Below are 47,231 nucleotides of genomic sequence, written 5' to 3'. Positions count from 1 at the left end.
CTGGGGCGATCGCGCCGCGATTACCCCATGTTTTGCGACAACGACATGCATGAAACAATGATCTAAAGCCTGTCGCGTGAATCTCTTTTCACGCGACAAGTTTTGAGGGAAAGGTACCATGGCATTCGATATCGACGGCATGAACTGGTTTAATCCGCCCGCCAAAGCAGAGATGCGTGACGGCAACCTGCATGTTGTAACAGGCGAACGGACAGACTTTTGGCAGGGCACCTACTACGGTTTCCACCGTGACAACGGCCATTTCCTTCACAGGACGCGAAGGGGCGATTTTACCGCCGAAGTGACCTTCGTCGGATATTATGAGGAACTTTACGATCAGGCCGGCCTGATGGTCCGCGCCGATGCCACGCATTGGATGAAGTGCGGTATCGAATATACCGACGGTGCCAAGCATTTCAGCGTAGTGGTGACCAACGGCAATTCCGACTGGAGCGCCTTTCGCCTCGATCATGATTTCGATCGAATCTCAGTGCGGGTTACGCGCAATGGCGATGCATTGTTCATCCAGTACCGGACCGACAGGATGGCGGAATGGCGAATGGCCCGCCTCGCCTACTTCGATCCGGCCTTTGAAGAAGTCCTCGTCGGCCCCGCCTTCTGTTCGCCACAGCGGCAAGGTTTCGAAGCGGAATTTCTTGAGTTCAGCTTAGCGGATCCCGTTTCACGGGAAATCCACTAGAGACGACGCCAGAAGCTTGAGCGGTTCTGGAATTCCATCAAAAGCTGAAGCACTCTAAAGCATCTTCTTGCCATTGGGCACGGGCCGATCGACAGCGGCGAGCACGATGGCGCCGGTTTCATCCTCAAAGCCCAGCGTCAACACTTCCGAGCGCATCGGGCCGATCTGTCTTGGTGGGAAATTCACGACGCCGAGCACCTGTCGCCCGACCAGTTCCTCCGGCTTATAGTGCACGGTGATCTGTGCCGAGGACCTCTTGATGCCGATGTCAGGCCCGAAGTCGATCAGCAGCTTGATCGCCGGCTTGCGCGCCTCCGGAAAAGGTTGCGCTTCGATGATCGTGCCGACGCGAATGTCGACGCGCTCAAAATCGGCATAGGTAATCTGTTCTGGCATGTGCGATCCTTGATCAGCCGGCAAGTTCTTCAGCTCGCTTGCGGGCTGCAGCGATCGCTTTGTCAAAAAGCGGCTGCATTCCCTTTTCCGCCATGAGGACGGAAAGTGCGGCGGCCGTCGTTCCGCCAGGAGACGTCACATTCTGACGCAGGCGCGAAGCATCATCGGGGGACTGGTGCAGGAGTTCACCAGCCCCCGCGACGGTTTCCCGCGCAAGCCGCATGGCGAGGTCCGCCGGCAGGCCGAGCTTGCGGCCCGCCTCCGCCATGCACTCGACGAGATAGAAAACATAGGCCGGGCCGCTGCCTGAAAGTGCCGTCACCGCATCGATATCGGCTTCAGCATCCACCCATTCGACCGGCCCGGACACCCTCAAAAGAGCGGAGACCTTCTCCCGCTGATCCGAGCTCACCCGTGAATTGGCGAAAGCACCGGTGATACCACGCCCGACCATGGCCGGCGTATTCGGCATGGCACGCACCATGGCCGCTTGACCAAGATGCTCTTCAAGGAAGGAAAGCGTCTTACCGGCAGCAATCGATACCACCACGGTCTGCGGCCCGATTGCGCTTTTAAGATCGGGCAGAACGGCGCCCATCACCTGCGGCTTGACGGCCAGGAACAGCACGCTTGCGACGAGATCCGCCGGAACGGCGGTGACATGCGTGGCGCCGGCATCCGCGATCAGAGACTGCATGGCAGGCGACGGAGCTGGATCGGCAACAATGACGGACGAAGCAGGAACGCCGCTCCTCAGCCAACCGGCCAGCATGGCGCCGCCCATATTTCCCGCGCCGACGAGAACGATGAGTCCGCCGGCCGAAGATGCCTCCGCTATCATCTCAAGCTTCACCGACTGTTTCGAACAGAACGGCCTCCATCGCGCGGTTGGCGTCCATTCCGGACCAAACTACGAACTGGAAGGCCTGATAATAAGCTTCGCAGCTATCGAGCGCGTTGGAAAGCAGCATTTCGACCTGACGGCCGGTTGGCTCCGCACCGCCGGACAGCAGCAGCGACTGACGGAAGATGATGACATCCTCCTGGCGCCAGAGATCGAAGTGCCCCATGAGCACCTGACTGTTGACACAGGACAGAAGCCGGATGACTTCGTTGACCCGCGTATCGGGAACCTTGATGTCGAAGGCGCAACCGATATGCAGCGCCTCGAATTCCTCCATCCAGGAAAAGGAGACATGGTAATCCGTCCAGCGGCCCTCGACCGTCATCGCGATTTCATCTTCGCCGGAACGCTCGAACGACCAGTCATTATGGGCCGCAACGAATTCGATCGTATCGACCGGGTTCGACTGACGTTCAATTTCCATTTCCATAAGGCTCATGCAGCACCTTCTCGACCGGAATGAATGCGATCACTTCGTGCGAACACAAGAGACACACACGCAACTACCGGAACCACCCTCGGATGATCGTTGAACGGCTGCCAGACTAACGCAGTCACCCTGCCCGGAGCTTACCATGTCCGCTTCGAATCATCATGTAAAATCAGTGTATAATGCCCTAAGCGACCTGCCATCCCCTTGGGCTCAAATTCACTTGGCGATGCTGTGGAAACGGCTTCTAATTTAGATCCAGAAGGATGCTATAAACGACTCTGACGACTAGCTTTTTTGGCAGTGTCCACAAGTGGAAAACACCGCCGAATTTTTTCTCGCAAAACGTGACATGCCAAATTTTTGGCATGTCACGTTGAAATTCTCGCAAAATTACTTGCCTTCTGCGGCAAGTTTAGCCTCAAGGGCATCGATTCGAGCGCGCAGCGCCTCGTTCTCGTCGCGTGCTTTGATCGCCATTTCGCGCACGGCCTCGAATTCCTCTCGCTTGACCACGTCCATGCTATTCAACCAGCGCTCGGCCTGGGCGTTGAATGCGGTTTCGATCTCGCGGCGTACGCCCTGTGCAGCACCTGCCGCATCGGTCATAAGCTTCGCGAATTCATCCATGATACGGTTCGGTCCAGTCGCCATGATAGTCTTGCTCCTTTGCGGTCGCTGTCCTGCCACAACAGCGCTTTAGGACATGAGGTAGGGTTTCGCCAACATCGATGCAAGCGATTCGCACGTTGCCGGCCTTGCACGATTTACACTTCGCGAATAATCGACTTGACCGCTTGAGATCGCAACGCCATCTTTCGCGCACATCAATGGATGGAACAACTTGCAGACAGCAGCCACCCTTCTCGCCATTCTTCCTTTTCCGGAAATCGACCCGGTCGCGCTCGCCATTGGGCCTGTTAAAATCCATTGGTACGGGCTGGCCTACGTGGCGGGCATTCTTCTCGGCTGGTATTACGCCCGTCGCCTGGCCGACAATGCCGCATTATGGCCGGGAAACATGTCGCCGCTGACGAAAACCCATCTCGATGATTTCATCATCTGGGTAGCGCTGGGCATCGTGCTCGGCGGACGTATAGGCTATATCCTTTTCTATGACCTCGCGGCTGTCGTCGCAGATCCGCTGCGTGCCTTCCAGATATGGCGGGGCGGCATGTCCTTTCACGGCGGCCTGATCGGCACGACGATAGCGATGATCCTTTTTGCACGTCGCAATGCCATACCGATCTGGAGCCTGTTCGATATCGTTGCCGCGGTCGTTCCGATCGGGCTTTTCTGCGGCCGGATCGCCAATTTCATCAATGGGGAGTTGTGGGGCCGAATCAGCGACGTGCCCTGGGCGATGGTCTTTTGCAACCGGTATATTATCGCGGCCAATCAGGGCATATGTCCCGCCGGTGATTTCACCCGCCATCCGAGCCAGCTATACGAGGCAGGCACGGAAGGCATCATTCTTTTCCTTGTGCTTCGCCTGCTCACGCATCGTATGCAGGCGCTGAAGACGCCCGGCTTCGTTTGCGGCGCTTTCGTTTGCGGCTATGCGCTGTCTCGTATTTTCGTCGAATTCTTCCGTGAGCCTGATGCGCAGATCGGCTATCTCGCCGGCAACTGGTTGACCATGGGCATGGTCCTCTCCTCACCCATGGTCCTGCTCGGCATATGGGCCATGGTCCGCGCCCGCCGCGCGGGCGAAGCCGCCAGCGAACAGCTCTGAATCGCGCGGGAGAGCATTCGAATGAGCACTGCCCTGGGGGAAAAGATCAAGGCGATTATACAGGCGAACGGTCCGATCAGCGTGACCGATTATTTCTCGCTCTGCCTCGCCGATCCTGAACATGGCTACTACAGAACGCGTGAACCTTTCGGCCGCTCTGGCGATTTCGTCACAGCGCCAGAGGTTAGCCAGCTTTTCGGTGAAATGATCGGCGTGTTCCTGGTGCATGCATGGCAGCGTCACGGCGCACCCGCTGACGTCCGGCTCGTAGAGATCGGTCCCGGCCGCGGCACCATGATGGCCGATATGCTCCGGGTCATCGAGCGTCTTGCACCCTCGCTCTACGACGCGCTGAGTGTCCATATGGTCGAAACCAGCGAGCGCCTGCAGGATATCCAGAGCACGACGCTGGCGGACCGCATGGACAAGCTTTCATGGCACACGGACTTCGATGAGATTCCCGCGGGCTTCACGCTTCTTGCCGCCAACGAGCTTTTCGACGCGATTCCCATAAGGCAATTCGTCAAGACCGCGACCGGCTTTCGCGAGCGCATGGTGGGGCTCGATGCCGACGATGAATTGACCTTCGCAGCCGGCGTTGCGACCATAGACCCCACCCTCCTGCCCGCTTCGGCCAGAAATGTCCCTCCCGGCAGCATTTTCGAATTCGCTCCTGCGCGCGAAGCGGTAATGAGCACCATTTGTAACCGGCTTGTCGTCCACGGCGGTTCTGCGGTCATCATTGACTACGGTCATATGGCGACAGCACTGGGCGATACGCTACAGGCTGTGCGCATGCACGAATTCGATCCGCCGCTCGCGCATCCGGGTGAAGCCGATCTGACGAGCCACGTCGATTTCCAGCATCTGGCGGAAACCGCCCTGGCCTGCGGCGTTCATCTGAACGGCTGCGCCCATCAGGGCGATTTCCTCTTGGGACTGGGTCTTCGGGAGCGGTCTGCGGCTCTTGGCCGCGACAAGGATCTTTCGCTGCAGCAGAGCATTCAGCTTGCTGCGGATCGACTTGCCGGTGCCGGCGAAGGAAAGATGGGCGAGCTCTTCAAGGTTCTGGCCGTGTCGCACCCGGCCATCGACCTCATGCCTTTCCGTCCGGTGGATTGACAGAGAGCGCGCGCCCGAGCAAACATCGGACGCCAACAGAATGCTTCGCTGGAGTGCCGGCGAGCGGAAGACCAGAATCTCCATGGAAAGCGCCGGACGACATAAATGAAGGACGAAGCACGGCCGACTCCGATCGAAAGCGCGCTGTTGAAAGCCGCCGCAACGACCGGCATCCGTCACGGCTATTTTACGCGTGCAGGCGGCGTTTCAGAAGGACTGTACCGCGGCTTGAATGTCGGGCTGGGTTCGAACGACGACCGTGACAAAGTCATCGAAAACAGGACGCGCGTCGCGCGCTGGTTCGGCCTGCCGCTTGAAAGACTTGCGACCGTCCATCAGGTTCACTCTCCCCATGTCGTAACCATAGGCCCGGACTATGACGGCTCAAGACCGGAGGCGGATGCCATTGTCACCGCGACTTCGGGAATCGCGATCGGCGTTCTCTCGGCGGACTGCGGTCCCATCCTTTTCGCCGATCCGGAAAACCGAGTGGTCGGTGCAGCTCATGCCGGCTGGAAAGGTACGCTGACGGGCGTCCTGGAAAACACGATCGAGGCCATGGTGGCGCTCGGCGCTCGCCGTGAGGCGATCGTCGCCTGTCTCGGGCCCTCGATAAGTCAGGTCAACTACGAGGTCGGGCCGGAATTCGTCGAGCGCTTTGTCGCGCAGGATGCCGCCTATGCGTGTTATTTCATACCGTCGGCAAAGCCCGGACACGCCATGTTCGACCTTCCCGCCCTCACGATACAACGACTGCGTGATGCCGGCGTGAAAGCCGAAAACCTCGACCTCTGTACGTACCCTGACACCGACCGATTCTTTTCCTATCGACGCACTACCCATGCAGGAGAGCCGGATTACGGCCGGCAGATATCCGCCATCGCAATCGAGGATACTTTCTAAAATGGCACTCCATTTCGAAACCAGCGAATTTGCAGACCGTCTCGTCCGTCTCACCGACAAGATGAAGGAGGAGAAGCTCGACGCCCTGCTGCTCTTTGCGCAAGAAAGCATGTTCTGGCTGACGGGCTACGATAGTTTCGGTTACTGCTTCTTTCAGACGCTCGTCGTGAAGGCAGACGGCAGCATGGCGCTATTGACGCGCTCGGCGGACCTGCGCCAGGCGCGACATACTTCCATACTGGAGAACATTCATATCTGGGTGGATCGCGTGAACGCCGATCCGACGATGGACCTGAAGAATCTGCTTTCTGAAATGGATCTGCTGGGAGCCCGTATCGGCGTCGAATACGACACGCACGGCATGACCGGCCGTATCGCACGCCTCCTCGACGCACAGCTTGCAACCTTCGGACAGATCGTCGACGCCTCCTATCTCGTCAGCCAGCTTCGCCTGGTCAAGAGCGCGACCGAGGTGGCCTATGTCGAGCGGGCCGCAACGCTCGCCGATGATGCGCTCGATGCTGCGCTTGCGCTGGTGAAACCCGGAGCCGACGAAGCCGATATCCTGGCGGCCATGCAAGGAGCGGTCTTTTCCGGCGGCGGCGACTATCCGGCCAATGAATTCATCATCGGCTCCGGCGCCGACGCCCTTCTTTGCCGCTACAAGTCCGGACGCCGCAAGCTCGAGACTACTGATCAGCTGACGCTCGAATGGGCCGGCGTCTGCGCGCACTATCATGCAGCCATGATGCGCACGATCATCGTCGGCGAGGTGTCGCTGCGCCACCGCGAACTCTATAGCGCCTGCCTCGAAACCATCAACGCAATCGAGACGGTCCTCAGACCTGGCTACACCTTCGGCGACGTCTTCGACATGCATGCCAAAATCATGGATGAGCGCGGCCTGGCACGCCATCGGCTGAATGCCTGCGGCTATTCGCTTGGCGCACGCTTCTCGCCCTCCTGGATGGAGCACCAGATGTTTCATAGCGGCAATCCTCAGCAGATCGAGCCGAATATGTCGCTCTTCGTCCACATGATCATCATGGACTCCGATACCGGTACCGCAATGACGCTCGGACAGACCTATCTTACGACCCCGCAAGCGCCGCGGGCGCTCTCGCGCCATTCCTTGGATCTCATCAGCCTTTAGATCACGATGATTTTGGGTCGAATCGACCCGAAATCATAAACGTGATCGATTCTAAAAATTGGAGCGGGATGCGGGCGGAAAACCGCACACACTTTTCCTCATCCCGCTCCAACAGCGGGTAATAACCGGCGATATTCGAGAATTGACAGAATCTTATCCTCACCCCCATAAATTCTCCGGGCAGGCACGGATGATGAGGGAAGGACGGGTCGACGATGAGATTAGCCAGCGCCGCGCTGACCATCATTGGCTCCGCCGTTCTGCTTTCCGCCTGCAACACGACCGAAACGCTCGTCCCGAAAGTGGGGATTGGTGAAACGGCTGACATCAGATCCGGCCCTATAACGCAAACCGAGGTCGAACGCATGGCCGGTGCGCCGCGGCGCCAGCAATTCGCGGCGCCGTCGCAGGGCGGAGGCTATCATCCCGCCTATGATGATCAAGCGTACCGGCAGAGCGGTTACCAGTCGGGGCCCGGTGCGCCGCCGACCACGTTGCAGGAACAGGCCGACGCGCTCAACCGTCAGGGTCCCGCTCCCGCCTCCGCGCCTGTGGAAAGCGCGCAATTGCAGCCACCTGCAAGCGGCGAGCGGACGCCATCACGGCAGCAGGCGCCTGAGCAGACGGCTGCAATTGCAGCACCACGCAACGGCAACACGATTCGATTCCTGCCGATCATCGGGGCTCCGGTTCAAGTCGTCACACCACTCTCGCGTCAGCTTGGCGCCGATGCCAGGGCGCATGGCCTGACGATCAAAAGCTCCGGCGACACCAGCAGCGACTACATCCTCAAGGGCTATCTTTCCGCCTTCACCGACAACGGCTCGGTCACCGTCGTCTATGTATGGGATGTCCTCGATAACAGCGGCAATCGCCTGCATCGCATTCAAGGTCAGGAGAGCGTGCCGACTGCGGCAACCGATCCGTGGGCCGGCGTTCCGGCGTCTGTCATGCAGCAGATCGCATCGAAGACGATACAGGAATTCACGTCCTGGCGGCAAACGCGCGGCGGTTAGTTACACGCTTTTTACAAATATAGAAGCATGTCGCGCCCTTGCCCCTTGCATTCGGGAGCAAGCTGGCTAAAAAGCGCGGCTATCAGATGGTAACAGGCGGGCCAAAATGAAGGTTTTCGCAGGGAATTCGAACCGGCATCTCGCCGAAGCGATCTGCAACTATCTCAATGTTCCCTTGGGAAAAGCCAGCGTTCGAAGATTTGCGGACCAGGAAATCTTCGTCGAAATTCAGGAAAACGTCCGTGGCGAGGACGTCTTCGTCGTCCAGTCCACATCTTTTCCCGCCAACGACCATCTCATGGAACTGCTGATCATGATTGATGCGTTCCGGCGTTCCTCCGCCAAGCGCATCACCGCAGTCCTCCCCTACTTCGGCTATGCTCGCCAGGATCGGAAAGCCGGTCCCCGCACGCCGATCTCCGCCAAGCTGGTTGCCAATCTCATTACCGAAGCCGGCGCCGACCGCGTCCTCACCCTCGACCTGCATGCGGGTCAAATCCAGGGCTTCTTCGATATACCGACCGACAATCTCTACGCCGCTCCGATTTTAACGCGCGATATCAAACAGCATTATGACATCAGCAATGTCATGGTCGTCTCGCCTGATGTCGGCGGCGTCGTGCGGGCCCGTTCTCTTGCAAAGCGCCTCGACTGTCTGCTGGCGATCGTGGATAAGCGCCGCGATCGGCCGGGTGAATCGGAAGTCATGAACATCATCGGCGACGTGTCCGGCAAGGATTGCATCCTGATAGACGATATCGTTGATTCCGGCGGCACGCTCTGCAATGCCGCTGAAGCACTCCTTAAAAACGGTGCCATCAGCGTGACTGCCTACATCACCCACGGCGTTCTTTCCGGCGGCGCGATCACCCGCGTCACGTCCTCCAAGCTCAAGGAACTGGTAATTACCGATTCGATCCAGCCGACGACCGCCGTGCAATCTGCGCACAATATCCGCGTCGTTACGACCGCCAATCTGATCGGCGAGGCCATCAACCGTACAAGCCAGGAAGAGTCAGTCTCGAGCCTGTTCGACTGAGCGGCTCGGCGGCATCGGTCATTGCCGGATCTGCAATTTATCAGCTTCATATCGCTGTGAACTTCAACTAGCCTTCCATCGATTCCAGCGATGGCGGGGGACAGTAGATGAAGGCACCGACATTCTTGCAGCTTTTTATCCGGCGCATATCCTGGCGCTCGGTTTCGCTGCTGATGTTTCCGATGCTTTCCGCATGTACCGTCGACACCGATCCCGACTTTTCACGACCTCCTCCGCCGCGTCTTCAGCCGGCAATGTGCACCATGGAATACGATCCGGTCTGTGCGCAGCGCGGCAGCCAGGTCCGGACTTTCGCCAATGCCTGCGAGGCCCGTGTAGGAGGCTTTCGGATCGTCGGTCGTGGCGAATGCCGACCCGAACCGCCGACCAGGCCACGCCCGCCCCGCCCCGAACCGGCCATATGCACCATGGAATATGACCCGGTCTGCGGCCAGCGTGGAGGACGCATGCAGACTTTCAGCAATGCGTGCAGAGCGGAGGCCGAAGGCTTCCGGATCGCACATCCCGGCGAATGCCGATCGTAATAGTGCGACACTGGAGCTTTAGGAGGACGGCTACATACCGTCGCCACTTGCTCGATCGTACCCTCGCCCCGCTTGCTAGGGTGAGGGGCAAAACTCTCGTCGAATCCGATAGTTGCGGAGTGCGGTGAAAGCCCCTCATCCGCCCTTCGGGCATCTTCTCCCCGCAGGCGGAGTCGCATCCTCCGCCGTTCCTCACGGCGGCTACATACCAATTGAACGAAGAATATTTTAGGCAGCTTGAGCCTTGCCGACCGCCGGAGCCGCGTTCGCGGGCGAGACTGATTCGGGGGGCGCGGAGCCATCCTGCAGAGCGGCGCCCTCCGTGCTCTCCGTATTGACAATGTCTGCAATTTCCTCGCGTGGGACCGGTTTTCCGAACAGGAAACCTTGGACCTGCAGGCAGCCCTCCTTGCGCAGAAACTCGATATGCTCCTCGCGCTCGACCCCCTCCGCCAGGACTGGAATGTCGAGACTGGCCGCCAGGATCAGCGTGGAGCGGACGATCGCAGCCGACTGCCGGTTGGTGACGACGCCGTCCACGAAAGCGCGATCGATCTTGATCTTGTCGAAAGGGAAGCTCTGCAGGGTCGATAACGAGGAATAGCCGGTGCCATAGTCGTCCATCGCCACTTTGACGCCCAGGGTCTTCAATTGGCGGATCATGTGCAGCGCATGATGATGATCGGCGATGATGCCTGATTCCGTAATCTCCAATTCGAGGCGCGAGGCCTGGAGGCCGGTATCGAGCAGGACCTGATGGACGATTTTGGGCAGGCGATTGTCGGCAAGCTGCTGCGGCGCCACGTTGACCGCGATGCGTAGCGGGTTTTTCCAGGATGCCGCTTCGGTACATGCGGTCCTGAGGACCCATTCGCCAAGCTCGAAGATGAAGCCGGTCTTTTCGGCGATTGGGATGAATTCCGCCGGCGAGATCATGCCGCGGACCGGATGATTCCAGCGCAGCAGTGCTTCGAACCCCACCACTTCCCGCGTCGCTGTATCGTTCTGCTTTTGGTAGAACAACTCGAACTCGCCATTGCGGATACCTTCACGCATCTCGATCGCCAGCGCGCTGCGTGCGCGGGCCGCTTCGTCCATGGATGGATCGTAGAAGCAGATCGTGTTGGTCGCAGTTGCCTTGGCCCGATACATGGCGACATCGGCTTGAGAAAGCAGGTCGTCCATCGTCGAGGCCTGGCCGGGAAAGGTCGATATCCCCACGCTGGAGCCTACCGACAAGGAATGACCATTCCATTCGATCGGCTTCCCGATCTCGTCGAGCACGCGCTGCGCAAATATCCGAGCATCCGACCGGACAAAATAATCGTACATCACCGCCACGAATTCATCGCCGCCGATACGTGCAACGAACTGGCCGTTCTGCAATATCCCGTCCAACCTGCCAGCCACAGTCCCCAGCACGACGTCCCCGGCCGAGTGGCCATGAACGTCGTTGATTTCCTTGAACCGGTCGAGATCGAAGGAGAGAACTGCGATCTGCGCAGTCGTCTTGTTGGAATTTCCTATCAGCGCCGTCAGGTGCTCGTTGAACGCCGTGCGGTTGGGAAGATTGGTCAGGGGGTCATGCAACGACAGGTGACGGTAGCGTTCCACGGCGGCTTGCGTGGACTGCACATCGATCACATAGGTCGAGGCGCCGAGAAGCAGAATTATGATCATCACGACCGAAACCAGACCGGTCATGATACCTGTGGAAACGACTTCAGGCGACACGGCAACAGCGGCGTCAGGCTGGATAATGAGCGCAGCCATGCCGGTGAAATGTGTGAGTACGATCGCAAGGATCATGGCCAGCGCTGATGCGCGACTGCAGAAGCGGCTCCCTGGCCGCGCGATGCGGTTGGTGATGATCGCACCGCAAACCGCCGCAAACACGAGCGACGCGATGACGTAGGACCGATCCCATTGAATCTGTCCCGCGACCTCATAAGCGGCAATGCCGGTATAGTGCATCACCACGATACCAAGCCCGACGATCACCCCACCCGCCTCGATCAGCAAGCCTTTCTTGCCCATGGATGCGATGCCAAAGCCCGCCATGCTGACAGCAATCGCCAGGAGAAGCGACACGATCGTCAGCACGACCTCATAACCGGTCGCGACCGACGTGTGATAACCCAGCATGGCCAGAAAGTGTGTCGTCCAGATCGTGGCGCCGCCAATGAAACCGGACAGGAATAGCCAGTTCAAACGCTGCATGCCCTGCGCCTTGCGAACCCTGTAAAAGAGCCTGGTGGTCAGGAACGACCCGAGGACACAGATGATCGTCGCGAAAGCGAGATGCATGGGACTGTGTTCTGTTGTGATGCAGGAAAGGACACGAAGCATGTCGGAAACCGTAAAGTTGATCTGCCCCCTATATATTCAGTGGAACAGTAGTATTGATTAATGCCGCGGGATTTTGGATCAGATGGTTAAAGGCTTCGAAATGGCGGTGCCGGTGTCGGAAGATGACGGGTTCGATAGAACTTGCGTCCGATGCCCGTTTGTACTATAGGCCGTGCGTCCGCGCAGACACCCTTGGAGGCAACGCGGATGAGGCGGGATTTATGACCCTCCTCCAGTTTATCGGGACGCGGACAACCGCCCCGATCAAACTCTCCAAATAACCTCGAAAGGAATAGCCATGAGCCAGGAAACCTATGAGCTCAAGGCCGAGGCGCGCGAACGGGTTGGTAAGGGGTCCGCCCGTGAACTTCGCCGCAACGGTTTCATTCCCGCTGTCATCTATGGTGACAAGCAGGCCCCCATTTCGATCGCTCTCAACACCAACGAGGTGACGAAGCGCATCCACGCCGGCGGTTTCATGACCACCATCGCGATGATCGACGTCGACGGCAAGAAGTACAAGGTTCTGCCGAAGGATTATCAGCTCGATCCGGTTCGCGACTTCACGATGCATGTGGATTTTCTGCGCGTGTCCGGCAATACCCAGGTCACAGTTGAAATCCCGGTTCACTTCGTCAACGATGAAAAGTCCCCGGGCCTCAAGGCTGGCGGTATGCTGAACATCGTTCGCCACGAAATTGAAGTTCACTGCCCGGCCGACGCCATCCCGGATGCCTTCACGATCGACCTCACCGGCCTCAAGATCGGTGACAGCATTCATATTTCCAGCGTAACGCTGCCGAAGAACGTAAGTCTGGTCATCGCCGACCGCGACTTCACGATCGCGACCATCGTTGCTCCGGCTGCCGGCGTTCAGGAAGAACAGGCAGAAGGTGGCGAGGAAGCCGAAGCTTAAGCTTCAAGTAAACTTCCATCAGATATCGGCCCGCTTTCCGCAAGGAAGGCGGGTTTTTCATTTCGGATCATTAGCTCTATATTTTCGCTCCAAGTAATTCGCCGGTAAAGAAACTTGGCGCACTTGCCTTCAGCAACATTTAACTTATTCATGAAAATATTACCCCAAAGAGTTGTGGAAGCGGTACCACCTCAATGCAACGGCTGATCGGAAATGCCACGCAGGGGAAAGCGGAACGATGAACCATTCCGTTGAGAATAGATTTTTCGCGATCGTCTGCGGCGCACTGCTGATTTTCGTGGCCCCCCTGTTCGTCCTCTTTCTCTTTTTGTCCTCGGAGCGTGCTGACAAGGAAGCGCGGGATCACATATCCGTTCTGCTCGATGCCAACGCCCAGGCCCTGGCAAAGCCGCTTTGGGATTTGGATGAGGAGAGCGTCACGCAGATCAGCGCCACCGTTGTTTCCGAAGGTTCCATCGTCAAAGTCAACGTCCGCGATCAGTCAGGACAGCTCGACGTTACGCAATCGACTGTCCCCAAATCGTTTCAAGGCGCTCTGGAGACCGTCTCACGCCCCATCGTCTACAATACGGTGGACGGCCGAAAGAATTTGGGCAGCATTACCGTTTCCTACCCTGCGATCGGCCTGTTTTCCGGCCTCAAGCACGAAGAGATCGTCTTTGTCTCCATTTTCATTTTTGCCGTCTTGACCGTCTTCGGCACAGCCGTCATCGGCAACCGCATTTTCGTGATTCAGCCTCTGATGCGCCTTACGGCGGCCATCGAGGCGACTAGGCAGCTTGGTTCACGCCACCATGTCGACTGGCATTCGAACGACGAAATGGGCCGTCTGGCGCGCAGCTTCAACGAAATGCAGATCAAGCTCGAACGTGAGGAACAGGAGCTCAAGCTCGCCCACCGACGCGCGACCGACATCTACAATCTGACGCCGGCCATGCTCTTTTCGCTTGACCGGAACGATTGTCTGACGGCCGTCAGCGACTACTGGCTGGTGGCGACGGGTTATAGTCGCATCGACGTCATCGGGCATTCCTTTGCCAGCCTCCTTCTTCCCGACTGGCGAGAAAAGTTCATCCAGCGCAAGGAAAGCCTTCGCAAAGACTCTGCAACTCGTGATGTGACCGTCAAGTTCCTATGCCACGACGGCCGTGTCATGGACGTTCTGATCCTGGAGTCGAAAGCCACGCCCTATGGGGATGACGCCCTTTCGCTCTCGGTCATGACCGATGTGACGGAACTTAAGGAATCCGAAGACCGCAACCTCCGTCAGGCCATCACAGACCATCTGACCGGCCTTCTCAATCGCCAGGGCTTTGAGACTGCCCTCGATGCCAAGATTTACGAATCTGATCGCAGCCAGCGCGAGCTCGCCTGCCTCTTCGTTGACCTCGACCGCTTCAAATGGATCAACGACAACATGGGACATGCCGCCGGCGACGCGGCATTGTGCGAACTCGTGGACCGGCTGAAGGGCCATCTGCAGTCGGGCGACATCGCCGCCCGCCTCGGTGGTGATGAATTCGCCATCCTGCTTCCTGCAGAAGACGGAGAAACACGCGCCTTTGAGATGTCCGAGAAGATCGCTGCGATCTTCGAAAGGCCATTCGGCGCCGATATGCACCTGAGTGCCAGCGTCGGCATTGCGGTTTATCCGCGCCATGCACGCAATGCCGCCGAATTGCTGCAGAAATCGGATATGGCAATGTATGCCAAGAAGCGCGAAGGCAAGAATGGTACCCGTATATTCGACGATGCCATGCTCGATGAGACGCATCGGCGTGCAGAGGTTCAGAGCTATATCGAAACAGGTCTTTTGGAAGACTGGTTCGAGGCCTATCTGCAGCCGATCGTCAATCTGAATGATCGTTCCGTTTCAGGCTTCGAAGCGCTTATGCGCCTGCAGCATCCCCAAAAAGGCATCCTGCCGCCTGCCGACATCATAAACGTTGCGGAGGAAACCGGGTCCATCATCCGCATCGGCAATGCCGTTATGGAGAAGGCAATCGGTCATCTGGCGACGATATCGAATATCGCTGGGATGGAGGACACCTATCTCGCTATCAACTTCTCGCCGCTGCAGTTCGAGCCGGCACTGCTGCCCCGCATAGCCAGCCTGATGGCGCGCCACAATATCCGCCCCGACCGGATCGTCGTTGAAATAACCGAAGCCGTGTTGATGCATGATAATCCGGAGATCCGCACCATCGTCAATGAAATATGCCGCTTCGGATGCCGCATCGCGCTCGATGATTTCGGCACGGGTTATTCTTCGCTCAGCTATCTCAACCGCTTCCCGGTTGATATCATCAAGATCGATCAATCCTTCACACGCGCCATCAACGATGCAATCCCGGATGTGCGCCGCAAGAGCCGGATGCTGGTAGAAGGCATCACCACTCTTTCCCATAAGATGAATTGCGCCGTTGTCGCGGAAGGCATCGAGACCGATGAAGAATGCCTCGCCCTGCAGCAGATGGGATTGGATTTTGGTCAGGGATATCTCTTTAATCGGCCGCAGCGCGCCGATCAGCTCATCGAGAAGCTAAAGGATAATGCAGTCGAGAAAGGCCGTGCTTTTGCACGCGTATCATGAGGCTCGGAAGCGCGGAGGAGACGTCGTGAGAAAGCTTCTGCTCCTGCTCTTCCTCGGTCTGTCTTCGCTTGCCCACGCCCAAACCGTCAATTTCACGACGGAGGATTACCGACCTTTCAACTATCGCGAGGGCAAGGAGTTGAAAGGCATGACTGTTGAGCAGGTCGAGCGCATCATGGCCAAGATCGGCGTCGACTACACGATGGAACTGATGCCCTGGGTTCGAGCCTATAATCAGGCGCTCAACAATCCGATGTCATGCGTCTTTGCGACGGCGCACGACGACGAGCGCGACAAGCAGTTCAAATGGGTCGAGCCCCTGCTGATTGACCGTAACATCCTGATCGCCAGGGAGGATTCGAACGTCACCGCCCAAAATCTCGATGAGGCGAAGCAATATACCGTCGGTACCCATCGAGAGGATTATACGGAAAAGTTGCTCCGCAAGAATAACTTCACCAAGATAGACGTCGGCGTCGGCTTCAACGCGACCTTTCGCAAGCTCGTCAGCGGCCGCATCGACCTGATGCCGATTTCGGAACTCTATTACATCAAACTGAAACGCGACGGTGAGCCCATCAGAAGCGTCGCCATTCTTTCCGAGCAACCGATGGGCATCGCTTGCCAGAAGGATTTCCCGGACGACCTGCTTGCCCGAATGCAGGCGGCTCTCAATGCGATCATCGCAAACGGAGAGCAGAAGGCGATATTTGCCAAATACGGGCTCGCGCCGATCAACTGAGCCGACACCTCATTTATGCTTTCCCGCTTGACACGGCAGTCGTTTCGCGTTGGTGAAAGCGGCAACGCAGTTTGCAAGGCTTTCAGCTCATGCTCATCATTGCAGGTCTCGGCAATCCCGGCGCCAAATATGCCGGCCATCGCCACAATATCGGCTTCATGGCAGTCGATGCCATCCACCGGCGACATGGCTTCTCGCCCTGGTCGAAGAAATTCAAGGCAGAGATATCCGAGGGCGATCTCGGCGGAGAAAAAGTGCTGCTGATGAAACCGCAGACTTTCATGAATCTCTCCGGTGAAGCGGTCGGCGAGGCTATGCGCTTCTACAAGCTGCAGCCTGCAGACCTCGTCGCGATCTATGACGAACTCGACCTGCCTCCTGCCAAGGCCCGCCTTAAGACCGGCGGCGGCAATGGCGGTCATAATGGCATCAAATCGCTCGAGGCCCATTGCGGCAAGGATTTCCGGCGGCTCCGCCTTGGCATCGGCCATCCCGGCGTCAAGGAACTGGTGCATAGTCACGTGCTCGGCGACTTCGCCAAGGCGGATCGGATCTGGCTGGAGCCGCTGCTCGACGCCTTGGCCGACAATGCCGACATGCTGGTCCGCAACGAAGATTCGCAGCTTATGAACAAGCTGGCACTGGCGGTCGGCGGCAAGGCTCAAGAGGACGAAAAAGCGCAGCCGGAGAAGAAGCCGGCGGCAAAATCGCATATTCATCAGGCGCGCAACAACAACCCGCCGAAAATGCCGACCACCGGCCCTATGGCCGAGATGCTGAAAAAGATGTTCGGCAGCAAGGGAGAATAGCGTGCCTGTTGTAGATTTCAGCATTCGGCCGGCCGCCTCCGGCGATCTGCCAGCTCTTCTTGCGCTTTACCGGCATCTTAATCCAGATGATCCGGAACTCGATCCGCAGGTGGCCAATGACCGTTTTGACCGGATGCTGAACCAACCGGGGATGACCGTGCTCATCGGCTTTGCCGATATGGTCGCGGCCGCCTCAGTCACGCTGATCGTGGTTCCCAACCTGACGCGGGGCGCCGCTTCCTATGCTCTTATCGAGAACGTCGTAACCGATGCAGGTTATCGAAAACGCGGTTATGCCCATGCCTTGATAAGGCATGCTTTCGAACAAGCCTGGCAAGCGGGTTGTTATAAGGTGATGCTCCTGACGGGTTCGCAGAATCCGGCGACTCTGCGCTTCTACAGAAATTGCGGATTCGTCCAGGACAAGACCGGGTTCCAGATTCGACGTCCGATCCCGCGATAGGGATCCCCCGTCTGCTTGGTCGGCCTATTCTTCAGGTTCCGTCGTGAACATCAACGGAAAGCCCCCGCTCTTTGCGAGATCAATGCCTTCCTTGGCCTTGGTTTCCGCAATGTCCTTGGCGCAAACGACGACCACGCAGGAGCCCAGCTTGTGCGCTGTCATCATCACACGGTACCCGGTCTCATCGCTCATGCGAAAGACAGCCTTCAACACCGTGATGACAAACTCGCGCGGCGTATAGTCGTCATTGACCAGAATGACCTTATAGAGCTTCGGCCGATCGAGCTTCGGTTTCGTTTTGGTCTTTGGTTTTAAGGCAATATCGTTGTCACTCATCGGATATCCGCCGTTGATGACATGGAAATTGGGAAGACCCCTATATTGTAGCGCAAACAGCCGCCATTCAAGCCGACGAGAACTATAAGTTTTTATGTCGCACTCGCTTGCGAACCGGCAATACAACGGGAACAGCCCGCAAAGGCTTGACCGCACTCCTCCTTTATCCCATAGGCACGGCCAAGGAATTCAAGCAAGGCAGGTTTTCAGCCATGGGCTTCAAATGCGGTATTGTCGGACTGCCGAATGTCGGCAAGTCCACACTCTTCAATGCTTTGACAAAAACGGCCGCCGCACAGGCGGCAAACTATCCCTTCTGCACGATCGAGCCGAATACGGGCGAAGTCGCCGTACCCGATCCGCGCATGCGCAAGCTCGCCGATATAGCCAAGTCGAAGGAAATCATCCCGACCCGCATCTCCTTCGTCGACATCGCCGGTCTCGTCCGCGGCGCGTCGAAGGGCGAAGGTCTCGGCAATCAGTTCCTCGCCAATATCCGTGAGGTCGATGCGATCGTGCATGTTCTGCGCTGCTTCGAAGACAGCGACATCACCCACGTCGAAGGCCGCATCCATCCGGTCGCAGACGCCGAGACAATCGAAACCGAATTGATGCTCGCCGATCTCGAAAGTCTGGAACGCCGCACGGAGCAGACGCGCAAGCGGGCGACAGGCAAGGACAAGGATTCCATGGCCATGCTGCCAATCATGGAAGCCTCACTGAAGCTTTTGAACGAGGGCAAGCCGGTTCGCACGCTCCTGCCGAAGCTCGATGCCGAAGAACTGCGCATCCTGCGGGGGCTCAGTCTCCTGACGTCGCACCCCGTCCTTTATGTCTGCAATGTCGCCGAGGCCGATGCCGCAAGCGGCAATGAGCACACGAAAGCGGTTGCCGAAATGGCGAAGGCGCAGAACGCGGAAACCGTCATCATTTCTGCCGCGATCGAGTCCGAAGTGGCCCAGCTTCCGGATGAGGAAGCCAGGGAGTTTCTGAGCGCCCTTGGCCTCGAAGAAGCGGGCCTGGACCGATTGATCCGCGCCGGCTACAAATTGCTCGATCTCATCACCTATTTTACGGTTGGCCCCAAGGAAACCCGCGCCTGGACGATCGAGCGCGGCACAAAGGCGCCTGCCGCCGCCGGCGTCATCCATTCGGATTTCGAGCGTGGCTTTATCCGCGCCAATACCATCGCCTATGACGACTACATCCAATACAACGGCGAAGTAGGCGCCAAGGAAGCCGGAAAGGCGCGCGATGAAGGCAAGGAATATGTCGTCCAGGACGGCGACGTGATCCACTTCCGCTTCAACACCTGACGGTATATCGCCTCTCGAGCTTGGCGCATCCAGATGGACGCGCCAAAGACGCCGACAGGCTTCAGGCGGGCGGCAGCCTCTCGGCGACAGCCGATGACAAGGCCCGCATGACCAGCCGACGCAACAGCGCCCAGCCTGTCCCGATGATAAGCACGATTATGCCAACGACGAGCAAGGTCGTGAAAATATAGGTATCGACGGTCGCACTCCCCTGTCCGAAGATGCCGTAGATCGCATAGCCAAGCGACAGCAGCCCCGATGTCACGAAGGCACGCCTGTCGATGACAAGGCCGATCAGCATCAGTATCGCGACCGTGACAATGACAACCGGCGTCCTGAACGAGACAGTCTGAATGAGGTCGATCTCGTTGCCATCTCGGGAAAAGAGCGCGATGACACTATAGAGCAGGGCCGGCGCCGCACCGAGGTGAAGCCAGAAGGCGATGTCGGAACGTGTCGTCATTCGCCTTCGATCACCGAGATCGAAATACATCGCCACCGCAAAGAGCCCGATCGCGCAGAGAACGAAGACTGCAGACACGATACCGGGCTTGTCGACGAGGATATGCGGATTGCCGCTTGCCCATTGCAGGGTACGGAAGAATAACGTCACGAGGACACCAAGCCCGGACATGGCGCAGAGCGCAAAAGCCAGCGGCACGCGATATCTGAGATAAAAAAGGCCAAGAACAATCGGGAAGGCGGATACGAACTGAACCGCCCCTTGCCCGCTCTGCCAGAATTGGACGCTGTCCGGCTCCCGCTGCGACATGAAGACTGCGATCCAGATGAAGAGCGCGATCGTCAGGCTGACCGCGGGCAAAGCCAGACGCTGTCGCTTTACGAGAATTTCCGCAAGGATCACGATCGCCGGAAGCACGACATAGATCGAAGCCAGGCCCCAGAGCCCGCTTAGCACGATGATGACGCCGATGGTGATGAGGACGTCGTGAAAACCGCGAACGAAACGCGGTGTTTCCGTATCGGACCATGCCGAGACCGTCTCCCCTACCGGACGGGCAGGCCCGCTTGTTTCGACGATCACGCCACGCTCGACAAGAAACGGCAGCAATCGCTCCTTCGCATCCGTCGGGAGCAATCCGTCACGCTCCGCCTCGTCGAGTATCGACCTTAGTTCAGTCATACCGGTTCGTTCCTTCGGAATCATTGAGAACTGCGAGATGCTATTGTAAGCATCGCAAAGTTCATATGAAGTGAGGCCGAATGTCCGAAGAAAAGCTTGCCTACGAGGATTTTCGGCCAGGTCACACCTTCCCTCTCGGTCCCAAGCAGGTGACCGCGGAAGAGATTATCGAATTTGCGACCGAGTTCGATCCGCAACCCATGCATCTCGACGAAGAAGCCGGCCGCAGGAGCGTTCTTGGCGGCCTGGCGGCATCCGGCTGGCACACCTGCGCCATGCTGATGCGCATGATGGCCGACAGCTATCTTCTGGCCGCGCACTCGGAAGGAGCACCGGGGATCGATTTTGCAGAATGGAGGAAGCCGGTGCTGGCCGGCGATGCCCTGTCGGGCGTTTCGGTCGTCCTCGAAGCCCGTCCCATGCGATCCCGCCCCCGTATCGGCATCGTCAAATTTCGACACGAACTCAAGAATCAGCGCGGCGAGATTGTCTGCGCCGCCGAAAACTCCGTTATGCTGAAAATGAGAACGCAGCCGGAGACCGCCGCATGAAGATGGGCGAGCGCTACGTGATCGGTGAGAGGACAGAAACCGGAACCTATCGATTCACAAGGGAAAACATCACCCGCTTTGCCTCCCGCTTCGACCCACAACGCTTTCACATGGATGAGGAGCAGGCCAAGAATACGCTCTTCGGCGGTCTCTGCGCCTCCGGCTGGCATACATGCGCGGCCTGGATGAAGACCTTCATGGATTACTGGGCGAAGGAAACCGACCGTCTTGCGCAGAGTGGAATAACGCCACCGAAGCTTGGCCCGTCCGGAGGTTTCCGTAAGCTGCAATGGCTGCGCCCGGTCTATGTCGACGATGAGATCAGTTACTCGGTAACGCTGCTTTCCAGCCGGCCGCTGAATTCGCGACCGGGCCGGATCATGAACACCATTCTCTGCGAAGGCATCAATCAGGCGGGCACGCCGGTCATCCGTTTCGAAAGCGACGTTCTCGAGTTCGAATAACCCGGTGTTTAGAGCGGTTCAGCTTTTCATGGAATCGCCGAACCGCTCTAACCCTTTGTTTTTACACAATTCCGAACGGAAACCGCTTCGCACTTTTCCTGGAATTGCTCTAGTGCCCGCTGAATTCAACCAGCGTGTGGACATCCACGCCAAGCGCTTCCAGCTTCCTGCGGCCGCCCAGATCCGGCAGATCGATGACGAAGCAGGCCGCAACAATCTCCGCACCGATCTGGCGAAGGAGCTGAGTCGCCCCGACTGCCGTCCCACCGGTCGCAATCAGATCGTCGATGAGGACGACCTTCTCGCCAGGCTTGACCGCGTCCAGATGCATCTCCATCTCGTCGACGCCATATTCCAAGCTGTAGGCAATCCGTACGGTTTCGTGCGGCAGCTTGCCTTTCTTGCGGATCGGAACGAAACCGGCCGAAAGCTGATGAGCCACAGCGCCGCCAAGAATAAAGCCCCTCGCCTCCATGCCCGCGATCTTGTCGATCTTCGTTCCGGCAAAAGGCTGCACCAGCTCATCGATCGCCCGGCGAAAGGCACGCGGATCACCAAGCAGCGTCGTGATGTCGCGAAAGATGATGCCTGGCTTTGGGTAGTCCGGAATGGAGCGGATGCTGTTCGCAAGCTCCGAAGTTACATTATCCATGAAAGTCCATATTCCTGTGCGGGAAAAATCGCGCTTAGCCTAATGCATGTCGCGCAAAAGTGTGAAGCGGTTTTCCGGCAACGACATGCATGAAACGACAGTCTGCGCGAAACGGAAGCAACAAAAAAGGCGGCCGACAAGACCGCCTTCCGCTTGACCGGACGGAACCGATCAATGTTCCTTGTTGGCGTAAACCGACTTCTTCGTCAGGTAGATCAAGCCGGTGAAGATGAGCAGGAAGACCATCACCATGAAACCGGTGCGCTTGCGCTCCTCGAGGTGCGGCTCAGCAGCCCACATCAGGAAGGCTGAAACGTCCTTGGCATATTGATCGACCGTCTGTGGTGAACCGTCGTCATAGGTTACCTGATCGTCCGAGAGCGGCTTCGGCATGGCAAACGTCGCTGCCGCGTGGAAATACGGGTTATAGTGCGAGGTCTCAGGTACTTCGACACCTGCCGGCGGCTCTTCGTAGCCTGTCAACAGCGAATAGATATAATCCGGCCCGCCTTCCTGATATTGCGTGAACAGATCGAAGACGAAACGTGGGAAGCCACGCTCGACTTCTCGCGCTTTGGCGATCAGCGAGAAATCCGGCGGAGCCGCACCATTGTTGGAAGCGGCCGCCGCTTCGGCGTTTGCATATGGTGAAGGGAAATGGTCCGACGGAACGGCCTTGCGGCTGAACATCTCGCCGTTTGCATCCGGGCCGTCCTGAACTTCGTAGTTCGCAGCAAAAGCCTTTACCTGCGCATCTGAATAGCCGAGATCCTGCAGTGTGCGGAAGGCGACGAGCTTCATGGAGTGGCAGGCGGAACAGACTTCGGTGTAGACCTTAAGGCCCCGCTGAAGCTGGCCCTTGTCATAATGTCCAAAAGGACCGGCGAAGCTCCAGTCGAGCTCCTTCGGCTCCTTCAACGGATAGTGCGGTGTTTCCGATTCCGCATGGGCGGACGGCTGGCTTTCCTGAGCTACGGCGACAGCGGCAACGAGGCTGCCGGCGATGGCGAGCGACAGAATGCTTGCAACAAGCTTTTTCATTTCTCAATTTCCTTCCCGTCGCTCGCTTAAGCCTTGAACGTGGCGGTCTCGCCGCTCGCGGCTTTCCCGTTCTTTTCAAGCACCGCTTCCGTGATCGAATTCGGAAGACGGCGCGGTGTCTCCACCAGCCCGAGCACCGGCATGACGACTAGGAAGAAGGCGAAATAGAAGAGCGTGCAGAGCTGCGAAATGGTCACGTAGGAGCCCTCTGCCGGCTGCGAACCAAGCCAGCCGAGGATGATCGCGTTGAGCACGAACAGCCAGAAGAACAGCTTGTACCAGGGGCGGTAGACTGCAGAACGGACCTTGGACGTATCGAGCCATGGCAGGAAGAAAAGCACGATGATCGCGCCGAACATCACCAGAACACCGCCGAGCTTGGAGTCGATCGGCCCGATGTTGAAAGTGATCGAACGGAGCATCGCATAGAACGGCAGGAAGTACCATTCCGGAACGATGTGGGCGGGCGTCTTCAATGGATCGGCCGGGATATAGTTGTCCGCATGACCGAGGAAGTTCGGCATGTAGAAGATGAAATAGGCGTAGACGATCAGGAAGATGGAGACACCAAGCGCATCCTTGAGCGTCGCATAAGGCGTGAACCGCACGGTATCCGTCTTGGTCTTGACCTCGACGCCCGTCGGGTTCGTCTGACCGGTAACATGCAGGGCCCAGATGTGCAGGACGACGACGCCAGCGATCATGAAGGGAAGCAGGTAGTGCAGCGAGAAGAAGCGGTTCAGCGTCGGATTGTCGACCGCGAAGCCGCCGAGCAGGAACTGCTGGATCCATTCACCGATAAGGGGAAAGGCCGAGAAGAAGCCGGTGATGACGGTTGCGCCCCAGAAGGACATTTGCCCCCAGGGCAAAACATAGCCCATGAAGCCGGTCGCCATCATCAGAAGATAGATGACCACGCCGAGGATCCAGAGAATTTCGCGCGGTGCCTTGTAGGAACCGTAGTAAAGACCGCGGGCGATATGAAGGTAAACCGCGAAGAAGAAGAAGGACGCGCCGTTGGCGTGCATATAGCGCAGCAGCCAGCCGTGATTGACGTCGCGCATGATCTTTTCGACAGAATTGAACGCGATGGTCGTTTCGGCGGCATAGTGCATGGCGAGCACGACACCGCTCAGGATCTGGACGACCAGCATGACCGCAAGCATTGCGCCGAAGGTATAGGCGTAGTTCAGGTTACGCGGGACCGGATATGCGATGAAGCTGTCATAGATCATACGCGGCAAGGGCAGACGCGCATCGATCCATTTTTCGAGACCGGTTGAAGGCTCGTAGCTTGAATGACCACTCATTAATCAGTCTCCCCTCAACCGATCTTGATCACTTTGTCGGAAACAAATGAAAAGGTTGGAACCGCCAGGTTCTGCGGGGCTGGTCCCTTACGGATACGGCCGGCCGTGTCGTAGACCGAACCATGGCAGGGACAGAACCAACCATTGTATTCGCCGGCCTGGCCGAGCGGCACACAGCCGAGATGCGTGCAGGAGCCGATCATGACGATCCAGTTTTCCTTGCCTTCGCCTGCGGAGCGCGCCAGGTCGGTTGCTTCGGCATCGCCTGCGAGATTGGCATTGCGCGCGATCGGATCCTTGAGTTCTGCCATCGGAACCGACTTGGCCTCGTCGACTTCCTTCTCGGTGCGGTTACGAATGAAGACCGGCTTGCCGCGCCATTTGACCGTCAGCGACATGCCAGGCTCCAGGCTCGAGACATCGACTTCGATGGAAGCGAGAGCCAGGGTCGAGGCGTCCGGACGCATTTGATCGATGAACGGCCAGGCAACCGACACAGCCCCGACAGCAGCCGCCATGCCTGTGGTGAGATAAAGGAAATCACGGCGAGTGGGTTCCCCCAAGGTCTCGCTTGTCGTCTCGTGTTCGCTCACGGCTAAAACCATCCTCTACGCAAATCTCGCGGTAAGACCGCACTGCCCCTCTCGCCGGCGAATCGATCAGGACACAATTTGGCCATAGATTCCCCGGTCGCCCGGCGGGTTCTATGCTTGATCGCAACTTATGTCCAGCCTTGACAAGGGGATGTGGGCACAATGTCGCGGGAAAAATCAGACGGAGTTTCGTGCCTATTTTCAACTTTGCATTATGCTGCATTGCAACATTTTTTGGGTCATGCTAGTCGCAAAGCCGATCATCAAATCCAGCTGAGCTTTCGGGGATGAAAGACACTATCTTTTGCGTGCTGAACGTCCTCGTTTCTGTCGTGCTCATCATCCTTTCGTTGCGCTATGTCACCGACTACTGGCTTTTGGCTTTTGTCTACAGCCTGCAGACCCATATCGCGATTGTCTGCATCGCAGTTATTTTGTTCTCCCTGCTGCTCAAAAGGCACTGGTACACCGGCCTTCTTCTTGTTGTCGGCCTGTTCCTTGCGATACACCCTTTCTTCATGCTGAGAGAGTTCGCCACCGCGCCTGAGCGCGCGCATACCGACCAGCGGGTCTTCCGCCTGATGTCGTTCAATATTCTGAACAGCAACTTCTCGAATGGCGAGAAAATCGCAGATGCAATCATCGCATCGAATGCCGATGTCGCCTTCATTCTCGAGGCGCCGCCCATCGCTTCGCAAGTGCAGCGGATATCGCAGGTCTATCCCTACCGTGTCGGCTGCGGTGAAGGTATGCCGAAATGCGGCATTGTGGTCTTCTCCAAGCGGCCTATTCTCGATTCGACGATCAGGAGCCTAAGCGATCTCTGGAGCAACCGGCTCGTGCGGGTAGCGATCGATCTGGACGGCCAGCCGGTCAATTTTATCGCCGTCCAGCTGGCGAAACCGTACTTTGACGAATTTCACACGTTCGAACTCTACAACCTCTCCCGCGTCCTGCGCGACATCAAGGGGCCGCTCGTCCTGGCCGGAGATTTCAATTCAGCCATGATCGCCCCGGATATGCAGCGTTTTCTGCGCACCAACGATCTGAAGAACATGTTTCCGGAGCCGACGACCTGGCCAATCCTTGCCGGCCGCTACGGCATCAGCATCGATCACGTCTTTGCCCGCGCTCCGCTGCAATTGAAGTCCGTCAACCGCATCGAGGACAACATGGGTTCAAACCACTTTGGCCTGATGTCGGAATTCGTGATCAGGCAGTGAGGAGTCGTCGTCCTCGTCGGTCGCGATGAAGCCGCCGGACTGCCGTGCCCACAATTCGGCATAGAAACCGCCTCTGGCGAGCAGTTCGGCATGAGGGCCTTCCTCGATGATACGACCCTTGTCGATAACGATGAGCCGATCAAGGGCAGCGATCGTCGAAAGCCGGTGCGCAATGGCAAGCACTGTCTTTCCGCGCATAAGCTTTTCGAGATTGGATTGGAGAGCTGCCTCTACCTCGGAATCGAGCGCCGACGTCGCCTCGTCGAGCACGAGAATGGGTGCATCCTTCAGCATGACACGAGCAATCGCGATACGTTGGCGCTGACCTCCTGAAAGCTTTACACCTCTCTCGCCGACATGGGCCTCGTAACCCTTCCCCCCCTTTTGATCCTGAAGGTCGGCAATGAATCCGTCCGCCTCGGCACGCCGAGCCGCGGCGAAGAGTTGCTCCTCGTCCGCATCCGGTCGTCCGAAAAGTATGTTGTCGCGAATCGATCGGTGCAGGAGCGCCGTATCCTGCGTCACCATGCCGATATGCGACCGCAGGCTTTCCTGCGTGACCTTCGAGATATCCTGGCCGTCGATCAGAATCCGCCCGGTCTTCAGGTCGTAGAACCGCAGCAGCAAGTTGACCAGTGTCGTCTTCCCTGCGCCGGAACGGCCGACAATACCGACTTTTTCGCCCGCACGCACGGTGAGCGAGAAGTTCTCGATGACGCCGTCTTCGCGCCCGTAGTGGAAACTGACATTTTCGAAGCGAATCTCCGGTTTCTCGATGCGCAGCGGCTGCGCCTTCGGCAGGTCGCTCAGGCCGATCGGTTTCGAGATCATCTCGGCGGAATTCTGGATCGTGCCGATATTGCGCATGACGGCGTTGAACTGCGACATCATCCGGCCGAACAACATATTGAGCCGCAATACGAGGCTCAGCGTGAAGGCAACGCCACCGGTGGAGATCTGGCCGGAGAGCCAGAGATCGATGGCAAACAGCGCGATCAGGCTGATCATCACGCCCGAAAGCAGCGCAAGCGAGGAGCGCACACCGGTCAGAAGCCGCGTAAAGGGAATCATCGAGGCCTGAAAGCGGTTGAACCCGTCGCGGATATAGAGGTCGTTCTGCTCCTCTCGGCCGAAAAGCTTCAATGTCTGGATATTGGCATAGGCATCGACCATCCGGCCGTTCAGCATCGAGGCCGCCTCCGCGGACTCGCGGGCATGATAGCGGATGCGTGGAACGAAGTAGCGCGCCAGCCCGGCAAAAACGACGATCCAGAGCGCAATGATGGCAGCGAGTCGCCAGTCGAGCCCCGCAATGAGCGTGATCGTCGAGGCGGCATAGATGATGATGAACCACACGACCTGCAGCAACGACACCACCAGATCGCCCGTGGATTGTCCCGCCGACCAGACTTTGGAAACGATGCGACCGGAAAAGTCGTTCTGGAAGAAGCTCAGCGACTGCCGCGACACATGTGCGTAGGCCTGCCAGCGGACCAGATTGAGGAAACCCGGAACGACAGTCTGCTCCTCGACCAGAGCGCCGAGACTGACGACGATGAAGCGGACGACCAGGATGACAAAGAGCATGGCGGCAAGCTCGCCACCATGGGCGGCTAGGAGCCCACTCCAGCCTGTACCCTGGGGAACCTTGTCCAACAGATCCACGAGATGTCCGACGAACCAGAAGAGCGCCGCTTCGAGCATCGCGACAGCGCCACCCAATATCGCCATGGCAATGAAGGGCCCCTTTGCCTGGCCGACATAGAAGCGGATGAACGCCCCAACGGATTTGGGCGGCCGCAGATCACCCCCGCGGCCGAACGGATCGATCCAAGTTTCGAACAGGCGAAGAATGGGCCGAATGAACATGGCTGCGATATAGGCTGAATCGCGACATCGGCAAAGTGAATGCGACGCTGACAAAACCTTATATTTTGGTAATTATTGATAACATTCTCGCGATGTTCGCTGACGCATGCTCAATCGGCCACAATCTATCGCTATTGGTTTGGTCGTTATTGGAGATTGCTTCCATGGAAATGACGGTGCTCGCAGCGCAGCTTCCGGTTCCGCTTGTCGAAAAGCTGGATGAAATATCGGAGCATCTTGGCCAGCCGCGTGACTGGGTGGTGGCGCATGCCCTTGCTGATTGGTTCAATCGCGAAGAGGAGCGTCGGCTGCGGACACTGCGCAGGCTGCCGAATGTTGATGCACTCGTCATTGTCGAACAGGACCGGATTATTGCCTGGGCCGACAGTCTCTAAAGTAATTCCAGGAAAAGTGCGAAGCGGTTCAGCGCTTCATGAAAAGCTGAAGCCCTCTAAAACGGCATAATCACGAATCGGGACCTCTCCCGCATCACAGGGAGAGGTCCTGTCGTTATTCGGCGGCTGCCTCAGTTTCTTCCGAATGGTCGGCAAGAAAGCCGCCGGACTGCCGGTTCCAGAGATCAGCATAGACGCCACCCTGGTTCACGAGCTCGCTATGCGCGCCGGCCTCGATAATCCGCCCCTTGTCGAGGACGATCAGCCGGTCCATCTCGGTCAGCGTCGACAGGCGATGGGCGATTGCGATCACCGTCTTGCCCTCCATGAGGGCGAAGAGGTTTTCCTGTATCGCCGCCTCGACTTCGGAATCGAGTGCTGAAGTTGCCTCATCGAGGACCAGAATCGGTGCGTCCTTCAGGAAGACACGAGCGATCGCGATACGCTGACGCTGGCCTCCGGATAGCTTGACACCGCGTTCGCCCACCTGAGCATCCAGACCCTTGCGGCCCTGCATGTCGACAAGCCCCTCTATGAACTCCCAGGCATTGGCGCGCTTGGCCGCATCGATGACCTCGGCATCGCTCGCATCGGGACGACCATAAGCGATGTTATCGCGGATCGAACGATGCAACAGGGAGGTATCCTGCGTTACAACGCCGATCAATGAGCGCAGGCTCTCCTGCGACACCGTCGAGATATCCTGTCCGTCGATTGTGATGCGGCCGGCCTCCAGTTCATAGAAGCGCAACAGCAGGTTCATCAGCGTCGTCTTGCCGGCACCGGAACGTCCGACGAGACCGACTTTCTCGCCTGCGCGAATGTCGAGCGACAGATTATCGATGACACCTTTCGCCTTTCCATAGTGGAACCGGATATGATCGTAGTGGATAGCTCCCTTCTTCGTCTTCATCTCCACCGCGTCAGGCTTGTCGACGATGTCGTGTTCCTTCGTCATCATCTCCATGCCGTCATAAACTGTGCCGATGTTCTCGAAGAGCGCCGAGACCTCCCACATGATCCATTGCGACATGCCGTTGACACGCATGGCAAGACCGATCGCAATCGCAATCGCGCCGACTGAAATCGCGCCGTTCAGCCAGAACCCGATCGAAAGGCCCGATATGACGAAGAGCGCCACGCAGTTGTTGATGTAGACCGCGATATAGAACAGCGTCACCTTGCGCATCTGCCTGTGGACGGTCTGCAGGAATTCATCCATGCCGGCCTTGGCATAGGTTTCCTCCCGCCCCGCATGGGAGAACAGCTTGACGGTGGCGATGTTCGTGTAGCTGTCGACCACTCGGCCCGTCATCATCGAGCGCGCGTCGGCCTGCTGTGCCGCGATCTTGCGAAGCCGGGGCACGAAGTAGGAAACGATCGCGACGTAGATGGCAAGCCAGACCAGGATCGGCAGCATCAGCCTCCAGTCCGCAGCGGCGATGATGATGATCATCGTAACGAAGTAGGTCACGACGTAGACGAAGACGTCGAGGATCTTCATCACCGTCTCACGCACCGCAAGTGAGGTCTGCATCACCTTCGTCGCCACACGTCCGGCGAACTCGTTGGCGAAGAATGTCATGCTGTGACGCAGCAGAAACCGATGCATCTGCCAGCGGGCAATCATCGGATAATTGCCGAGCAGCACCTGGTGCATGATGAGCGAGTCCAGTATGGCGGCGAGCGGCAAGCCGATCAGCACGAGCGCCGCCATCCAGACGAGCTTGTACCCTTCCGTCTCGAGGAACGTCGCGCGGTCGGCATTTGTCAGCCAATCGACGATATCACCCAGGAATCGGAAGAGTGTTACTTCACCAATGGCGATCAGCATCGTCAGCACGGCCATCAAGGCAAGCCATAGCGCTGCCGGCTTGGTGTAGTGCCAGCAGAAGGCAAAGAGGCCTTTCGGAGGAACAACGGGTTCCTCCGTCGGAAAGGGATTCAAGCGCTGTTCAAACCAGCCAAACATGAAATTGCTCCGGAACTTTAGCGTTCCGGCTCCCCCAGGGCTTCGCGCGGTGACGCGCTGACAGCACATATGGGAACCGGACGTTCAAACAGCGAGGCCACAACAGCCGCGCAACGGATCGAAAAAGGGGAATTTTGGAAGATTCGCGCTTAGAAGCGCCGGATCGCAGCCATTGGCATCACGGCCAGGAGGCAATTGCGCAAAAATGTATTCATTCATGCCTCCCTGCTGCGGAATTGAGAAGATGAGCACGGATAACCCAAATACACGTAATTTGCTAGCCCTGATTGTCGCACATCCGCAAGTTTTCGAAGCAGCAACCGTCGTTACTCGGAAGAAATCGAACTATAACGTGCGGCGCTGTCTCGCTGCCTGCCCGGCTGTTCTTGAAAGTTGACCCGTGATATCCGCCGCAGCTTCGATACCGGAATGGCACGACCGATGAAGAACATCAGAATAGCGCTCTACCAACCCGATATTCCTGGCAACACGGGCACCATCCTGAGGCTTGCCGCCTGTTTGGGATTGGCAGTCGATATCATTGAGCCGGCGGGCTTCGATATTTCGGACCGTAATCTGAAACGGGCAGGCATGGACTACATCGCCGCTGCAGCCCTTAGCCGTCACGTCAATTGGGACAGATTCGACGCGTGGCGCAGGACCGAAGAAAGGCGCCTCGTGCTCGCTTCCACCAAGGCGTCGCAACCCTATACCGATTTCGCCTTTCGTCCGGACGACATCCTCCTCTTCGGCCGCGAGAGCGCCGGTGTGCCGGAGCATGTCCATGAAAGCGCGGATGCACGGATCCTCATTCCGATGGTTGAGGGGCAACGCTCGATCAATGTCGCGATATCAGCGGCAATGATCGTTGGCGAAGCCATGCGCCAGACCGGCTGGAACTGATCGAGCGGGATGCCGAAAAGTGTGCGCGGTTTTCGGGCGACGACATCCCGATTCAAAGGTTTGATTTAAAGGCAGATTCAGATTTCAGGTCGATGTGACCTGAAATCATCAGGCTATAGCGCACGCCGATATTGCCGTTGGCAGGCCCATTATTTTGTGAGAAGCTGATACATAGAATGCTTACACACACCGGCAGCCATTGGCGAGGCGAACCCATGTTTCAGACAGCATTCACTCTCACCCTCACCCAATTTGCACGCAGCCTGAGCCTTCCGGAGCGTCTCCAGAAGACACCGGTTCGCAATCTGGCGCTGGAAGTCTTGCGCCAGAGGAACACGGCTCTGGACGCGGTCTTCTATGACGTGAAAACGATCAGTCCCGAGGAAGCCTTTTACATCAGCGACTCGCTTGCCGCCGAAGGCTCGATCCTGATCGTGCCACCAACCGGCGGCGGCTCATTGATGCTCTGCGACACACTTGAGGAATTCGTCCTGCGCGGCGGGCGCGACGTGCATGTGCTGGCTGTGGCCGGAGTCGGCAGCTCCGCGCTCGGCTCCGCTGCTTTCGCCCGAAACGTTGCCGATGCGGTCGGCGAACCCGTCGCTGTCGTCGTTTCGGGCTATGGGCTTGGCGACATAGTTCTGGAGGGGCTCGGCGGCCATTTCCTGTTTGGTCACATGAGCGGCCTGCGGCATTCGCTCCAGATATTCGACGAGCTTTGGGGAAGGCCGAAACTGGGAGCCGCAAATCTCGGCAGAGAACAACCGATCCGCTCGAGCCTCGATGCGAAGACCGTCAGTGCGATACTGATGGAGCCTGAGCTCTCCTTCACTCTGCTGACCGGTCACTCGAAAGGGAATCTCGTTCTCTCGGAGGCCTTGCAGGATCTTGGGCAGACCAATCCTGCAAGGGCGGAGCATCTGGCCGCCACCGCGCGCATCGTCACATTCGGCGCGAGGATAGCCATGCCGCCGATTTTCAAGGACGTCATCCATGTGATCGGCGAATGGGACTGGTTCGGCGAGATGAACTCGCGCCCGTCGATCGCTGCCGATCGTCGCATCCCCAATGCCGGCCACCATACCAACACGGAACTTGCCGGCCACCTGCCAGTGACATCCGTGCTCCATGAAATACTTGCCTTGAAACCGAAAGCGGCGGACCAGTTAGCGGACAATCAGGCAGTCGCTGCCATATTGCAGGAGCAGCCGATCGAAGAAAGGGACGAAGGGGAACAGCAGAAAGACCCGATTCCCCGCCGAACTCCCTCGGTAAAGAAGACGAAGGTTACCGTGCTGACCCGCGAAATAATGCCGGAGATAAGCCACCACCGGATGAGTCCATCATCTGGCCCGGAAAATTCGAAACCGCATTGACGCTGCGGAGGGCAAGCCTGCAAGGTCCAGCTACTCTGTGAAATAACTTGAATGTTCCTTCGCAAGCTTCGGAAGCGAAATCAGGATTTCCGTCAGGTGCTGGCGCATGGCCGCTTCCGCCTCATCCGGCATGCGCCGCTTGATGCTGTGAAGGATCTTTGCATGCTGCCTGATGATGACCTCCGAAGGAGTCGCCTCGGGCAATGATAGATAGCGTACACGATCCATCTGTGCCTTGAGCCCGTCGAGCACGCGCCAGGCGTCCTCACAATCTGCGCTCGCCGCAATCGCCTGATGGAATACCTCATCGAGTCTCAGGAAGAGCGTATTCTCCCCTCGCCTCGCCGCCGATCGCTGATCGGCAATCACAACTTCCATCGCCGTGACGTCGACCTCGGTAGCCTGGATTGCCGCCTTGCGCACGATCGCAACTTCGATCGCCTCCCGGATGAAGCGCGCGTTCTCGACTTCTCGTATCGAGATCAGGCGGACGAAGGTGCCACGCTGCGGCCGGATTTCCACGAGGCCGACCTCGCCCAATTTGATGAAGGCTTCTCTGACCGGTTGGCGCGACACGCCGAGTTGTCCCGCAATATCGGCTTCCGAAAGCAGATTTCCCGGGCTGAACTGCAGCTGGACGATGGCATTTCGCACAGCCTCGTAGACACGCCCGCCAATCGTCGCCTGACGTGAGCGGTGCGTATCCGTACTGAGCGCGGCCAGCCTGAAGTCCAGTGTCATGTTGACATCTTTATACTACCATACTAGTCGTTGGAAGATAGCTTGGAGGAGGAACCTGCATTTCGGAAGGAATGATGAAATTCGTCGCGTTCAGATCCGCTCCGAAGGCATCACAGCAGCCTAAGAGTTAGATTATCCGGCACGGCTCGCCGGTCATCACTCTACCGTAAGAACATGAAGATCGGGGATTATACTGTTGATAGGATTCCATTTGTGTAGCCCGTCTCGTCCTTATCCAAGCCCTGCTCTTTCTGACCAGCCTGATTCTATTGCTGTCGAATTTTGCTTTCGCTCAAAGTGAAAGCGCAACATTCCTCTTGGGAGCTCGAGAATGAGACAGACTTGGAGATGGTTCGGTCCGGTTGACAAAGTGAGCATTGCCGACGCCCGGCAAGCCGGCGCTGAAGGCATCGTCAGCGCGCTGCACCATATCCCCTACGGGACCGTCTGGACGCGGGAAGAAATCGAAAAGCGCAAGCGCGAAGTCGCGACCGGCGCTAGCGGCGAACCAAGCGGGCTTGCATGGGAAGTGGTCGAGAGCCTGCCGGTATCGGAGGAAATCAAGACCCAGAAGGGTGCCTGGCGCGAACATTTCGCAAATTATCGGACATCGATGGAAAACCTGGCGGCAGCGGGTATCGAGGTCATCTGTTACAACTTCATGCCGGTACTGGATTGGACCCGCACTGATCTTGCCTGGTGCGTTGCCCATGGCGGCACGACAATGCGTTTTGATCTTGCCGATTTTGCCGCTTTCGATATCCATATTCTTCGCCGCAAGGGTGCGTCCAACGATTTTCCGGCGGAAGTCGTCGAAGACGCGACCCGTCGGTTTCATGAAATGGATGAGGCCGCCCGCAGGAAGCTTGCCGCCAACATCAATGCGGGATTGCCGGGCGCCACGGAGACTTATTCGCTGGACGGCCTGCGTGCCGAGATCGATCGATATGCCGAAATCGATGCTGACCGTCTGCGTCGCAATTTCATCGATTTTCTTTCCGAAGTCGTTCCGACCGCCGAGAAGCTGGGCATGCGGCTCTGCTGCCACCCGGATGACCCGCCCTTCCCGCTGCTCGGTCTGCCGCGCATCACCTCGACGGAGGCGGATTATCGCCTCCTGCTCGATGCTGTGGACAGCCCCGCCAACGGCGTCACCCTCTGCACCGGTTCTCTTGGCGCCCGACCGGACAATGATCTGCCCGGCATGGCGGAACGGCTGGGTCCGCGGATCCACTTCGTGCATTTGCGGAACGTAAGGAAGGAAGCGCAACGGATTCCATGCTCCTTCTATGAGGACGAGCACCTTGCGGGAGACACGGACATGGTCGCCGTCATCGCCGCGCTTTTGCGCGAGGAGGCGCGCCGGAAATCCGAGGGCCGTCCGGATTGGCTGCTTCCCTTCAGGCCCGACCACGGCCAGGACATTCTCGACGATCTGAAGCGTGGGGCCCAACCTGGCTATCCGGCAATCGGCAGGCTGAAGGGCCTTGCCGAGCTGCGCGGGGTGGAGTACGCCCTGAAGGCAAGAGGAGGACTATGATGAGTGTAGGTGACGGCTTTCTTCATCCGGACCGGCTGTTTCCCGCCGATCCGGCGACGCGATCCATTGCGCGGGATCTGTACCAGACGGTGCGCGATCTTCCTATCGTAAGCCCGCATGGCCACACCGAGCCATCCTGGTTTGCGGACGACAAACCTTTTGGGGATGCCGCCTCTCTGCTCGTCATTCCGGACCACTATCTTTTCCGCATGCTGCATAGCGTCGGCGTCGCCCTCGATGATCTCGGTGTTCCACGCCTCGATGGCAAACCGGTCGCGGAAGGCCGCGCGATCTGGCGCGCATTCGCCGCCCACTATCATCTTTTCCGCGGCACCCCTTCGAGCCTTTGGGTCGATCACGCCATGTCGGCCGTGCTCGGCTGCGCGGAACCTCTCACGCCGTCGAACGCCGATGCGCTTTATGACCATATCAACGCGCAGCTTGCTCTCCCTGAGTTCCGTCCGCGCGCCCTGCTGGAGCGCTTCGGCATCGAAACCATCGCCACGACCGAGGGCGCGCTCGACCCGCTGATCCATCACCAGAAGCTCGCCGCTGACGGCTGGATCGGACGCGTACGCACGACTTACAGACCCGATAGCGTGACAGACCCGGAAGCGCCCGGCTTCCGTGAGAACCTGATACGCTTCGGTGATATTACCGGCGCGGATGTTACCACCTGGTCCGGCATGATCGATGCGCATCGCAAACGCCGAGCCGATTTCCGCAAATATGGCGCGACCGCGACTGATCACGGCGTGCCCAGCGCATTTACCGCCGACCTGCCAGAGGTTGAGAAACAGCAGCTTCTCGACAAAGCTTTGAAGGGCTCCTTGAGCGCGGCCGAGGCGGAACTCTTCCGCGGTCAGATGATGACGGAAATGGCGGCGCTTTCGGCCGAAGACGGCATGGTGATGCAGATTCATGCGGGATCCCGCCGCAACACGGACCGCGAGCTTTTTGCGACGCGCGGCGCCAACATGGGTGCCGATATTCCGGGCCGCAGCGATTGGGTTGGAGGGCTGCAGCCTCTGCTGTCGAAGTATGGCCACGCACCCGACCTGCGCATCATTCTCTTCACGCTCGATGAATCGACCTATGCCCGCGAACTGGCACCGATGGCGGGCCACTGGCCGTCGTTGATGATAGGTCCGCCCTGGTGGTTCCACGACAGTCCGAACGGCATCCGCCGCTATCTGGACCAGGTCGTGGAGACTGCGGGCTTCGTCAATCTCGCCGGCTTCAACGACGACACGCGCGCTCTGCTGTCCATTCCCGCGCGCCATGACGTCTGGCGACGCGAGGTCTGCCGCTTCCTCGCGCAGCTCGCAGCCGAGCATCGCATCAGCCGCAAGGAGGCCGAAGTGGTGGCGACGGAGCTTTCCTACACATCTGCGAAGAAGGCCTACAAGCTGTGACAGATCGTCTAAAAGACCTTTCAGGACTGGCCACCACGGCAGTGCTGCCGACCTATGACCGCGGGAAGCTGCGCTCCGGCATATTGCATCTCGGACCCGGCGCGTTCTTCCGTGCCCATGTCGCACCATTCACTGAAGATGCCATTGCCGTGGGTGGTAGTGACTGGGGGATCGAGGTGGCAAGCCTGCGCACCGCTGATGTCGCCGATCATCTGAACGAACAGAACGGCCTCTATACGGTTCTCGTGCGCGACACGGCGGCAACGACGGCGCAGGTTATCGGTGCCGTCCTGTGCGCTCATGTGGCGACCCGCGATCCGGCGGCGCTGCTCGAACGCCTGAGCGATCCGGCGATCCGCATCGTCAGTCTGACGGTCACGGAAAAGGCCTATGGTGTCGATCCTGCAACCGGCGGGCTCGATTTGACCCATGCCGATATTGCGGCCGATCTCGCCAATCCGCACGCGCCGCGCGGTGCGGTCGGCTATCTGGTCGAGGGTCTCTCGCGCCGCCGACAGAAGGGCATCGCTCCCTTCACTCCCCTCTGCTGCGACAATCTGCCGGGTAATGGGGCCCTGCTGCGGCGCCTCGTGCTGGATTTTGCCGGCCGTGTCGATCCGGCGCTCGCGCGCTGGATCGAGGACAATGTCCCCTTCCCGTCGACCATGGTCGACCGCATTACGCCGGCAAGCACCGACGATACCTATCGCGACGCCGAGCGCCTGACCGGCCGCAAGGATCTTGCTGCCATCGAGACCGAACCCTTCACGCAATGGGTGATCGAGGATCGTTTCGCCAACGGCCGCCCGGCATGGGACAAGGCGGGCGCCTTGATGGTCGAGGATGTTTCGCCCTACGAAAAGATGAAGCTCAGAATGCTGAACGGCTCGCATTCGCTGCTTGCCTATCTCGGTTTCATCCAGGGTTACGAATTCATCCGTGACGTCATGGACGATGCCGCTCTTGCCGCACTCGCCCGCCGTCACATGGAAGCAGCCGCCGCAACACTCGATCCGGTTCCCGGCATCGATCTCGACGACTATGCAGCCCAGCTCATCGCCCGCTTCGCCAATAGGGCTATCGCACATCGCACCTACCAGATTGCCATGGACGGAACGCAGAAGTTGCCGCAGCGGCTGCTGGAACCGGCCACCGAAGCGCTGTCCCGGGGCGACACTGCAGAAACCTATGCGCTCGCGGTCGCTGCCTGGATGCGCTATGCCGTCGGTGAAGACCGCAACGGCAAGCGTTATGATCTGCGCGATCCCCGCGCTGCGGAAATCGCGGAACGCCTCCGCGACGTTCCGCGGAACGGCCAGGCAGTGGCTGAGGCGCTATATGCGCTTCCCGGTCTCTTCCCCACAGCGCTGAGGTCGCACGCAGCGTGGAAAGACGATGTCGCAACGAAGCTGGACATTCTACTGCGCAACGAACGAATGCTGTCGGCATAGCGACAACCAAAGAGATTGGAGCACCCGGCGCCCAGGCGGAAACGCCTGGGCGTGTGATGCCATGGCGATCTGGCATGGATAATCACGGCCACCGTGACCAAGAGAAGCATTCAATCCCGCCAGTCTTTGTTTTAAGGGAAATTGATCGCGAACAAAGCAGATGAGTCGCGACCATGCCACAGCGTTGTGGGAATAAGCTACGACACACGCGCTAAATCCCGAAAATCGACATCGATTTCCGGCAACGATTTGCGCAGATTCAAAGTAATAGAGCGTCGGACCCGCGGCGCTCCAGCCTGCGCGGAGACGATGAATGGAAAGACCGGAACTGCCGATTGGCCTGCCGACGGATATCGAAGACAAGAAGGCTGCGGCGCGCGCCTGGTTCGAGAACTTGCGCGATACGATCTGTGCTCAGTTCGAAGCCCTTGAAGATGAGCTGACCGGACCGCTTTCGGACCAGGAACCTGGTCGTTTCGTTGCCAAGGACTGGCTGCGTGAAAGCGGCGAAGGCGGTGGCGGCCGCATGTCGATGATGGAAGGCCGGGTCTTCGAGAAAGTCGGCGTGCACACCTCGACGGTGCACGGCGAATTCTCGCCGGATTTCCGCGCACAGATCCCGGGCGCCAGCGAAGACCCGCGCTTCTGGGCCTCCGGCATCTCGCTGATCGCGCATCCGGTCAATCCCAATGTGCCGACGGTCCACATGAACACGCGCATGGTCGTAACCACCAGCCACTGGTTCGGCGGGGGCGCCGATCTGACCCCAGTGCTCGACCGGCGTCGCACGCAGACGGATTCCGATAGTGTGCTTTTCCACCGCTCCATGGAAATTGTCTGCCAGCGACATCGGGTCGCAGATTACGCGCGCTACAAGGAATGGTGCGACGAGTATTTTTTCCTGAAGCACCGCAACGAGGCGCGCGGCATCGGTGGCATCTTCTTCGACTGGCTGCATTCGGATGAAGAAATCGGTGGCTGGGACGCCGATTTTGCCTTTGTCCGCGATGTCGGCCGTGCTTTTAGCCTCGTCTATCCCAAGATTGTCCGCGCCAACTTCAACAAGGACTGGACAGAAGCGGATCGTGATGAACAATTGATCCGTCGTGGGCGTTATGTGGAGTTCAATTTGCTCTACGATCGCGGTACAATCTTTGGGCTGAAGACGGGCGGCAATGTCGAATCCATCCTGTCTTCCCTGCCGCCGGTAGTGCGTTGGCCGTAAAACAAAATCGAGACCCTGAATCGAACAGGGAGATCTAGCACGAGCTCAAAAGAATCCTAAATTAGTTTGTATGCACGTTTCAATCGGAGGAGGATTGTCATGGCATCACAAAGCAGCGTGACTGTCGCTCGCGGGCAGGAAGTCTTGCAGGCGGCGGGTACCCCGGAATTCCTTTATCGTTTGGCGGAAGAACTGAGAGCGCGAAGCGGCTCGGATCTTCCGGTGTCCTGTTTCCTGGAGCAGATCAAGTTGCAGCTCGCGAGTGGCAAATCCACCGAGGAACTGCAGGCCGCAAAGGAAAAAGCTCCGGCCAATTCCAATTCGGCTCAATACCAGTCATCTGATTGCTTCAGATCCTGGGCAATGCCCGATTAACCGAGCGGAGGAGATAGCCCGGCAAGGCTTGAGGAGGCCGTGCAAGGGTTCGAACCTTTACCATATTTCCGCGTTCTTAGAGTCCATGCTCCATGAGCGTGAGGATTTTATGTTTTCAAAAAAATGAGGAGGCAGATATGCGACTGTTCGAATGTGGCACCCTTGTGCCCGGTTGCGACTGGCATACCCGGGCGGACAATGACGCAGAAGTCGTCCGTCGCGCCGTCGAGCACATGCGGACCGCCCATGGCGAGACGATCATTCGTGAAAATATGGTAGAAAATATCAAGGCGAGGATTCGCAACGAAGCGACCGCCGCCTGAAGACTGGCTACTTGGTCATTTCCTTGAGCCGAGCCAGCAGTGCTTCCCGGTCGGCGGAGAAGTTGCCCTCGAGCCAGTCGTGCTCGAGGGCAGACAGCAACTCGCCGACACGCGGCCCGGCCGGAATACCAGAATTGATAATGTCTGCACCACTGACGGGAAGAACCGGCTTCTTCCACGTCTGCGCGCGATCAAGGAGCCTTCCCAAACGCGCCGTCCGGGACATTTCATCAGGATTGGTCTCAGCCTTGCCCCGCGCTGCCGCAGTTGCCAGCTTCAGCCGCATCGTGATGCCATTGGCTCCGTAGCGGTATAGAAGTCTGTCGAGGGCCGACAGCGACAGATCGTCTTTGATGGCTGGTGCCAGCGCCCAGCCCGTGAGAGCCGCGGCTTCGGTATTGGAAAGTCGCAATCGAACGGCAAGTTGTTCGAGCCGCACGACATCCGGCGGCATGATGGCGGCGAGCCGCAGCAGCGGGTCTGATCTCCAGCCCAGTATTTGCTCCGCTGAAATCAACGCCGGAATGGCGTCGATCCCCCATTTCTCGGTTTCCGGCAGGATCTCGGTCAGGACACCAACCTGCCGCATCCAGAGCAGCGCCCGGCCGGGATCTTCGGCCGAAAGCAATTTCTTCATCTCCGACCAGACACGTTCAGCCGAAAGCGAGGCGAGTTTTGCGCGTGCAGCAGCGCAGGCCCTCAGACCGTCCGCATCCGGACGACCAGACCCGTAATAGGCGAAGAACCGGAAGAAACGCAGGATACGCAAGTAATCCTCGGCAATTCGCGTGGCCGCATCGCCAATGAAACGCACATTTCTCTTCTCAATGTCCGGCAATCCGCCGACGAGGTCGATGACCTCTCCATCGGCGCCGACATAGAGGGCGTTGATCGTCAGGTCGCGGCGCTCCGCGTCCGCCTGCCAGTCTGTGCTGAAGGCAACAATCGCGCGTCGTCCGTCCGTCTCGACATCCTTGCGCAGCGTCGTCACCTCAAAGGGTTTTCCGTTGAGGACCAATGTCACGGTTCCGTGCTCGATGCCGGTTGGCACGGCCTTGATGCCTGCAGCCGCAGCACGTTCCATCACCACTTCCGGCCTCAGCGTCGTAGCGATATCGATATCGCTGACCGGCAAGGCCATCAGGCTGTTGCGCACGGCGCCGCCAACGACCCGCCCCTCGCCGCCATCTGCGTTCAGAAGCGTGAAGATTCGGGTCAGTCCAGGTTCCTGGAACCAGGGCTCGCGGGCAAGGCTGGTCATGCATAGAGCCTTTCATAAAGCGTGCGGACTATACCGGCTGTTATCCCCCAGATCATCCGCGAACCATAGGGCATGCGATAGAACTGCCGCTCGATCCCCTCCCATATGCGGCTGTCGCGCATGTGATGCTCGGGATTCATCAGAAAGGAAAGCGGCACCTCGAAGACATCGTCGACTTCGTTTGGATTGGGGACGAGTTCGAAGCCGCGTGTGACGACACCGAGCACGGGGGTGATGCGGAAGCCTGTGGCGGCGAAATAGTAAGGCAGCCGGCCGACCGTTTCCACGAAGGTACCGTCAAGGCCAATCTCCTCTTCGGTCTCACGCAGCGCCGCCATCTCGGGCGAAACGTCGTCGGGATCAATCGCTCCTCCCGGAAAGGCGATTTGTCCCGAATGCCGGCGCAGCGTCGCAGTACGTTGGGTGAAGATAACCTTGGCCTCCTGCCCGTCGTCGACGACAGGCACGAGCACTGCCGCATCACGCAGCGTTATGCTCTCCACTTGGGCGATGATATCGGGATTGAGAATGTGATCGCCATGGTCACGCCAGGCGTGATCCACCGGGCCGCCGTTCTGATCAAGCGCGCGACGCCGGAATTCGGCAGCGGAATAAAGCGGGTATTCGGTCATCGGGCAAGCGCATCCAATTCGGCGGCGGGCATGATCGGAAAGATTGCGCCGCCAGAGCGCACGGCAAAAGTGGGAACGCCTTCAATTTCGACCGTTTCACCGATCTCGACAAGGTCGTATGTCAAGGCTCGCGTGAGGAGAGCCTCCAGCCGCCCGCGCACATGCAGATAGGGTTTAAGTTCGCAATTGCCGCCATGAACGACAAAGCGCAACGGATGGCCCGTTCCCGCCTCGACCACGTCGCCGGTATTGGTACGAAACGTGAGCACCTGCATGCCGTCCCTCTCCGTCACGCTCATCTCGACGGCAACGAAAGGCGCGTCGGCAACCCTGATGCCGACCTTCTCCACGGGGGTGACCAGATAGGTTTTTCCATCCTCGTCCTTGCGCAGAACCGTGGAAAAAAGGCGGACAAGCGGCTCCCGGCCGATGGGCGTCCCCATATAAAACCAACTTCCGTCAGCGCGTATCTCCATGTCGATATCGCCGCAAAAGGGAGGGTTCCACCGAGCTACCGGCGGGAGATCTTTCTTTTGACCACCAGTCTGGCTCGCAGCGCGCGAAATCAGCGCGGCAAGCGCAGCGCTATCCGCCATAGCCTTGATTTCGCCGGCTGCCATTCTTCCGTCCCGGTTTGCCGTTAACCACGTTACTCACGAGATAGTCATTTGAAACGCGCTTGTCAGCCCGCATCATGGGGATAAGTTGTATTCAGAGTGAGACAGAAGTGTAGAGGCTGCGATTCGCGGCGCATGCTTTTCAGCCGTTGGAGACACCTATGGGTATGATGAAATCGACCGAAATGAGCCTGGACGAGAAGGCTATCATCGCTTCCGCCGAGCAGGCTCTGGCCGATATCGCCTCCATTCGGGAAGAGATTGCGCGGGTCATCTTCGGGCAGGAAAGCGTGGTCGAGAATACCATGCTTGCGATCTTGTCGGGCGGCCACGCGCTCCTGGTCGGCGTCCCGGGTCTGGCGAAGACCAAGCTTGTCACGACGCTCGGCGAGGTGTTGGGCCTCAGTGCCAACCGCATCCAGTTCACGCCCGATCTCATGCCCTCCGATATTCTCGGATCAGAAGTCATGGATCAAGACGAGAGCGGCCGGCGCTCCTTTCGTTTCGTAAAAGGCCCGGTCTTCGCCCAGCTGCTGATGGCCGACGAGATCAACCGCGCCTCGCCCCGCACTCAGTCCGCGCTTCTGCAGGCCATGCAGGAATATCACGTCACGGTCGCCGGCCAGCACTATGAGTTACCGGCTCCCTTCCATGTGCTCGCGACGCAGAACCCGCTGGAACAGGAAGGTACCTATCCCCTGCCCGAGGCACAGCTTGACCGCTTCCTGCTGCAGGTCGACGTCGGCTACCCGGAACTCGAGGCCGAACGCCAGATCCTTCTGGAGACGACCAGTCTGACGGAAGCGCGTCCGCATGCCGTCATCGATGCCCAAAGGCTTGCGGACATCCAGAGGCTGATCCGCCAGATGCCGGTCAGCGATACGGTTGTCGACGCCATTCTCTCGCTGGTGCGTTCCGCCCGACCCGGCCAGGGTAATGCCGACACGGACAAGCATGTGGCCTGGGGACCCGGTCCGCGTGCCGGCCAGGCCATGATGCTCTGCACCCGCGCCCGGGCTCTTTACGAAGGCCGCCTTGCTCCCTCACTGGACGATATCTATGCGCTGGCAGAGCCGGTGCTCGAACACCGCATGGCGCTGACATTCGCCGCACGTGCCGAAGGCATGTCCGTGCGCGATGTCATCGCAGGTCTGGTGAAGCAGGCCAAAGTGTGAGGAGAGTGTAAGGCGTGGCATCGATCGGACAGTTCGTTAATCCGACACCCGGAAGTGATGCGCTTTCCCGTGCCCGCCAGCGCGCCAGTCTCGTGCCCGACTGCCTGGTTGAAGCCCGACGCATTGCCAATACCGTCATAGCTGGCTGGCACGGACGAAGGAAACGCGGCATCGGCGAGAATTTCTGGCAGTTCCGTCCCTACACCGATGGAGAGAGCCTTTCGCGCATCGACTGGCGCCGTTCCGCTCGCGATGATCATACCTATATTCGCGATCGGGAATGGGAAGCGGCCCACACGATCTGGCTCTGGGCCGACATGTCGCCGTCGATGATGTACAAATCGACCTATGGTGCCGCCTCCAAGGAGAGCCGGGCGCTGGTTCTGATGCTGGCGCTTGCGGAGATCCTTGCCCGTTCCGGCGAGCGCATTGGTTGCCCAAGTGTAATGGAGCCAGTATCGGCTCGCAACGCCGCCGAAAGGCTCGCGACAGCCATCGTGCATGCACCCCTGACCGGCGGCCTGCCTGAAGTCGGGATGGTTCGTGGCTGGAGCGATCTCATCCTCATCGGCGACTTCCTGGATGATGCCGCGAGCGTCATGGAGCGGCTGGGACCCCTTGCACGGCGCGGGTTGCGGGGCCATGTCATAGAGGTTGCGGATCCGGCCGAGGAAATTTTTCCCTATAACGGCCGAACCGAGTTCGCCGATCCCGAAACCGGCACGAAACTCGTTTCCGGACGCGCCGAAAATGTCCGCGAAGATTACCGGCGCGCCTATCTTGCAAGGCGCGAGAGCCTCGGCCAATCGCTGCGTCATCTCGGCTGGACGTTCCTCAGTCACCGCACCGACCGTCTTGCGTCGGAAGCACTCGTCGCGGTTCACATGTATCTCTCCGGCATGCCCGCCAAGGCAACGCATGGAGGCCAGCTATGAGCGCGCTCTCCTTCGCATTTGCCTATCCCGCCGTGCTGGCTGCGTTGCTGGCGCTTCCCATCATTTGGTGGCTGCTGCGATTGACCCCGCCACGCCCGACGTTGGAAGTTTTTCCACCGTTGAAGATCCTCGCCACTGTGCTGAAACGGGAGGAAACGCCCGCTCAAAGCCCGTGGTGGCTGACGGCTCTGCGTATGCTGCTCGCCGCAGTCGTTATCTTCGCGATAGCTGACCCGGTCTTCAATCCGCGTACCAATTCGCTTGCGAGCGGCGGACCGCTGGTACTCTTTGTCGATAACGGCTGGGCAACTGCGCCCGATTGGGATCGTCGGGTACAGACTGCGAATGCGCTCATCGACGATGCCGAAGCCAATGGAACGCCGGTCTCGATCGTCTTCACCGCCGATCAGACCCATGACGCCACGGCGGGCACGGCGACAGCGGCCAGAGACAAGCTGAAGGCGGCTGAACCAAAGCCGCTCGTTCCCGACCGCGAGCGGACCTTCGAGGCCGTGCGCGCAGCGCTGAACGGCACTCCTCCCGGCACGATCGCCTTCCTAGCCGATGGCGTTCAGGCGAAGGACAATGACCCGGCCGTCCGTGAGCTTGCTGATTTGAGGCCCTCGGAGCTTCGCCTCATCGAAGGCGATGGCAACCAGACCGTTGCGATTAACGGCGCAACCAATGCCGCAGATGCCATGACCGTCACAGCGACGCGGTTGAATGGCAGCGACCGAGCTTCATTACCCATCAGCGCTCAGGACACGCAGGGACGCTCGATCGCCAACGGCACGATCGATTTCGCCCCCGGGCAAACTGTCGCAACCGGATCGATCGCCGCCCCTTTCGAAATGCGAAACGACTTCGCTCGCGTCGGCATCGATAATCTTGCGACGGCAGGTGCCGTCCATCTTCTCGATGACGGCTTCAAGCGTCGCCGCGTCGTGCTCCTGTCCGGCGAGGCCCGCGACGAACTCCAGCCGTTCCTGTCCCCCCTCTATTATATCCAGCGCGCACTGCAGCCCTATGCCGACCTGCTAGAGCCGACGGATTCGAATCTTTCCGTTACGATCCCTCAGTTGCTTGCAAGCAATCCGTCGGTCATCATTATGGCCGATATCGGCCGCCTGCCTCAGGAAACCTACGAGCCGCTGCAGCGCTGGATCGCCAATGGCGGCATGCTGCTTCGTTTTGCCGGCCCTCGCCTCGCCGCCGCCCCCGCCGATGATCCGTTGGTGCCGGTCATCCTGCGCCAGGGTGAACGCGCGCTTGGCGGCTCCCTTTCTTGGGCGGAGCCTCAGCCGCTCGCTGATTTTCCTGCTATCGGTCCCTTTGCCGGCATGGCGCGTCCGACCGATGTCCTCGTGAAACGGCAGGTGCTCGCGGAGCCGACGCCAGACCTGGCAGAGCGTACCTGGGCAAGCCTCGCCGATGGCACGCCGCTGGTCACCGTAAAGGAGATCAATGCCGGCCGCATTGTTCTGTTTCACACCAGTGCGGAAGCGACATGGTCCAACCTGCCGATTTCCGGCAACTTCGTCGAGATGCTGCGTCGTCTTGTGCAATTGTCGCGGTCCGGTGGCGTGGCATCGCAGTCAAATAGCAGCGTCAGAACCAGCGAAGCCTTGCCGCCCTTCCGGCTCCTGACGGCCAAGGGGATATTGGTGGCCGAGACCGGCATTGCACGGCCGCTGATCCCTGCGAACGCCGGCGCGCTGGTCGCCAATTTCGACAATCCGCCCGGCCTTTATGGTTCTGAGGAAGGCTTCACGGCCCTTAACGTTCTGCCTGCCGGTGCGGAGATCAAGCCGCTCGATACTGCGGGAGCCACCGTCGTCCGTGCCGGACTGATCGGCGGAGAAACCTGGTCTGCCAAGCCCATGCTCTTCCTGATTGCCTTTCTGTTACTCCTTGCCGATAGCCTCATCGTTCTTTTCATGAACGGCGCCTTTGCCAGACGGCTGCGGCCCGCAACCCGCAATCTCGCGGTGATGATCGCCGCCATTGGCGTGCTTGCGTTTCTCCATCCAACGGATTTGCGCGCCAACGATTCACAGCCCGGCGACGACACCATCCTTCAAAGGCTCGACAATACCCACCTTGCCTATGTGGTGACAGGCGAGGACGACGTGGATCGCACGTCTGAACGCGGTCTGGAAGGACTTACCGAGTTCCTGACCTACCGCACATCGCTTGAACCTGCGGCGCCGGTTGGCCTTGATCTCACCAAGGACGAGCTTTCCTTTTATCCAATTATCTACTGGCCGATTTCAGCCAGTGCTCCAATGCCCTCCGCAGCCGCAATCAACAAGATCGATGCCTATATGCGCAGCGGCGGCACGGTCCTCTTCGACACCCGCGATCAGTTGAATGCGCTCGGCGACAATAGCGGTTCGAGCGAGAACGGAGAGCGTCTGAAAGCGATCCTTGGCAATCTCGACATTCCACCGCTCGAGCCGGTTCCTGCCGATCACGTCCTGACGAAATCCTTCTATCTGCTGTCGAGCTTTCCCGGCCGTTACAACGGCAGCCCGCTCTGGATCGAAGCCCGACAGGACAC

47 protein-coding genes (1 of these 47 cut by a window edge) are annotated in these 47,231 nt (G+C 58.7%); 29 read left to right on the top strand and 18 right to left on the bottom strand.

The features are described 5' to 3' along the window. Positions 1-118: 118 nt before the first annotated feature. Positions 119-700, top strand: a complete 582-nt coding sequence (locus AAE029_RS26825; protein WP_371075944.1) for a DUF1349 domain-containing protein — start codon at positions 119-121, stop codon at positions 698-700. A gap of 54 nt (positions 701-754) precedes the next feature. On the opposite strand, the gene AAE029_RS26820 is transcribed toward AAE029_RS26825, so the two are convergent. The 4 genes from AAE029_RS26820 to AAE029_RS26805 form a co-directional block, all read right to left on the bottom strand. After that, positions 755-1,096 carry a tRNA-binding protein gene (locus tag AAE029_RS26820; protein WP_371075943.1) on the bottom strand — a complete coding sequence of 114 codons (342 nt, stop codon included), beginning with the start codon at positions 1,094-1,096 and terminating at the stop codon, positions 755-757. A gap of 13 nt (positions 1,097-1,109) precedes the next feature. Further along, on the bottom strand, positions 1,110-1,937 hold the full coding sequence (gene proC, locus AAE029_RS26815) for a pyrroline-5-carboxylate reductase (RefSeq protein ID WP_371075953.1): 828 nt from the start codon (positions 1,935-1,937) through the stop codon (positions 1,110-1,112). Position 1,938: 1 nt separating this feature from the next. Beyond that, a complete protein-coding gene (locus AAE029_RS26810; protein WP_371075942.1) occupies positions 1,939-2,439 on the bottom strand; it encodes a YbjN domain-containing protein in 501 nt (166 codons plus the stop codon). Positions 2,440-2,823: 384 nt separating this feature from the next. Further along, the gene (locus tag AAE029_RS26805) at positions 2,824-3,084 is read right to left on the bottom strand and encodes an accessory factor UbiK family protein (protein ID WP_371075941.1); all 261 of its coding nucleotides are present in this window, start codon (positions 3,082-3,084) and stop codon (positions 2,824-2,826) included. Between the two features lie 190 nt (positions 3,085-3,274). Here AAE029_RS26805 and lgt point away from each other — a divergent pair, with 190 nt between their 5' ends. The 7 genes from lgt to AAE029_RS26770 all read left to right on the top strand — a co-directional run bounded on the left by lgt (position 3,275) and on the right by AAE029_RS26770 (position 9,943). Further along, on the top strand, positions 3,275-4,165 hold the full coding sequence (gene lgt / locus AAE029_RS26800) for a prolipoprotein diacylglyceryl transferase (protein ID WP_371075940.1): 891 nt from the start codon (positions 3,275-3,277) through the stop codon (positions 4,163-4,165). Positions 4,166-4,186: 21 nt separating this feature from the next. Next, complete coding sequence (locus AAE029_RS26795) at positions 4,187-5,287, top strand: class I SAM-dependent methyltransferase (RefSeq protein ID WP_371075939.1); 1,101 nt, start codon at positions 4,187-4,189, stop codon at positions 5,285-5,287. A 105-nt stretch (positions 5,288-5,392) separates the two neighbouring features. After that, positions 5,393-6,190 carry a peptidoglycan editing factor PgeF gene (gene pgeF, locus AAE029_RS26790; protein ID WP_371075938.1) on the top strand — a complete coding sequence of 266 codons (798 nt, stop codon included), beginning with the start codon at positions 5,393-5,395 and terminating at the stop codon, positions 6,188-6,190. A gap of 1 nt (position 6,191) precedes the next feature. Beyond that, positions 6,192-7,343, top strand: coding sequence for a M24 family metallopeptidase (locus AAE029_RS26785; RefSeq protein ID WP_371075937.1), 1,152 nt, complete (start codon positions 6,192-6,194; stop codon positions 7,341-7,343). Positions 7,344-7,558: 215 nt separating this feature from the next. After that, positions 7,559-8,359 carry a hypothetical protein gene (locus AAE029_RS26780; RefSeq protein WP_371075936.1) on the top strand — a complete coding sequence of 267 codons (801 nt, stop codon included), beginning with the start codon at positions 7,559-7,561 and terminating at the stop codon, positions 8,357-8,359. A gap of 106 nt (positions 8,360-8,465) precedes the next feature. After that, complete coding sequence (locus AAE029_RS26775) at positions 8,466-9,398, top strand: ribose-phosphate pyrophosphokinase (protein WP_371075935.1); 933 nt, start codon at positions 8,466-8,468, stop codon at positions 9,396-9,398. Positions 9,399-9,505: 107 nt separating this feature from the next. Beyond that, positions 9,506-9,943, top strand: coding sequence for a Kazal-type serine protease inhibitor domain-containing protein (locus AAE029_RS26770; protein WP_371075934.1), 438 nt, complete (start codon positions 9,506-9,508; stop codon positions 9,941-9,943). Positions 9,944-10,171: 228 nt separating this feature from the next. Here AAE029_RS26770 and AAE029_RS26765 read toward each other — a convergent pair whose 3' ends face one another. Next, positions 10,172-12,292, bottom strand: coding sequence for a putative bifunctional diguanylate cyclase/phosphodiesterase (locus AAE029_RS26765; RefSeq protein ID WP_371075933.1), 2,121 nt, complete (start codon positions 12,290-12,292; stop codon positions 10,172-10,174). A gap of 298 nt (positions 12,293-12,590) precedes the next feature. Between AAE029_RS26765 and AAE029_RS26760 the strand changes: the two genes are divergently transcribed. From AAE029_RS26760 to AAE029_RS26740, 5 genes are all read left to right on the top strand, one after another. Then, positions 12,591-13,208 carry a 50S ribosomal protein L25/general stress protein Ctc gene (locus tag AAE029_RS26760; protein WP_371075932.1) on the top strand — a complete coding sequence of 206 codons (618 nt, stop codon included), beginning with the start codon at positions 12,591-12,593 and terminating at the stop codon, positions 13,206-13,208. A gap of 238 nt (positions 13,209-13,446) precedes the next feature. Then, entirely contained in the window at positions 13,447-15,822 is a 2,376-nt protein-coding gene (locus AAE029_RS26755; protein ID WP_371075931.1) for an EAL domain-containing protein, read from the top strand. A gap of 25 nt (positions 15,823-15,847) precedes the next feature. Continuing rightward, entirely contained in the window at positions 15,848-16,564 is a 717-nt protein-coding gene (locus tag AAE029_RS26750) for a substrate-binding periplasmic protein (RefSeq protein ID WP_371075930.1), read from the top strand. 89 nt (positions 16,565-16,653) lie between these two features. Next, positions 16,654-17,373, top strand: coding sequence for an aminoacyl-tRNA hydrolase (gene pth, locus AAE029_RS26745; protein WP_371075929.1), 720 nt, complete (start codon positions 16,654-16,656; stop codon positions 17,371-17,373). Between the two features lies 1 nt (position 17,374). Further along, the gene (locus AAE029_RS26740) at positions 17,375-17,836 is read left to right on the top strand and encodes an N-acetyltransferase family protein (RefSeq protein WP_371075928.1); all 462 of its coding nucleotides are present in this window, start codon (positions 17,375-17,377) and stop codon (positions 17,834-17,836) included. A gap of 24 nt (positions 17,837-17,860) precedes the next feature. Here the strand turns inward: AAE029_RS26740 and clpS are convergent, their stop codons facing one another. Further along, positions 17,861-18,172 carry an ATP-dependent Clp protease adapter ClpS gene (gene clpS / locus AAE029_RS26735; RefSeq protein ID WP_371075927.1) on the bottom strand — a complete coding sequence of 104 codons (312 nt, stop codon included), beginning with the start codon at positions 18,170-18,172 and terminating at the stop codon, positions 17,861-17,863. 212 nt (positions 18,173-18,384) lie between these two features. Between clpS and ychF the strand changes: the two genes are divergently transcribed. Beyond that, positions 18,385-19,488: a redox-regulated ATPase YchF gene (ychF, locus tag AAE029_RS26730; RefSeq protein WP_371075952.1), complete on the top strand. Its 1,104-nt coding sequence runs from the start codon at positions 18,385-18,387 to the stop codon at positions 19,486-19,488. 61 nt (positions 19,489-19,549) lie between these two features. On the opposite strand, the gene AAE029_RS26725 is transcribed toward ychF, so the two are convergent. Continuing rightward, on the bottom strand, positions 19,550-20,632 hold the full coding sequence (locus tag AAE029_RS26725) for a hypothetical protein (RefSeq protein ID WP_371075926.1): 1,083 nt from the start codon (positions 20,630-20,632) through the stop codon (positions 19,550-19,552). A gap of 80 nt (positions 20,633-20,712) precedes the next feature. Between AAE029_RS26725 and AAE029_RS26720 the strand changes: the two genes are divergently transcribed. Together AAE029_RS26720 and AAE029_RS26715 are read left to right on the top strand one after the other, a co-directional pair. Next, complete coding sequence (locus tag AAE029_RS26720; RefSeq protein ID WP_371075925.1) at positions 20,713-21,183, top strand: MaoC family dehydratase; 471 nt, start codon at positions 20,713-20,715, stop codon at positions 21,181-21,183. Further along, positions 21,180-21,647, top strand: a complete 468-nt coding sequence (locus AAE029_RS26715) for a MaoC family dehydratase (RefSeq protein WP_371075924.1) — start codon at positions 21,180-21,182, stop codon at positions 21,645-21,647. Before AAE029_RS26720 ends, AAE029_RS26715 begins: the two co-directional genes overlap by 4 nt. A 109-nt stretch (positions 21,648-21,756) precedes the next feature. On the opposite strand, the gene AAE029_RS26710 is transcribed toward AAE029_RS26715, so the two are convergent. The 4 genes from AAE029_RS26710 to petA all read right to left on the bottom strand — a co-directional run bounded on the left by AAE029_RS26710 (position 21,757) and on the right by petA (position 25,243). Next, complete coding sequence (locus AAE029_RS26710) at positions 21,757-22,299, bottom strand: adenine phosphoribosyltransferase (RefSeq protein ID WP_371075923.1); 543 nt, start codon at positions 22,297-22,299, stop codon at positions 21,757-21,759. A gap of 171 nt (positions 22,300-22,470) precedes the next feature. Continuing rightward, complete coding sequence (locus tag AAE029_RS26705; RefSeq protein ID WP_371075922.1) at positions 22,471-23,340, bottom strand: cytochrome c1; 870 nt, start codon at positions 23,338-23,340, stop codon at positions 22,471-22,473. 26 nt (positions 23,341-23,366) lie between these two features. Beyond that, positions 23,367-24,650, bottom strand: a complete 1,284-nt coding sequence (locus AAE029_RS26700) for a cytochrome bc complex cytochrome b subunit (RefSeq protein WP_371075921.1) — start codon at positions 24,648-24,650, stop codon at positions 23,367-23,369. Positions 24,651-24,664: 14 nt separating this feature from the next. After that, complete coding sequence (petA, locus tag AAE029_RS26695) at positions 24,665-25,243, bottom strand: ubiquinol-cytochrome c reductase iron-sulfur subunit (protein WP_371075920.1); 579 nt, start codon at positions 25,241-25,243, stop codon at positions 24,665-24,667. 287 nt (positions 25,244-25,530) lie between these two features. Here petA and AAE029_RS26690 point away from each other — a divergent pair, with 287 nt between their 5' ends. Continuing rightward, positions 25,531-26,466 (top strand): endonuclease/exonuclease/phosphatase family protein, encoded by a 936-nt coding sequence (locus AAE029_RS26690; protein WP_371075919.1) that lies wholly within the window; start codon positions 25,531-25,533, stop codon positions 26,464-26,466. Here AAE029_RS26690 and AAE029_RS26685 read toward each other — a convergent pair. Next, entirely contained in the window at positions 26,422-28,335 is a 1,914-nt protein-coding gene (locus AAE029_RS26685; RefSeq protein WP_371075918.1) for an ABC transporter ATP-binding protein, read from the bottom strand. The genes AAE029_RS26690 and AAE029_RS26685 overlap by 45 nt on opposite strands. A gap of 164 nt (positions 28,336-28,499) precedes the next feature. Between AAE029_RS26685 and AAE029_RS26680 the strand changes: the two genes are divergently transcribed. Beyond that, on the top strand, positions 28,500-28,730 hold the full coding sequence (locus tag AAE029_RS26680) for a CopG family transcriptional regulator (protein ID WP_371075917.1): 231 nt from the start codon (positions 28,500-28,502) through the stop codon (positions 28,728-28,730). Positions 28,731-28,845: 115 nt separating this feature from the next. On the opposite strand, the gene AAE029_RS26675 is transcribed toward AAE029_RS26680, so the two are convergent. Both AAE029_RS26675 and AAE029_RS26670 read right to left on the bottom strand, forming a co-directional pair. Continuing rightward, on the bottom strand, positions 28,846-30,702 hold the full coding sequence (locus AAE029_RS26675; protein WP_371075916.1) for an ABC transporter ATP-binding protein: 1,857 nt from the start codon (positions 30,700-30,702) through the stop codon (positions 28,846-28,848). Positions 30,703-30,786: 84 nt separating this feature from the next. After that, complete coding sequence (locus tag AAE029_RS26670; protein WP_371075915.1) at positions 30,787-30,921, bottom strand: hypothetical protein; 135 nt, start codon at positions 30,919-30,921, stop codon at positions 30,787-30,789. A 222-nt stretch (positions 30,922-31,143) separates the two neighbouring features. On the opposite strand from AAE029_RS26670, the gene AAE029_RS26665 reads away from it, so the two are divergent. Both AAE029_RS26665 and AAE029_RS26660 read left to right on the top strand, forming a co-directional pair. Then, positions 31,144-31,605: a tRNA (cytidine(34)-2'-O)-methyltransferase gene (locus AAE029_RS26665; RefSeq protein ID WP_371075914.1), complete on the top strand. Its 462-nt coding sequence runs from the start codon at positions 31,144-31,146 to the stop codon at positions 31,603-31,605. Positions 31,606-31,820: 215 nt separating this feature from the next. Beyond that, the gene (locus AAE029_RS26660; RefSeq protein WP_371075913.1) at positions 31,821-32,981 is read left to right on the top strand and encodes a hypothetical protein; all 1,161 of its coding nucleotides are present in this window, start codon (positions 31,821-31,823) and stop codon (positions 32,979-32,981) included. Positions 32,982-33,011: 30 nt separating this feature from the next. Here AAE029_RS26660 and AAE029_RS26655 read toward each other — a convergent pair whose 3' ends face one another. Beyond that, positions 33,012-33,722: a GntR family transcriptional regulator gene (locus tag AAE029_RS26655; RefSeq protein WP_371075912.1), complete on the bottom strand. Its 711-nt coding sequence runs from the start codon at positions 33,720-33,722 to the stop codon at positions 33,012-33,014. A 331-nt stretch (positions 33,723-34,053) separates the two neighbouring features. On the opposite strand from AAE029_RS26655, the gene uxuA reads away from it, so the two are divergent. The 6 genes from uxuA (at position 34,054) to AAE029_RS26625 (ending at position 40,051) form a co-directional block, all read left to right on the top strand. Beyond that, a complete protein-coding gene (gene uxuA, locus AAE029_RS26650; RefSeq protein ID WP_371075911.1) occupies positions 34,054-35,262 on the top strand; it encodes a mannonate dehydratase in 1,209 nt (402 codons plus the stop codon). Next, positions 35,262-36,677, top strand: coding sequence for a glucuronate isomerase (gene uxaC, locus AAE029_RS26645; protein ID WP_371075951.1), 1,416 nt, complete (start codon positions 35,262-35,264; stop codon positions 36,675-36,677). Before uxuA ends, uxaC begins: the two co-directional genes overlap by 1 nt. After that, positions 36,674-38,128, top strand: a complete 1,455-nt coding sequence (locus tag AAE029_RS26640) for a mannitol dehydrogenase family protein (RefSeq protein ID WP_371075910.1) — start codon at positions 36,674-36,676, stop codon at positions 38,126-38,128. The genes uxaC and AAE029_RS26640 overlap by 4 nt, the downstream gene beginning before the upstream one ends. Before the next feature lie 313 nt (positions 38,129-38,441). Continuing rightward, positions 38,442-39,353 carry an oxygen-dependent coproporphyrinogen oxidase gene (gene hemF / locus AAE029_RS26635; RefSeq protein ID WP_371075909.1) on the top strand — a complete coding sequence of 304 codons (912 nt, stop codon included), beginning with the start codon at positions 38,442-38,444 and terminating at the stop codon, positions 39,351-39,353. Positions 39,354-39,452: 99 nt separating this feature from the next. Continuing rightward, on the top strand, positions 39,453-39,728 hold the full coding sequence (locus tag AAE029_RS26630; protein WP_371075908.1) for a hypothetical protein: 276 nt from the start codon (positions 39,453-39,455) through the stop codon (positions 39,726-39,728). Positions 39,729-39,865: 137 nt separating this feature from the next. Further along, the gene (locus AAE029_RS26625) at positions 39,866-40,051 is read left to right on the top strand and encodes a DUF1059 domain-containing protein (protein WP_371075907.1); all 186 of its coding nucleotides are present in this window, start codon (positions 39,866-39,868) and stop codon (positions 40,049-40,051) included. Positions 40,052-40,058: 7 nt separating this feature from the next. On the opposite strand, the gene AAE029_RS26620 is transcribed toward AAE029_RS26625, so the two are convergent. From AAE029_RS26620 to AAE029_RS26610, 3 genes are read right to left on the bottom strand one after another with little or no spacing between them, the layout of a single operon-like run. Then, entirely contained in the window at positions 40,059-41,312 is a 1,254-nt protein-coding gene (locus AAE029_RS26620) for a CCA tRNA nucleotidyltransferase (RefSeq protein WP_371075906.1), read from the bottom strand. Next, positions 41,309-41,944 carry a CoA pyrophosphatase gene (locus AAE029_RS26615; protein ID WP_371075905.1) on the bottom strand — a complete coding sequence of 212 codons (636 nt, stop codon included), beginning with the start codon at positions 41,942-41,944 and terminating at the stop codon, positions 41,309-41,311. Before AAE029_RS26615 ends, AAE029_RS26620 begins: the two co-directional genes overlap by 4 nt. After that, the gene (locus AAE029_RS26610) at positions 41,941-42,564 is read right to left on the bottom strand and encodes a DUF1285 domain-containing protein (RefSeq protein WP_371075904.1); all 624 of its coding nucleotides are present in this window, start codon (positions 42,562-42,564) and stop codon (positions 41,941-41,943) included. The genes AAE029_RS26615 and AAE029_RS26610 overlap by 4 nt, the downstream gene beginning before the upstream one ends. 158 nt (positions 42,565-42,722) lie before the next feature. Here AAE029_RS26610 and AAE029_RS26605 point away from each other — a divergent pair, with 158 nt between their 5' ends. The 3 genes in view from AAE029_RS26605 to AAE029_RS26595 are tightly spaced (at most 14 nt apart) and all read left to right on the top strand, a layout consistent with a single transcriptional unit that may run on beyond the window. Then, on the top strand, positions 42,723-43,736 hold the full coding sequence (locus AAE029_RS26605; protein WP_371075903.1) for an AAA family ATPase: 1,014 nt from the start codon (positions 42,723-42,725) through the stop codon (positions 43,734-43,736). Between the two features lie 14 nt (positions 43,737-43,750). Continuing rightward, positions 43,751-44,671 (top strand): DUF58 domain-containing protein, encoded by a 921-nt coding sequence (locus tag AAE029_RS26600; RefSeq protein ID WP_371075902.1) that lies wholly within the window; start codon positions 43,751-43,753, stop codon positions 44,669-44,671. After that, a protein-coding gene (locus tag AAE029_RS26595; protein ID WP_371075901.1) for a DUF4159 domain-containing protein crosses the window boundary here: on the top strand, positions 44,668-47,231 show its 5' portion. Its footprint extends 253 nt past the window's final position; only the first 2,564 of its 2,817 coding nucleotides appear in the window; it begins with the start codon at positions 44,668-44,670; its stop codon lies off the right edge, out of view. Before AAE029_RS26600 ends, AAE029_RS26595 begins: the two co-directional genes overlap by 4 nt.

Origin of the sequence: Sinorhizobium sp. CB7 (genome assembly GCF_041357635.1) — a bacterium.
Classification (GTDB): domain Bacteria; phylum Pseudomonadota; class Alphaproteobacteria; order Rhizobiales; family Rhizobiaceae; genus Rhizobium.
This window is presented reverse-complemented; position numbering and strand designations above follow the sequence as displayed.

What these genes read in the sequence shown, in the direction of transcription:
- AAE029_RS26825 (WP_371075944.1), top strand. Translation starts at nt 119, where the DNA reads ATGGCATTCGATATCGACGGCATGAACTGGTTTAATCCGCCCGCCAAA.
- AAE029_RS26820 (WP_371075943.1), bottom strand. Translation starts at nt 1,096, where the DNA reads ATGCCAGAACAGATTACCTATGCCGATTTTGAGCGCGTCGACATTCGC.
- proC (WP_371075953.1), bottom strand. Translation starts at nt 1,937, where the DNA reads ATGATAGCGGAGGCATCTTCGGCCGGCGGACTCATCGTTCTCGTCGGC.
- AAE029_RS26810 (WP_371075942.1), bottom strand. Translation starts at nt 2,439, where the DNA reads ATGAGCCTTATGGAAATGGAAATTGAACGTCAGTCGAACCCGGTCGAT.
- AAE029_RS26805 (WP_371075941.1), bottom strand. Translation starts at nt 3,084, where the DNA reads ATGGCGACTGGACCGAACCGTATCATGGATGAATTCGCGAAGCTTATG.
- AAE029_RS26795 (WP_371075939.1), top strand. Translation starts at nt 4,187, where the DNA reads ATGAGCACTGCCCTGGGGGAAAAGATCAAGGCGATTATACAGGCGAAC.
- pgeF (WP_371075938.1), top strand. Translation starts at nt 5,393, where the DNA reads ATGAAGGACGAAGCACGGCCGACTCCGATCGAAAGCGCGCTGTTGAAA.
- AAE029_RS26785 (WP_371075937.1), top strand. Translation starts at nt 6,192, where the DNA reads ATGGCACTCCATTTCGAAACCAGCGAATTTGCAGACCGTCTCGTCCGT.
- AAE029_RS26780 (WP_371075936.1), top strand. Translation starts at nt 7,559, where the DNA reads ATGAGATTAGCCAGCGCCGCGCTGACCATCATTGGCTCCGCCGTTCTG.
- AAE029_RS26775 (WP_371075935.1), top strand. Translation starts at nt 8,466, where the DNA reads ATGAAGGTTTTCGCAGGGAATTCGAACCGGCATCTCGCCGAAGCGATC.
- AAE029_RS26770 (WP_371075934.1), top strand. Translation starts at nt 9,506, where the DNA reads ATGAAGGCACCGACATTCTTGCAGCTTTTTATCCGGCGCATATCCTGG.
- AAE029_RS26765 (WP_371075933.1), bottom strand. Translation starts at nt 12,292, where the DNA reads ATGCTTCGTGTCCTTTCCTGCATCACAACAGAACACAGTCCCATGCAT.
- AAE029_RS26760 (WP_371075932.1), top strand. Translation starts at nt 12,591, where the DNA reads ATGAGCCAGGAAACCTATGAGCTCAAGGCCGAGGCGCGCGAACGGGTT.
- AAE029_RS26755 (WP_371075931.1), top strand. Translation starts at nt 13,447, where the DNA reads ATGAACCATTCCGTTGAGAATAGATTTTTCGCGATCGTCTGCGGCGCA.
- pth (WP_371075929.1), top strand. Translation starts at nt 16,654, where the DNA reads ATGCTCATCATTGCAGGTCTCGGCAATCCCGGCGCCAAATATGCCGGC.
- clpS (WP_371075927.1), bottom strand. Translation starts at nt 18,172, where the DNA reads ATGAGTGACAACGATATTGCCTTAAAACCAAAGACCAAAACGAAACCG.
- ychF (WP_371075952.1), top strand. Translation starts at nt 18,385, where the DNA reads ATGGGCTTCAAATGCGGTATTGTCGGACTGCCGAATGTCGGCAAGTCC.
- AAE029_RS26725 (WP_371075926.1), bottom strand. Translation starts at nt 20,632, where the DNA reads ATGACTGAACTAAGGTCGATACTCGACGAGGCGGAGCGTGACGGATTG.
- AAE029_RS26720 (WP_371075925.1), top strand. Translation starts at nt 20,713, where the DNA reads ATGTCCGAAGAAAAGCTTGCCTACGAGGATTTTCGGCCAGGTCACACC.
- AAE029_RS26715 (WP_371075924.1), top strand. Translation starts at nt 21,180, where the DNA reads ATGAAGATGGGCGAGCGCTACGTGATCGGTGAGAGGACAGAAACCGGA.
- AAE029_RS26710 (WP_371075923.1), bottom strand. Translation starts at nt 22,299, where the DNA reads ATGGATAATGTAACTTCGGAGCTTGCGAACAGCATCCGCTCCATTCCG.
- AAE029_RS26705 (WP_371075922.1), bottom strand. Translation starts at nt 23,340, where the DNA reads ATGAAAAAGCTTGTTGCAAGCATTCTGTCGCTCGCCATCGCCGGCAGC.
- AAE029_RS26700 (WP_371075921.1), bottom strand. Translation starts at nt 24,650, where the DNA reads ATGAGTGGTCATTCAAGCTACGAGCCTTCAACCGGTCTCGAAAAATGG.
- AAE029_RS26690 (WP_371075919.1), top strand. Translation starts at nt 25,531, where the DNA reads ATGAAAGACACTATCTTTTGCGTGCTGAACGTCCTCGTTTCTGTCGTG.
- AAE029_RS26685 (WP_371075918.1), bottom strand. Translation starts at nt 28,335, where the DNA reads ATGTTCATTCGGCCCATTCTTCGCCTGTTCGAAACTTGGATCGATCCG.
- AAE029_RS26680 (WP_371075917.1), top strand. Translation starts at nt 28,500, where the DNA reads ATGGAAATGACGGTGCTCGCAGCGCAGCTTCCGGTTCCGCTTGTCGAA.
- AAE029_RS26675 (WP_371075916.1), bottom strand. Translation starts at nt 30,702, where the DNA reads ATGTTTGGCTGGTTTGAACAGCGCTTGAATCCCTTTCCGACGGAGGAA.
- AAE029_RS26670 (WP_371075915.1), bottom strand. Translation starts at nt 30,921, where the DNA reads ATGAATGAATACATTTTTGCGCAATTGCCTCCTGGCCGTGATGCCAAT.
- AAE029_RS26665 (WP_371075914.1), top strand. Translation starts at nt 31,144, where the DNA reads ATGAAGAACATCAGAATAGCGCTCTACCAACCCGATATTCCTGGCAAC.
- AAE029_RS26660 (WP_371075913.1), top strand. Translation starts at nt 31,821, where the DNA reads ATGTTTCAGACAGCATTCACTCTCACCCTCACCCAATTTGCACGCAGC.
- AAE029_RS26655 (WP_371075912.1), bottom strand. Translation starts at nt 33,722, where the DNA reads ATGACACTGGACTTCAGGCTGGCCGCGCTCAGTACGGATACGCACCGC.
- uxuA (WP_371075911.1), top strand. Translation starts at nt 34,054, where the DNA reads ATGAGACAGACTTGGAGATGGTTCGGTCCGGTTGACAAAGTGAGCATT.
- uxaC (WP_371075951.1), top strand. Translation starts at nt 35,262, where the DNA reads ATGAGTGTAGGTGACGGCTTTCTTCATCCGGACCGGCTGTTTCCCGCC.
- hemF (WP_371075909.1), top strand. Translation starts at nt 38,442, where the DNA reads ATGGAAAGACCGGAACTGCCGATTGGCCTGCCGACGGATATCGAAGAC.
- AAE029_RS26630 (WP_371075908.1), top strand. Translation starts at nt 39,453, where the DNA reads ATGGCATCACAAAGCAGCGTGACTGTCGCTCGCGGGCAGGAAGTCTTG.
- AAE029_RS26625 (WP_371075907.1), top strand. Translation starts at nt 39,866, where the DNA reads ATGCGACTGTTCGAATGTGGCACCCTTGTGCCCGGTTGCGACTGGCAT.
- AAE029_RS26620 (WP_371075906.1), bottom strand. Translation starts at nt 41,312, where the DNA reads ATGACCAGCCTTGCCCGCGAGCCCTGGTTCCAGGAACCTGGACTGACC.
- AAE029_RS26615 (WP_371075905.1), bottom strand. Translation starts at nt 41,944, where the DNA reads ATGACCGAATACCCGCTTTATTCCGCTGCCGAATTCCGGCGTCGCGCG.
- AAE029_RS26610 (WP_371075904.1), bottom strand. Translation starts at nt 42,564, where the DNA reads ATGGCAGCCGGCGAAATCAAGGCTATGGCGGATAGCGCTGCGCTTGCC.
- AAE029_RS26605 (WP_371075903.1), top strand. Translation starts at nt 42,723, where the DNA reads ATGGGTATGATGAAATCGACCGAAATGAGCCTGGACGAGAAGGCTATC.